At 36.6% G+C, this 57,671-nt stretch carries 42 protein-coding genes and 1 pseudogene (2 of these 43 cut by a window edge); 18 read left to right on the top strand and 25 right to left on the bottom strand.

The features are described 5' to 3' along the window. On the top strand, positions 1-702 hold the 3' portion of the coding sequence (locus HNS40_RS01670; protein WP_172276646.1) for a hypothetical protein. It extends 591 nt beyond the left edge of the window; the window shows 702 of its 1,293 coding nt (coding positions 592-1,293); its start codon lies off the left edge, out of view; its stop codon occupies positions 700-702. Positions 703-1,002: 300 nt separating this feature from the next. Continuing rightward, positions 1,003-2,607 (top strand): YfcC family protein, encoded by a 1,605-nt coding sequence (locus tag HNS40_RS01665; protein ID WP_172276643.1) that lies wholly within the window; start codon positions 1,003-1,005, stop codon positions 2,605-2,607. A gap of 61 nt (positions 2,608-2,668) precedes the next feature. Here the strand turns inward: HNS40_RS01665 and HNS40_RS01660 are convergent, their stop codons facing one another. After that, positions 2,669-5,530, bottom strand: a complete 2,862-nt coding sequence (locus HNS40_RS01660; RefSeq protein WP_172276640.1) for a hypothetical protein — start codon at positions 5,528-5,530, stop codon at positions 2,669-2,671. Positions 5,531-5,856: 326 nt separating this feature from the next. Here HNS40_RS01660 and HNS40_RS01655 point away from each other — a divergent pair, with 326 nt between their 5' ends. Continuing rightward, positions 5,857-6,312, top strand: a complete 456-nt coding sequence (locus tag HNS40_RS01655) for a ferritin family protein (RefSeq protein ID WP_172276637.1) — start codon at positions 5,857-5,859, stop codon at positions 6,310-6,312. A 415-nt stretch (positions 6,313-6,727) separates the two neighbouring features. On the opposite strand, the gene HNS40_RS01650 is transcribed toward HNS40_RS01655, so the two are convergent. Next, positions 6,728-7,555: a 3'(2'),5'-bisphosphate nucleotidase CysQ gene (locus HNS40_RS01650; protein WP_172276634.1), complete on the bottom strand. Its 828-nt coding sequence runs from the start codon at positions 7,553-7,555 to the stop codon at positions 6,728-6,730. Positions 7,556-7,557: 2 nt separating this feature from the next. After that, positions 7,558-8,505, bottom strand: coding sequence for a phosphotransferase (locus HNS40_RS01645; protein ID WP_172276631.1), 948 nt, complete (start codon positions 8,503-8,505; stop codon positions 7,558-7,560). Between the two features lie 407 nt (positions 8,506-8,912). Here HNS40_RS01645 and HNS40_RS01640 point away from each other — a divergent pair, with 407 nt between their 5' ends. Then, positions 8,913-9,767 (top strand): hypothetical protein, encoded by an 855-nt coding sequence (locus tag HNS40_RS01640; protein ID WP_253916208.1) that lies wholly within the window; start codon positions 8,913-8,915, stop codon positions 9,765-9,767. Between the two features lie 276 nt (positions 9,768-10,043). Then, positions 10,044-10,676, top strand: a complete 633-nt coding sequence (locus tag HNS40_RS01635; protein ID WP_172276625.1) for a 4Fe-4S binding protein — start codon at positions 10,044-10,046, stop codon at positions 10,674-10,676. 16 nt (positions 10,677-10,692) lie between these two features. On the opposite strand, the gene HNS40_RS01630 is transcribed toward HNS40_RS01635, so the two are convergent. The 14 genes from HNS40_RS01630 to topA form a co-directional block, all read right to left on the bottom strand. Further along, positions 10,693-11,106, bottom strand: a complete 414-nt coding sequence (locus HNS40_RS01630) for a hypothetical protein (RefSeq protein ID WP_172276622.1) — start codon at positions 11,104-11,106, stop codon at positions 10,693-10,695. Positions 11,107-11,248: 142 nt separating this feature from the next. After that, positions 11,249-12,955 carry an AIPR family protein gene (locus HNS40_RS01625; RefSeq protein WP_172276619.1) on the bottom strand — a complete coding sequence of 569 codons (1,707 nt, stop codon included), beginning with the start codon at positions 12,953-12,955 and terminating at the stop codon, positions 11,249-11,251. A 24-nt stretch (positions 12,956-12,979) separates the two neighbouring features. Beyond that, positions 12,980-13,450, bottom strand: a complete 471-nt coding sequence (locus tag HNS40_RS01620) for a DUF4231 domain-containing protein (protein WP_172276616.1) — start codon at positions 13,448-13,450, stop codon at positions 12,980-12,982. A gap of 5 nt (positions 13,451-13,455) precedes the next feature. Further along, entirely contained in the window at positions 13,456-13,962 is a 507-nt protein-coding gene (locus HNS40_RS01615; RefSeq protein WP_172276613.1) for a hypothetical protein, read from the bottom strand. Positions 13,963-14,080: 118 nt separating this feature from the next. After that, positions 14,081-14,875 carry a hypothetical protein gene (locus HNS40_RS01610; protein WP_172276610.1) on the bottom strand — a complete coding sequence of 265 codons (795 nt, stop codon included), beginning with the start codon at positions 14,873-14,875 and terminating at the stop codon, positions 14,081-14,083. 353 nt (positions 14,876-15,228) lie between these two features. Beyond that, the gene (locus tag HNS40_RS01605; RefSeq protein ID WP_172276607.1) at positions 15,229-16,083 is read right to left on the bottom strand and encodes a neuromedin U; all 855 of its coding nucleotides are present in this window, start codon (positions 16,081-16,083) and stop codon (positions 15,229-15,231) included. A gap of 197 nt (positions 16,084-16,280) precedes the next feature. Further along, entirely contained in the window at positions 16,281-16,433 is a 153-nt protein-coding gene (locus tag HNS40_RS01600; protein WP_172276602.1) for a hypothetical protein, read from the bottom strand. A 210-nt stretch (positions 16,434-16,643) separates the two neighbouring features. Next, positions 16,644-17,651, bottom strand: coding sequence for a DUF1214 domain-containing protein (locus tag HNS40_RS01595; protein ID WP_172276599.1), 1,008 nt, complete (start codon positions 17,649-17,651; stop codon positions 16,644-16,646). 279 nt (positions 17,652-17,930) lie between these two features. Continuing rightward, complete coding sequence (locus HNS40_RS01590; RefSeq protein ID WP_172276594.1) at positions 17,931-19,367, bottom strand: DUF1254 domain-containing protein; 1,437 nt, start codon at positions 19,365-19,367, stop codon at positions 17,931-17,933. A gap of 1,002 nt (positions 19,368-20,369) precedes the next feature. Continuing rightward, positions 20,370-20,951: a TetR/AcrR family transcriptional regulator gene (locus HNS40_RS01585; protein ID WP_172276591.1), complete on the bottom strand. Its 582-nt coding sequence runs from the start codon at positions 20,949-20,951 to the stop codon at positions 20,370-20,372. Positions 20,952-21,172: 221 nt separating this feature from the next. Beyond that, entirely contained in the window at positions 21,173-21,619 is a 447-nt protein-coding gene (locus HNS40_RS01580) for a DnaJ domain-containing protein (RefSeq protein ID WP_172276585.1), read from the bottom strand. Positions 21,620-21,969: 350 nt separating this feature from the next. Next, positions 21,970-22,476, bottom strand: coding sequence for a YkgJ family cysteine cluster protein (locus tag HNS40_RS01575; protein WP_172276580.1), 507 nt, complete (start codon positions 22,474-22,476; stop codon positions 21,970-21,972). A 430-nt stretch (positions 22,477-22,906) separates the two neighbouring features. Beyond that, the gene (locus HNS40_RS01570; protein WP_172276576.1) at positions 22,907-23,797 is read right to left on the bottom strand and encodes a glycosyltransferase family 2 protein; all 891 of its coding nucleotides are present in this window, start codon (positions 23,795-23,797) and stop codon (positions 22,907-22,909) included. A gap of 95 nt (positions 23,798-23,892) precedes the next feature. After that, positions 23,893-26,238 (bottom strand): type I DNA topoisomerase, encoded by a 2,346-nt coding sequence (gene topA / locus HNS40_RS01565; protein WP_172276570.1) that lies wholly within the window; start codon positions 26,236-26,238, stop codon positions 23,893-23,895. A gap of 355 nt (positions 26,239-26,593) precedes the next feature. Between topA and miaB the strand changes: the two genes are divergently transcribed. The 4 genes and pseudogenes from miaB to HNS40_RS01545 all read left to right on the top strand — a co-directional run. Then, entirely contained in the window at positions 26,594-27,934 is a 1,341-nt protein-coding gene (gene miaB, locus HNS40_RS01560) for a tRNA (N6-isopentenyl adenosine(37)-C2)-methylthiotransferase MiaB (protein WP_172276564.1), read from the top strand. Between the two features lie 156 nt (positions 27,935-28,090). Further along, entirely contained in the window at positions 28,091-29,203 is a 1,113-nt protein-coding gene (locus HNS40_RS01555; protein ID WP_172276558.1) for a glycosyltransferase family 87 protein, read from the top strand. A 213-nt stretch (positions 29,204-29,416) separates the two neighbouring features. Next, positions 29,417-31,477 carry a BatA domain-containing protein gene (locus HNS40_RS01550; RefSeq protein WP_172276551.1) on the top strand — a complete coding sequence of 687 codons (2,061 nt, stop codon included), beginning with the start codon at positions 29,417-29,419 and terminating at the stop codon, positions 31,475-31,477. A 47-nt stretch (positions 31,478-31,524) separates the two neighbouring features. Beyond that, positions 31,525-34,152, top strand: a pseudogene (locus HNS40_RS01545) (DNA gyrase/topoisomerase IV subunit A); the annotation flags it as partial. A 482-nt stretch (positions 34,153-34,634) separates the two neighbouring features. Here the strand turns inward: HNS40_RS01545 and HNS40_RS01540 are convergent. Together HNS40_RS01540 and HNS40_RS01535 are read right to left on the bottom strand one after the other, a co-directional pair. Beyond that, positions 34,635-35,567, bottom strand: a complete 933-nt coding sequence (locus tag HNS40_RS01540; RefSeq protein WP_172276545.1) for a hypothetical protein — start codon at positions 35,565-35,567, stop codon at positions 34,635-34,637. Positions 35,568-35,629: 62 nt separating this feature from the next. Then, entirely contained in the window at positions 35,630-36,286 is a 657-nt protein-coding gene (locus HNS40_RS01535) for a PrsW family glutamic-type intramembrane protease (RefSeq protein ID WP_172276542.1), read from the bottom strand. 132 nt (positions 36,287-36,418) lie between these two features. Here HNS40_RS01535 and rsgA point away from each other — a divergent pair, with 132 nt between their 5' ends. The 5 genes from rsgA (at position 36,419) to HNS40_RS01510 (ending at position 41,971) form a co-directional block, all read left to right on the top strand. Beyond that, on the top strand, positions 36,419-37,363 hold the full coding sequence (gene rsgA, locus HNS40_RS01530) for a ribosome small subunit-dependent GTPase A (protein ID WP_172276539.1): 945 nt from the start codon (positions 36,419-36,421) through the stop codon (positions 37,361-37,363). Continuing rightward, positions 37,364-38,026 carry a CBS domain-containing protein gene (locus tag HNS40_RS01525; RefSeq protein ID WP_172276536.1) on the top strand — a complete coding sequence of 221 codons (663 nt, stop codon included), beginning with the start codon at positions 37,364-37,366 and terminating at the stop codon, positions 38,024-38,026. A gap of 1 nt (position 38,027) precedes the next feature. Continuing rightward, the gene (locus tag HNS40_RS01520; protein WP_172276533.1) at positions 38,028-39,446 is read left to right on the top strand and encodes a BamA/TamA family outer membrane protein; all 1,419 of its coding nucleotides are present in this window, start codon (positions 38,028-38,030) and stop codon (positions 39,444-39,446) included. Between the two features lie 165 nt (positions 39,447-39,611). After that, complete coding sequence (locus HNS40_RS01515) at positions 39,612-40,805, top strand: glycosyltransferase family 4 protein (protein WP_172276530.1); 1,194 nt, start codon at positions 39,612-39,614, stop codon at positions 40,803-40,805. Then, the gene (locus HNS40_RS01510) at positions 40,802-41,971 is read left to right on the top strand and encodes a glycosyltransferase (RefSeq protein ID WP_172276527.1); all 1,170 of its coding nucleotides are present in this window, start codon (positions 40,802-40,804) and stop codon (positions 41,969-41,971) included. Before HNS40_RS01515 ends, HNS40_RS01510 begins: the two co-directional genes overlap by 4 nt. Positions 41,972-42,447: 476 nt before the next feature. On the opposite strand, the gene rocD is transcribed toward HNS40_RS01510, so the two are convergent. The 5 genes from rocD to dxr form a co-directional block, all read right to left on the bottom strand. Continuing rightward, on the bottom strand, positions 42,448-43,671 hold the full coding sequence (gene rocD, locus HNS40_RS01505) for an ornithine--oxo-acid transaminase (protein WP_172276524.1): 1,224 nt from the start codon (positions 43,669-43,671) through the stop codon (positions 42,448-42,450). Between the two features lie 528 nt (positions 43,672-44,199). Then, a complete protein-coding gene (gene dinB, locus HNS40_RS01500) occupies positions 44,200-45,372 on the bottom strand; it encodes a DNA polymerase IV (protein ID WP_172276521.1) in 1,173 nt (390 codons plus the stop codon). A 999-nt stretch (positions 45,373-46,371) separates the two neighbouring features. Next, complete coding sequence (locus tag HNS40_RS01495) at positions 46,372-47,151, bottom strand: UDP-2,3-diacylglucosamine diphosphatase (protein ID WP_172276518.1); 780 nt, start codon at positions 47,149-47,151, stop codon at positions 46,372-46,374. 125 nt (positions 47,152-47,276) lie between these two features. Then, positions 47,277-48,611 carry an RIP metalloprotease RseP gene (gene rseP, locus HNS40_RS01490; protein ID WP_172276515.1) on the bottom strand — a complete coding sequence of 445 codons (1,335 nt, stop codon included), beginning with the start codon at positions 48,609-48,611 and terminating at the stop codon, positions 47,277-47,279. A gap of 1 nt (position 48,612) precedes the next feature. Then, on the bottom strand, positions 48,613-49,785 hold the full coding sequence (gene dxr, locus HNS40_RS01485) for a 1-deoxy-D-xylulose-5-phosphate reductoisomerase (RefSeq protein WP_172276512.1): 1,173 nt from the start codon (positions 49,783-49,785) through the stop codon (positions 48,613-48,615). A gap of 226 nt (positions 49,786-50,011) precedes the next feature. Between dxr and HNS40_RS01480 the strand changes: the two genes are divergently transcribed. Together HNS40_RS01480 and HNS40_RS01475 are read left to right on the top strand one after the other, a co-directional pair. Beyond that, entirely contained in the window at positions 50,012-51,997 is a 1,986-nt protein-coding gene (locus HNS40_RS01480; protein ID WP_172276509.1) for a response regulator, read from the top strand. 12 nt (positions 51,998-52,009) lie between these two features. Continuing rightward, complete coding sequence (locus HNS40_RS01475) at positions 52,010-52,165, top strand: hypothetical protein (RefSeq protein WP_172276506.1); 156 nt, start codon at positions 52,010-52,012, stop codon at positions 52,163-52,165. A 231-nt stretch (positions 52,166-52,396) separates the two neighbouring features. Here the strand turns inward: HNS40_RS01475 and HNS40_RS01470 are convergent, their stop codons facing one another. Further along, positions 52,397-53,374, bottom strand: a complete 978-nt coding sequence (locus tag HNS40_RS01470) for an isoaspartyl peptidase/L-asparaginase family protein (protein ID WP_172276503.1) — start codon at positions 53,372-53,374, stop codon at positions 52,397-52,399. Positions 53,375-53,944: 570 nt separating this feature from the next. On the opposite strand from HNS40_RS01470, the gene HNS40_RS01465 reads away from it, so the two are divergent. Next, positions 53,945-55,564: a dipeptidase gene (locus HNS40_RS01465; protein ID WP_172276500.1), complete on the top strand. Its 1,620-nt coding sequence runs from the start codon at positions 53,945-53,947 to the stop codon at positions 55,562-55,564. Between the two features lie 155 nt (positions 55,565-55,719). Continuing rightward, positions 55,720-57,671, top strand: the 5' portion of a protein-coding gene (gene dnaG, locus HNS40_RS01460) for a DNA primase (RefSeq protein WP_216663763.1). Its footprint extends 7 nt past the window's final position; the window shows 1,952 of its 1,959 coding nt (coding positions 1-1,952); it begins with the start codon at positions 55,720-55,722; its stop codon lies beyond the right edge, outside the window.

Genomic DNA, 57,671 nt, shown 5'->3' with positions numbered 1-57,671 from the left:
GAGAAACACAGTCCGAAAGTGGAGGTGGGTAATCAGTGCTTCTCTCCCTACAAATGTGATTTTGTAGGTCATTGTTGGAAGAAAATTGCCGATAAGCCTTATGTGGCTGAAAATATTTCCTTTGCAGGAATTCTCGGAGAAGAAAAAGCGGATAGAATCCCCATCTCGTGTATTTATAATGAACAAGCTGTTACCCTTTGCCAAAATGAAAAAGCATACTCTCCTCAGTTTTTAGGTTTCCAAATTGGAGAAAATGAAGCGGTGGTTTCTGGAAAAACTTGTGAGGATAAAAAGGCATTTATCCTTTCCTATTTTGAGCAAATCAATTTAGAGGAGTCTTATGTTGTTTTTGAGGAGTCGAAATTGAGACTTTGGATTGAAGAAGTAAAGATTTTGGTTCCAGAGATAAAGGAAAAAGCAGAAGCTTTGGTAAACAAGTCCATTGGTATATTAGACTTGATGGAGGAGAAGGAAGTATTTCCTACTGAAAAACGTTCTTTTTATACTCCAGCTTGGTTTTCGAAGAATCATTCAGATGGGACTTTGAGTAAATCAGTTATTTATTCTGATATTCTAGCCAATGAATTATATGGTAAAATGAAAGCTGATTTATGGGGAGCTGACAGTCCAGACTTAGAAAGCCTGAAATTATATCTGACTCAACTAAACCACCTTTCTTTAGAATTATACCAAATGCTATAGTCTGAAGAGAATTTTACTTTTAGGGTAAACTCATTATTCTCTAGAAAGATAAAGCATTGTAGGTCAGGTATTATATTCATAAATGGCTTTCGCGGAAAGTTCTGCTGACTATAGCCTCAGTATGTTTTCCGTGCAAATTCAATAGTAATGGAATGTGTATTTTATCACACGGATTGCAAATCCGCGTTAGCATGTCTTAAATAATTGTACAAATTAAAGTATGATTTTGTACTAATTATCCTTCTTAGTTTCTTTGCCCTCTTGTTTAATGTTCTATTTTTGTGAGCTAAAATCTAGAAAATGGCCAAGAAAAGAAACATACCGCATACTTATGTCATCGTATTTTTTATCATCATAGCCAGTGCCATCTTGACTTGGATTATCCCAGGTGGTGAGTTTGATCGTATGGATAAGCTCATGCCTGATGGAAGTACCAAATCGGTAATCGTTGATGGCTCTTTTCATCATGTGGCCGACCAACCTCAGACATGGCAGGTTTTTTCTGCTTTCTTTCAAGGTTTTGTCAACCAAGCGGATATTATCATTTTTATCCTCCTCATTGGTGGTGCTTTTTGGATTATGAATGCCAGTAAAGCTATTGATGTGGGGATTTTGGCTTTTTTGCAATTCACAAAAAAATTAGAACGGATTCAGTTTCTCAAGAAACTAGGAGTGAATAATATTGTGATGGTACTCATTATGTTGATGTTTAGTTCCTTTGGGGCTATCTTCGGCATGAGTGAAGAAACCATTGCTTTTATTATTGTGATGATACCATTAGCCATCAGTATGGGCTATGATTCCATTACCGGAATGGCTATGGTTTATGTGGCTGCTCATCTCGGTTTTGCTGGTGCTGTTTTAAATCCATTCACTATTGGGATTGCGCAAGGCTTGAGCGATATTCCTCTTTTTTCAGGTATTGAGTATCGTTTGTTTTGTTGGTTTGTAATCAACCTAGTCGGATTTACCATTATCCTGCGTTGGGCCAATAAAGTAAAAAAAGAACCCAAGATATCTCCCATGTATGCTGCCGACGAAGTATGGAGAAAGCAACATGAATCACAAGAAGTAAACTTTGAATATCATACTCCAAAGGCGGCTTGGTATTCTTATTTTATGGTTTTGATTTCATTAATAGGTTTTTCTTATTTCTATCCAGAAACCACCATGAGGATTGGTAATAGTGAGTTCTCAGGTTTTGTATTGCCCATTACTACCGCTTTATTCGCAATAATGGGTTTCTTTTCTCTTCGTAAATCCATTCACTTTTTCATACTCACCTTACTCTTATTTACCATTGTTTTCCTCATTGTAGGTGTAATGGGTTATGGTTGGTATGTAAAAGAAATTGGAACCCTTTTCTTTACCATGGGTTTGGCTTCAGGTATTGCCATGGGCAGTTCTCCAAACGAAATCACCAAGCTATTTTTAGATGGCGTTAAAGATATTTTGTCAGCGGGATTGATAGTAGGACTAGCTGGAGGAATCATAGTGATATTACAAGATGGTAAGATTATAGATACCATTATGTATGGATTATCTCAGTCGATGAACGAGATGGGGAAAGTGGCCTCGGTAGGGATTATGTATGTGATTCAAACAGGACTAAATATCATCATTCCTTCGGGTTCTGCAAAAGCAGCTTTAACCATGCCTATTATGGCGCCATTCAGCGATTTGATAGGTGTTTCGCGCCAAGCCACGGTGATGGCCTTCCAGTTTGGAGATGGTTTTACCAATATGATTACCCCAACTTCAGGCGTTTTAATTGGATGTTTAGGAGTAGCAAAAATTCCCTACGATGTATGGTTTAAGTGGTTCTGGAAAATTGCTTTGGCTTTTGTCATCCTTGGATTCTTACTATTGATTCCTACTGTATTGTTTGAGATGAATGGATTTTAAAGTTGGCTGTTTGTTATTGGTGTTTGACCTTAGCTGTTTTTATAACACTTTACTCTTCCTCTTAAATACTCAAACCAAACAAAAACTGGTATTGAATACTCTGTGGGTTCTTCGTATAACCATCAACATATACCGTCCTTAATCCTATTTGGAAAGGAAATTTACTTCTTAAGAAATGTACATCAGCAGTAAGATCTACTCCTGTACTCCAGAAATCATTTTTTCCAGCGTAGGCATGATTGCTCGGTATATCTGGTTGTTGGGTGTAATCGTAGAATAATCCCATCACTATTCTTTTGGTATAAATTAAGGAACTTAAATTCCAATCGGGGTAAAGTAGTGGGACCTGATAATCGGCTCTAATGGTGAGGAGGTCTTCATAGAAGATAGATGTGTATCCTCTAGCAGGGCTGGCCATATCTGAGTAGAAACTGGAGTTTTCGGACTTGTCTTGATAAGTTCCCATGAGTCTAAATCCATCGTGGCGGAAAAATCCAGGTAAATAAATGGCTGCATTGGCAGCTAACATCTCTCCTGCATCATTATTAAAAGGAGTTTCATTATAAGCCAATAATAAACTCAATCCCAAGTCAGGGAAAAGATTTTGAGATGGCGATTTTTTGGTAGTGGTATATTGTATCGTATAATTGGTTGATTTGATATTTCTAAAATTGAAATTTAATTCTGCTCCTTCATCTATTTGCTTATAATTAAAGCCCACTTGAGGTTGTATGCGATGTGACCATGTGCCACTAGTATATAGAAGCGGCAAATAAACAGCGGTATTCATATTGGTTTCGTTCCAATAATAGGATGTGGTATCTTGTGTTTGTTGGTCAATGATATTGGTATATCTTCGGCCATAATCTATACCCAAACTAAGAACTGGATACAAACCTGAATAGTTAATATTAGCGGAATATTTAGGAGCTTGTGTATTGAAATCATAATTGATTCCCGCACTTGCTGATAAGGTAGAAAGCTTATTTTGAGTAAGGATGTTAATACCTGGACTTTGGCTGTAATTATCCGCTTCTACACCCAAAGGGCTCCAGCTATGAATATTGAAGATATGAGCTAGTTTACTGTATTTCTTCACCTCATATTTATGGTCTGGAATATGTTTTGGATTAAGAAGAGTATCAACTTGTTCACTTAAAATGTCAGCTAATTTATAGGAGTGATTTTTTACTTCTGATATTGGAATCCAGTCTTTTCTATCCCATTTTTGAGTAACCAGTTGTTTTCCCATGGCGGTATGATTGGCAAAAGCAATATTTTTACCATCTGGGCTGATGCTGTAATCGCTGGCACCAAAGACCGTATTGGTGGTTTGGAAAAGCGATTTAGTTTGAAGATCTAAAGCATAAACATTCATGATACCATTATATGCGGCTTCAAAAAGAATATATTTCTTCCAAAAGCTAGGATATTGAATATGGGTGTGTTGGTAGGGCAATACTCGTCTTACTCGTGGCTCGTCAACAGAGAATATGGCAAGCCCTTTTCCATTTGAGTTGAGCACCTCTGCCACTATCTGATCCTCCTCCGGTGACCATGATGGATGGGCGATGAAATCATTATCAGGGCTTTTGATTCTATGGATGATCTCTCCATTTTTAGAATCTAAAACCACTAAAAATCTATTGCTAAACTCGTCTACTTCTACTACGGCCACTTTGGATCCTGATGGAGAAATCACAGGTGAGAAATAACGGGTTTTCTTTAATAGTGTCCTTTTATTGCCTGTTTTAGTATTGTAGAGCATTATTTTGGTAAAAGAGCGATAGCCCCAGCGAGGATCGTATTGGTATTCTGACCAACATATCTCATCACCACCCTTACTAATCATTTCGCTAAAGTAATAGCCGGGAGTAAAAAGTTTTTCTTCTTTTCCAGAAGTTGAAATGCTTACAAATTTTCCAATATCATGATAGTCTTTCTTTAAAGAAAATATCTTTTTATCATTCAAATAAAAGTTATTGGTATAGTTGGTATAGCTTTGATGTTGCGTGAGTGTATTCACATTATCTGCGTTGGTTTGATTCAGCTGGCTTTGCCATCTTGCAGCTAAATCATCTATCATTTCTTGGTAGAATTCTTTCTTGCTTAAGCCAGAATTGGTGTGAATTCCCGTACCAAAAGGAACAATAGCCAAAGGGTATTTTCCTATGTTCGACATGGGTTTATTCCAGAAATCTTTACCAAAATGGGCACGTCCTTGTCCCACCAAAAAATAGCCCAGGTGATAGCGATCGGTGGTGAAATCTTCATAGGACCCTAAGCTGGCTTTTTCTAAAGAATAAACTCCTTTTTCCAATACTTGAGAGCGTAATTCTGCTTCAAAATTAGGATCTCTTCCTCTACCTGTTTTGCTCAATGCTGTTTCTGAAACAGTAGCATCACCTTCTATAAACCAATAGGGAACGTATAATCCGAAGATTCCAACGGTAACCTGTTCTCCAAAAATATTATAGAGGAATTTGGTAAAACCTTGATTCATGGCTGAAATTTGAAGCACATGAGTATATTCATGAATGGCCAATTGCTCAAACCAAGGTTGACCATAAGTAGACTGAGGAGTCACCGTGTAAATCTCCATTCTGCTAGGAGCCCATGCTACTTCTGCATTGCTGTTTACTGTTTGATTATGGAGTATGATTGAGATTTTCTTGGTTTCGATATGACGAGTTTTCAAGGTTAAAATCCTTCCATATTCCATGGTGTTGATTACGTATTGAGCTACAGAATCATATCCTCTTGGATAAATGACTTGAAAGTTTTCGCTATTCACTTGATTCCATCTTAAGGAGGCTGGATCTTGTCCTGAGGAATAATATTGACCAAAAGTAAATGGAACAATAGTTAGAACGAGTAATAAGAGGAGGAGTCTTTTCATTTGTCTTTCTATATCAAGTTTCAAAACTAAGGTTTTTTGATGATATATTAGGCTTTGTGAAAATAGTGTTCAGGACAAAAGTATCTCAATGATTAAGTATTGTATATAATAAACTCAATCACAAAGGTAAATATGGTATGCTCAAAGGTAGCAAAAGTAAGAAGCTTCCCCAGTCTTTGCGTAAAATTCTGAATTTCTATATAATCCACTGAAAAAACAGATGGGATTTCCTATCTTTGATGCAATACTTTAAACAGAAATATGAATCGAGCATGAAACCCCTTCCTTTATTCATTTAAAAGAGAATTTCTTGCGAGCTACGTATGACAAAATTATTAAATGATAAACATATGAAAGATTTTAGTTCTATTGAAGAAATATTAGACTTTGCTATTAATAATGAGCAACTTGCAGTTGATTTCTATGTGAAGCTTGCCGCCAAGTTTGATGAAAAATCGATGAAAGAAACCTTTGAGGATTTTGCTAAAGAAGAGATGGGTCACAAAGCTCGTTTGACTAGTATCAAAGAAAAAGGTTTATACGATATGCCTGTGGAAAAGGTGATGGATTTAAAAATTGCTGACTTTGTGGTTCGCGGAGATACCAATGCTGACATGAGTTATTCTGATGCTTTAACTTTAGCTATGAAAAGAGAAAAAGCAGCTTATAAGTTATATCTAAAATTGGCCGAAAGCGCTCCAAATGATGAAATGGCAAAAATATTTAATGGTCTGGCCCAGGAAGAAGCCAAGCATAAACTTCGTTTCGAATTGGAATATGATGAATTTGTTTTACGAGAAAACTAAAACATCTCAAACACGATATATAAGCCTCGTCAAATCTTTTGATGAGGTTTTTTTTTTGATCATTGGGTTTTAGAGGACAGGAGTTTAAATAGGTGTGAGTGGTAAGTTATGCTTGTGAATATGCCATTTATCTCAAGTCGATTGTATAATGTTTGAAATGAAATTGAAGGGCAGTGCGACTTTGCAGGGTGATTTGAAATCCCTTTTAATGAAGATCTGAGTAGATCGTCGGTAGGAGAATCAGGTTTTCTAATAAATCCTTTGGCCGACTTTGAATTTTTTCTCATAAATATCCACGGGTTAAAACCCGCGGCTATTATATTGAATACCTTTGGTATTCCCCAATATATACTTTGATAAAAACTCCTACTCTAAAACTCTATCAACTCCTCTAACTCAATAAACCAAAAGCCTACTAAAATGCATTTAAATTAGCATAAAAGACTCCTTCATGATTCATGAAAGTACCATCCTTTTTGTTCAAGTCCAATTTCCCTCCTTTATAATTCGTTGCGGGCAAGCCTAATTCCTGGTAAATACATGCAGTAGCAGCAAAGTCCCAAATACTCCCTCCTCCGTTTTCTTTTTTCGGAAGCTTTAACATACAGGCTGGGCCATTTTCCAATACAAGGATGGCATTCAATACCGCACCTGCTCCAGCAATTTCTCTTAGCCCATTCAAACCCAACTTTTCTACATGTTTATTTAGCAAACTTTCTATTTCGGTTGCACGAGGGGTGTCCTCCAGAGTTCGGTCGGTCGTGTAGGTTAAGAGGTTAATTATATGCTTAATTTTCCAAGGAATACCATTCTTAAAGGCTCCTTTCCCTTTGATGGCATGGTATAATGTGTCCGTGCTCGGATCAAACACGACTCCAATATAGGGTGTTCCATCTTTTGCGACTAAAGCAATGGATACAGAGAAACCCGCTTGTTTATTGATAAAAGCAAGGGTTCCATCCATGGGGTCGATGCACCAGAAAAAATCTTTTTCGAATCGACTGCCATCATCTTCGGTCTCTTCTGATAAAAGTGCTATATCAAACTCATCACAGGTGGGAAGTAGATGAGAAAGAATTACCTTTTCACATTCTAGATCTACTGCGGTTAGCACTTGTGAGGCATAGCTTTCTCCTCCCTTTTTATTCTCCACTTTAATTTCATCATTCATATACTTCTGAATGACTTTTCCTGCAGAATGGGCTGCCTTGATGGCTATATTAGTAAGTAAGGATAGATTCATATCTATAGGTTTTTGATCACTTCTGCTGTTACGCGTTCACTATAGGTGTTTATCTTCCAATGACCAGGACTCCATCCTTTTAGGAAGCGATGAAAGTCTGCCCAAGCTACTCGATATAAAGACCGCCATTCCTTTTCTAAAGCTTCATTTCTTTCTTCCAATTCACTTTGTAAAATTCCAAAGTAGGTATCTAGTATTTTTGCTTCCAAGCGCTCACAGTCATTTTCATCCAGGCAACTTCCTATAAAGTAGGCTACATCTTTCATTCCACAGCCGCCTCCTACATACTGAAAATCTAATCCACTCACCTGTCCATCTTTAGCAAAGCAGAAGTTGGCTAGTTTAGCATCGCCATGAACAAAGGTTTTGTATGTACAATTATTTAGTTTTTCGTCAATGATAGGAGCTGCCTTCTTCAGTCTTTTATCATCCAGTACTTCCAATTCCTGTGGTCTGGTCGCCAAATGCCAATAGGTGCCCACTTCCCAAAGTCCAGTTGGAACTTGCCCCATATAACTGGCGTGGAATTTGGCCAACCATGCCAAACACTCAACTATTTCTTTCCATATAAGATCATTCTTGCGTAAGGGATAGCCAGCTTCATCCAAATCCTCCAACACCATCAGCACCTCATCATTTTTCGTTTCAATGGCTAGACATTGGGGCAGGCGGGCTATGCTGTTTTTACTGTATTTATCGTACCATGCAGTTTCTACTTGGTATGACTTCAGTTTTCGTTGATGACCGATATCAGTATTCCAACCGCGTGGATGATTTTTATATTGGGGTATCTGCACATGCTTTACCACCACACTATCAACAGAAGCATCCTCTAATCCTATTCGTATGATTTTCCCATAGCCACTCCACAGCTCCTGAATCACCTCTTTTTCATATAAAGAAGAAGCACCAGTTTTTTGTAGAATGATGGATTTAAAATATTCATTCATAAGGGCGCAAAGATAATTGAATTTCCGCCTTTCTAATTTAAAAAGCTGCTGAGGAGGTCAAAATAAAATAGCCGTTTGTATAAACGGAGAAATAAAACAGAAAGACAAAAAGGCTTTGATAAGTATTTGGATTTGTCTTCTGAATAAGAGCAGGGTAGTATGTCGGCAGGGGAATCAGGTTTATAATTAGATTCTTTGGCCGATTTGAAAATCTTCATTATTCAATAAAACTCAAATCCCCAACTCAACCAACTCCTTAAACTCAGTAAACCCAACACCTACAAAAACCATAAGCACCCCAATCTCCACCTGTGGAGTAAAAGTATCATTCAAGAGCGGAAACTTACCTTTCTTGGCCCTCCTCTGCACCGCATCTTTGCATCATGAAATTTAAAAACAAAAAGACAATGAAAAATTTAATTTTTATCCTCCTTTTCGGGATTACAATGACTGCATGTGCAAAAGATGATAATGAAGTACAAAACAATAATGACATGAAAACAAATAAAGACAAAGTAGTAGAACTACTCAAGAGTATTGAAACGGAAGCCACAGAGCCTATCGCTTATATCAATCCCAATAAGTATATCCAACACAATCAGAATGTGGCTGATGGTTTGGCTGGTTTTGGAGCAGTATTGCAACAATTACCCGAAGGTAGTGCCAGAGCAAATACTATCAGAGTTTGGGAAGATGGCGATTATGTGATTGCCCATACCGAATATAATTTCTTTGGCCCAAAAATCGGAATCGATATTTTCCGTTTTGAGGATGGCTTGATAGTAGAACATTGGGATAACTTACAAGAAATTGCCACAGAAACAGTTTCTGGCCGCACACAAATCGATGGACCAACAGAAATTACTGATGTGGATAAAACCGAAGCCAATAAAACTTTAGTGAGCCATTTAATCAATGATATTTTCTTGGGAGCTAATCCTGATGCGATTACCGATTATATTTCCACCACACAATACGACCAGCACAACCCTGGTGTAGGTGACGGTTTGGTAGGATTAGGAGAAGCATTAGCAGCTTTAGCAGAGGCAGGAATGCCCATGGTCTACGAGCAAAATCATATCATTCTAGGACAAGGTAATTTCGTTTTATCAGTGTCTGAAGGTATTTTCATGAACGAAAAAGTAGCTTTCTACGATATCTTTAGAATTGAGGATGGCAAAGTAGTGGAGCACTGGGATACCATTGAGAAAATCATTCCTGAGGAGGAAGCTCAAAATACCAATGGGAAATTCAATTTCTAAGGAATAAAGAATTGTATTTTGATTTTTGATGCCCTTCGTTCATATAACGGAGGGCTTTATGGATTTATTTAGTTTTGGTTTTTTATTTAAAACCTCAAAACAGCCTTAAGAAAAGGGGTATCCTGTTTGTTTTTTTACTTATAAATCAAGAAAAAAGCCTAATAAAGTATGGGCGCTTAATTATGGCGAGCATGTTCAGGTAAATCATATGCAATAAACTAGTTGTAAATAATTGAATACCACATAAAATGTAAATAGAATTAAACACTACAAAACATGGAAAAAGACAATAAATTATATTTAAAAGTATTGGTAGAAGAAATTCATTCGGTGGTGGTGGCCACGGTGGATGAGAATGGATTACCCAGTACGCGGGTTATCGATATGATGCTCTACGACGATAATGGAATTTATTTCCTCACTGCCAAGGGTAAGGTGTTTTATCAGCAGCTGATGAATAAGGCTTATGTTTCCTTAAGTGGGATGACCTCAGGGGAGGGCACTATGAATAAGAAAGCCATCTCCCTTTCGGGTGCGGTACGTTCCATAGGAGAGGAGAAGCTGGAAGAGATATTTGAGCAAAACCCATATATGGCTGATATTTACCCTAGCCCAGAGAGCAGAAAAGCCTTGGAGGTATTCTGTTTGTATAAAGGCCAAGGCGACTTCTTTGACTTGTCAACTCAACCACTCACTAGGGGAAGCTTTAGCATAGGCGGACAAGCCCAAACAAACTATGGCTATTATATCACAGACGATTGTACCAATTGTGGCCGATGCCTAGAAGTATGCCCTCCTCCCTGTATTATAGAAAGTGCTCCCTATAAAATCATACAAGAGCATTGTTTACATTGTGGCAATTGTAAAGTGGTTTGTCCTGAGGATGCTGTTGTGTTTGGAAGTCTGTAATGCTACATTGAGGGTTTTAATAATCACCATGCTCTGGATGAATGAAAATAGAGTCCACTTCTATGATGATTTTATTCTTTTTCTCCAGTAGATATCCATTAGTATAATAGCCAAATTCAATATTTTCCATTTGTCCTTTGCCTCTCAAAAAGCTTAAATGATAATGGCCATCGCTCCTTTTTGTTGATGACATATCAGCAATAAAAATCCTAGTCGACTGCGCTGGAATCTCAATAAAATTCTCACTTTTATATCCATGAGGAACAATTTGTACAGAATCTAATATGCTTGAGGTTTGATTTACAATATCATAATAGGCACTTACAGAATATTTCTCAGCATTCTTCAATTGCATAAAATCACTTTCGCATTTAATGCATTCTTTGCTATCCTCATTCCAAGAACCACCAGCACCTAAGCATTTGTCCATTTTCATAAAGTCTGAGAACTCAATGAAAAAATAGACTCCTGCTATTAGTAGGATTAGGAATGCTGTTAGTTTGATTGAGTTTTACTACAATAGAAGATTCTAACTCATTTGGCTGAACTTATATTCGAAAAAAAAAAACTTCTTATCCGTTTGCGTTTTTTATTAATTCTACAATATGATTACACTTAGATGAGTTCTTAAATAGAGTGCCTAAAATATTCTCAGAATAGTTCTCAATTAGTATATCTTCAACTTTCGTGATGTTGTTAAGAACGATTTGTTCTATACGGTTTGTGTCAGGTTCAAAATCAATGCTATTTAACTCTTGTGAGATATCTAAATCACCAAAGGATAACTGTGATATTATTCTATTGCCATGGACTAACATTCCGTATTTGCGGCCACTTCGTTTGGGAAGCAGTCTTGTTTGATTATAAAGAATCCCCTCAATTATCCGATTTACTTTGACACAATTAAAAACATAGATTCCCTGGATTGCTCCATTAAAAATTTCCTTGTAAATCCCTTTTTCTAAATTTTCATAATACTTACCGATACCTCTTTTGACTTGGACAACTAATGAAGTTTTGTTTTTAGCACATGCCAAAGAAACTGTTGCTTCATTTAAATCAAATGAGTTATCAGAAGTTCTAAATGATTCAGATCTCATTATAGAATAATCAATACCCTCAATAGTTAATTCTGTTTTAATTCTCAATTGTTCTGGATCTTGTGATACAAAGTCCCTATTTTCAATTCTATTTTGTCGATTATTTGTTTTAGTTACATCTTCACCGAACCTTTCAGGTGTTTCATTTAGAGAGATAATTCTTAAATGAACTTTTACATTCTCAAGATTATTTTCAATCTGCTTTGATAAGTATTTACCAATAGTACTGACTGTTTGAGCGCCATTTACCACTGCAATATTTTTCAGCATGAACGAGCCTAAATCTCTTGTCGAGCCTCCAAGTTTGGATTTAGTCACAGTATCACATATGATAGTTATACCATTGTTGAAATACCAGAATAGGTCAGGGTAATCATTAAGTGTTTTTTCAATCTCTTCATTAACCTCTGTTGTTCCAAGTACTTGTCGGATATTTTTCTCAAATAACCTAGTCTCATAATTGTCCCACCATGATGCAATCTCTTCTCCCGATATCATTCCATAAAAAGCTTTATGCGGTTCAGAAACCATCCCCCATTGTGTTAATCCTATTTCAAGATCTATAGGGTCGTTTCCCGAACTTTTGGCCAATGAGCTAAAAACCTTTCCTTGGTGCAACCTTTTGAAACTAACAATTTGATCCTGACTGTCATCTCCAGTATCATTCATTTCCTTGAGAATGTCTTCTATGTGCCTTGTGGAATGTATTGCTAAATTTTGTGCTGTATGTGTATCAATAAATAAAATCTCATACTTTGTGTCGTATTCCTCTAATGCTTTTTTTATTTGAATTGTTTTACGCTTAATCTTTTCGTTAAACCTTTCAAAATCAGTATTAAAAAGGTCTTTTATACCTGTGCAAAATTTTGATACTCCCGCACTGTCAGGCTCTCCTATCCCAGTATTACTCCATTTTGATTGCAGTATTATCATCTTTTTGTTGAGTGGACTATAATATATTGCGTCAATTCCATTATCATCTCCACCATCAACTACTGAATCAGCAGCGTCTTCAACAGAACAGTCTGAGTTTTTGTAGATTCCATATGCAGCTAAACATCTTGTTAAAATCTTATTATCCCTATCATTATCATTTATTCCAATATCTGTATGGTCAATGTGGTTTTCGAATAACTCTCTTATTTTTTTACCTATTTGTTTGATGTGTATTCCGCTCATATCTAATTTCTTTAATTGTAATAGCTATTTATCTTTCTCATTTTTTGTCAATACATTTAGAGTAATTGCATTTTCTTCTTCAATTGCTTTTTCTACCCTACTTACCAAAAGCTTAAAGGCATGATCCTTTTCTAAATTTTCGTAATCTCCTACAGAATGTTTGAAAAGGTTTTTTTGAGTTTGTAAATACTGTTCTGTAGTTCGGTAGTTTTTCCATTGTTCTCTATAATGTAAAACTCCTTCCAGAGCAATAATTGCAGCTACAATTACACCAAGAATAGTAACTAATACATTAGAAACATCATATTCAGAATTCTTTAGTGTAATTGATAATGGGATATTAGAAATTATAGGAATAAGGACTGCGCATATAGAAGAAATAATCTTTCCACTTAAGTATAGCTTCTTCATCGTTACCGCTTTTGAGTCATACCAGTTTTGATATTGTTCTAAGCGATTTTTTATATAACTCTCAATGTTTTCTTTATCTGACATACTATTTATAGATTTATATCTGATAAAAAATTTGTATTAACTTCCTTATCAAGTTCCAGCCAATTATTTAAAATAATAAGCGAATAATTAATCAATTTATAATTTCTACTTTCAGGATTGTAATCTCCATTGAATTTACCACCATGTAAAACATTATTCCTAATTCTACGGATATAAATAGAAAGTTTATAAGTCAAAGAAGCATTATTGTCAACTATCCCTTCTTCCCATACTAAATAGCCTTCGTTGTTAGCTTGTTTTCTAGGGGGAGCATTTAGGATAAAGTTCACTGCATTTTTTATTTCATCTGAATTTTCAACTTTAAATGGGCCAGATAAAAATTTCGCATATTCATCCCAATTAACCTCTGCTTTATTTGGTTTTAAGAACCTTTCAGTGTTTTTTAATGCGCATTCTAATCGTGCAAATGTTATAAAAAAGTCGAATAAAATTGATTTGCTTTTTGGAATTTGTTTACTTATTATCGTTTTTAGTCTTATTGTATTTTTCATGTTTCTTTTTAAGTAATGCGAAATTAAAAATGCTGTAAAATAAATGCAATTTGTATGATATTAGGTTTTTCACCTTTGTTTAATCTAGTTTTCTGATTATTACAATCCTACCCCAATCCTACCCCAACCCAAGCCCAATCAAATACTCCTCAGTCTGCATAGTTTGCTGTTTCCAAAATAAACCTCTATCTGCCTTACAAACTCCGGTGGTTTTATAAGTAATGTTTTTGGTTCCTTTGGGAACTGCTATGGTTTGAATAAGGCATTGATCGCCTAAAAGCGGCTTGTCATCTGGGTTTAAAACCCAAGTGCAGAAATTAGAAGCTATCCCTGCAGATTGAATGATGGGGAATTTCAGGCTATAGCTAAACTTGCCCACGAAATTGGCATTGGAGGAAAGCTGGATTTTCATATCTGCACCAAAAGTGATGATTTGCGGCAAGAGAGATTGTGATAATTCAGCAGGAAGAGTAGATGAAAAATTCCCTCCTCCAGAAATGGCACCCTTAATTCCTAAATCCACCTTAATGACTTCCTTAAATGAGGTATTGGGTAAAAGGTCGATGGTTTGTGGTCCCTTCTCTACAAATTCTGCATGGTATTGTAACTCATCTACTTTAGCAGAACCCGAAAGGCGGATGGCACTAATGGTATGCATGATGAGGTAGATGTCTTTGTTTTCAAATAGAACTTGTAAATCGGCAGGAATAGCTTTGTTAGCGTAAAAATAGAGTTTTTTGAGGTCTTTTACTATAGGTTCATTCCCTATTCTTACCTTAATGCCAAGAACTTCTCCTGGAGTTTCTGTTGGCGTAATCTGTGCAAAACCCATGCTCTGATTTAAGGGTGTGTCAATATCAAAGTTTAAAGGTTTGTCTTCTTCAAACTCAAATGTTTCTTCAAAATACTTCATCATGAATCGATTGAGGTTAATAATTCCCCCAAATGTAGAAAATATATCATTACATAAAGTATGTATAAGTAGAATATTCTCATAAAGGTAGTAGATTCTCTTAGTAAAGATTAGTTTGAGAGATGTATTTGAGGAGCTTAATAATGAAAATCAGAGTAGAAAGTGGCAGGGGATATAAGTTTTTAATAGCATACTCTGGCCGACTTAAAAACTTTGGAGGAATATATACCCACGGCTTAAAAGCCGTGGGTATTTGTTTGGATTTTAGGTGTTTAAAATCATTAAATATGGGCTTCCAACTTCAAGCCCTAATAGTTTATTTCTTTCAGCTTAATTTTCTATTACCACAAACGCTATTTTTTGCTAAACATATTCATCGGAAGAAGGAATTGAGCTTGTACTCTCCATTGCCATTCTGGACCAAAATCGGGGCGTACTACATTATAATATAGTTGTGATTGAAGGTTTAAGGGGAGTTTTCCTCCAAGCATGACCATTTTCCCGCCTCCACCACCTAGTGGCACAATCCATTGGTCTTCGGTATCCGCAGTCCAGTCAGCTGTGATGATGGGTGCGCTGTTCACATACCAACCTTTACCTAATTGACGAACAGCAAATATATTGATCAACATATGGTTCACATCATCTCTATCTGAGTTGCCTGCAAACGACCAGGCATTGTTTATTAAGGCACCGATGGTCCAATCTCCTGGGGTAATCAAAGCCACAAATGATGGGCCTGCACTCCATTTTTGACTGCCTCGAATACTGCCACCGGTTGGTAATTCAATAACGGGTCCAAAACCCACCATTACTCCTTTGCTTTCCGGAACATAAAATGCTGTAAATACAATATCAGCCAGACCCGAAGAAAGTTTTCCACTTTCGTTGCTAAAATCTGGTATTCGAACAATAGGGAATATTGTCCTAGTGATTAGTTTACCACCGAAAAGAGGAACTACCGGTTGAATGTTTAATATGTTTGTATTACGATTGTGTTCGCCATAATTCATGTTCAGGTTATTCTGAAATGGAAAACTCATTAAATTAGCTAATGGGTTTGCTGCAGCAGATGATAGATCTTCCATACTTTCGTTACCTAACTCTTGTAGCGTACTATCATGCTCTATATGCTCGAGAGATTCCTGAGCGTTTACGGAGAAAATCCCAAGTATGATTGATAGCGATAATAATAGTAATTTTTTCATATGGTTTTGGATTAATAATTTGTAATTTATTTGTCTCATTCTTTTTTAAAAATTCCACTTTAGTGTTTCTGTTTCTGCAAATTTTTTGGTTGAAAGCTAGGATTCCGAAGCTAGAAGTAAATCTACTTCGGGCTTCTGTCATTTGCCTTCCATTGTATTTGGTAATTATTAGAAGGAATTCCATTCCTAAAACAAGCTTATGAACCTCCAGTCGGTAGTGGATTATTTAGTTTACGTATTTCTGCTTTGGCAGCCTCTAAATCAATTATAAAATCACTATTGTAGTGCAATACAGCCACTGTTGCAGTACCCATCATTCTTCCGTAAACCACATCGCTATGCCAATGCACATAACACACATTTCGACTAATGCCAAATTGTTTTCCTCTCTCTAGGATTATATCGGCCTGTTCAAGAAGTACCTCTGAAAGTATGAACGGCCTAGTTATTATTCTTGCTAATTAATTTATTGGTGTTAATGCAACTTAATTATTGGAAGATTCACCCCCTTGGGGTTCAACTTTTCAGGTCCTTGATATTCACATATAAAGTGTAATATTTTATTTTTCTACTGGTTTTACATCTGGAAAAACCCATTCTCCTTCAATAATTTCCTTACGAGGTTGATACAAGCGTACCGTATAATTCCAACCCTCAGTAATGTGCAAATAATTTGAACTTTTGGGATCACCGCCAAAATGGACGGTAAAAGAACCATCCTCATTAGGAGTACCAGTAATATTATTGATGCTATAGGAATCGTATTCATTTTCCTGAAAATAACCATCCCTGTTGTATACACTTATAGACCAAAATGCGTCTACGGGAACATCCTTTACGGTAATTTCATAGGCTTCAACGGGAAGATTCGGTTCGATGGTTAGATAGAATGCCTCATACTCGGGTAAACCACCCCAGCCAAATGCTGTACCAAGCAAATGGCGCACTTTATCAAGATCTTCTTCTTTTCCGAACATCCTGCTGGTTTCTGGCATACCTCTGCTCAGTTCAATCAAGGGCTTATAGGTAGCTTCATAACTTACCTTATCGTAATTCGGGTGCGTATAAGGTCTGGCAGATTTTGCTTCTATGCCTACTCCATCCTGAATAGCCCATACCTTTTTTACATCCTCTGGGTCTAAATTATCAACTAAGATGCGTAAGTTAACACTCACATAAGAAGTGCCGAACTCTTTCATAGTCAGTTTATAAGTGCCTGGTTTGTGATATACCTTATTATTATAATGGTCTTCATTGATGATCATAGCAGACACATATCTACCCTCTGTTTCTGGAATCGTAAGAGTAGCTCCCTTACTAATATCTACAATGGCAGCACTGTAGTAGGTATCTCTATTCATTCGAATAACATTTTGTTGATCTAAGGGGGTGGGCTGACGTAGGTGAATGAATTTATTGACTTCGCCACCCTCAACCAATGTGAGCACGCGATCGAATTGAAAAGCTGTTTCGGCACGCGCAAAATTGTCTACGTTTACAATAACAGCTTCATCTGTCTGGGCTGATAGGTTAAGAATAAAGAACAGGCTAACTAGCAAAGCTGCCATGCGATTGTTTTTATTTTTATTGATCATCATCATTTTTCTCCTTTATTATTTGACTTTATTTTTAATTTATAAGCTATTCAACTATTTACGTGTACTATTATTAAGTTATAGATAATCAATGAGATTGAAGGATTGCCAAGATAAATTTGCTGAGTATTATGTTTTTTTGCTTCCTTGTCTTACTGCTTTTGCCCAGTATACTTTAGGCTTGGGGAAAACAAAGAAACTAATGCACAGAATATTATAAATAGATTAAATATCAGTTGTAACTGAACACTTCTATTTAACTAATTTTAGCAATGGAGGATTTATCCACTCTCCGTTTACAGCTTCTTCTTTGGGTCCATACAGCCTCATGGTACAGTAGAAAGGTCCATTAGGAGCAGGTAGCCAATTCGCTTTCAGTGCATCCTCTGGAGCATCTTTTTGCATGTAAAATGTCAACGAACCATCCTCATTATAAACAAAGTCTTCCAACATGTTTGAGTTCAACAAATACCTATCTAATTCATTATGAATAAATAATTGGGTGATACCATCGTATATACTAAATGACCAAAAAGCGTTTACTGGTGGTAATTCATCTTTTTTGAAAGTAAGGGTATAATTAAATTTAGCCGCGTCATAGGGAACACCTGCCGCTTCCATTAAATAGGTAGGGTAAATTGCTTCTTGAGCAGAATTCCCATAAAGACCATGTTGGGCAGCGATAGCACGCAGTACATAAAAGTTATCTAAGTTGTAATTTCCCTTGGCACTTTTTGTGAGGAAATCGCGTGTTCCAAAAATTTTAGTGCTTGCCATAGGATCTGTTGTTGTTACTTCAGTAGCAAAATCAGTCATTTTTTTAAGGCCTGCTTGCATCCCTTCTTCAATTGCTTTTTGAGTTTCTTCATCAAAACTGTTGATATCAAAACCTTTTTCGGTACCAAGTCCAAGTTTTGCAAATTTATTTCTCAACTCAACTTCAGATGCAACTGGTTTTGTTAGATTTAGCATAAAATTCATATAGTTGAGAGATGCAACAGTAAATTCATCGCCATCATTCCATGCTAAGCTATTGTCTATTTTTGCTGCTTTCACAGGCTCTTCACCCAAAAAGCTACTTAATTCTTGAATTTGGTATTTTTCTTGAATGGCTTTTACATTTGGAAGATCGTTAGCATCTATTAATTGTGTACGTACCACTACAAAAAACAAATCTGTTTCACTATAAAGTATATCTGTAATTCCATTGGGCTTCTCGCCTTTCCAGCCCTCTTTGGCAACTATGTATTTTCCTGCTTTATTACCCGTTGACAAGGTGCCTAAATAGGCAAAATTATGGGTGTATAAATCAATTAATTGAAAACTATAATAGCGGTCATCTTCCATTTCAGGAACCGATAATACGATGGGCTCACTTCTTATATCAAGCCAAAACATACAATATGGAGTATCAGAGTTTGGAGTGACAATAGCCTTGTCTTCGGGAGTAAAAACGCGTGCCTCACAACTTTTTTCGTTGAATGCAGCTTTATACTCAGGTGACTTTTCATTCAATGTGTAATTGTACATTGTTTTGTAGTTAACTACCATTGGAAAACCATAAACATAGGCTTCCTTGGCGATTTCTTTTGCTTCACCTGGTGTCATCTTCTTTTCACATGAGCTAAATAGTATGCTAAAAATGAATAGGAAGATGGTAAAATTGAGAATAGTCTTTTTAAATTTCATGATGCTTTTTTTGGTTTGCGGCAAATTTACACTATTGAGTAATCAGAAGTTAGACAGGCTTGTATAGGGGGCGGATGGGGGACGTGGAGATTTGGGGTTTTTCAAGGTTCTAGGCTCAAGGTTCAAAGTTGTGTGATACTGAGAGAATCGTTTTTTATATCGAGATGAAGAAAGAACGAGCTGGGGAGCTGGCGAACATACTAATACACGCAATCCTGTCTTATTATAAAATATAATCAGCGGAAATCCGTCAAATCAGTGTTATCCGAGTTCCATCCTCTTTTGCGAGCTTAGCGATTTTTCTTTGCGTTTTCTTTGCGTGGAAAAACGTTTTGTAGGAAACTTGGGGAATTGTAAAATATTGAGAAGAGAGGAGGAGACTGGGAGTTTTTTAAATTCAAAGTTTAAGGTTTAAAGTTCAAAGTTGTGTGATACTGAGAGATTTGTTTTTAAATTGACATGAAGGAAGAACGAGCTGGGGATGGGGCGAACTGGCGAACTGGCGAAAGTGAGACTTGGTGGGACTTGGAAGGGATGGTAAAAGATGGTAAAGGATGGTAAGGAATAGTAAAGGATGGTAAGGAATGGTAAAAGATTGAGGAGGAGAGCTGGAGAGCTGGCGAACATACTAATACACGCAATCCTGTCTTATTATAAAATGTAATCAGCGGAAATCCGTCAAATCAGTGTTATCCGAGTTCCATCCTCTTTTGCGAGCTTAGCGATTTTTCTTTGCGTTTTCTTTGCGTGGAAATATGTTTTGTAGGAAACTTGGGGAATTGTAAAATATTGAGAAGAGAGGAGAAGACTGGGAGTTTTTTAAATTCAAAGTTTAAGGTTTAAAGTTCCAAGCTGTGTGATACTGAGAGAATTGTTTTTTATATCGAGATGAAGAAAGTGAGACTTGGGGCCTGTGTGACAGGGTGGAGGAGGGTATGAGAGAATGGGGGAATGGGTTAATGGGAGAGTGACAGAGTGGGGACTATTTAATGAGTGAATTCTTTAAGTGCTTGCTTGTGAAGAGGAATATAATTCAGAAGAAACAAATTTGAAAACAGAATTTAAAACTTCTTCAGCAATTTCTTGCATTTTTTTTGCTGATAAATCATTGATGTCTAATCTGGAATACCAAGAGTCGCCTACAGTAGCCCAGAGGTTAAATGTCTCTGCATTATTCTTTAGTCCATATTGTTGAGTAAATAGCTGAAGTGCAAATGTATTAGAGGAGTCCCTATATGCTTTATTGAAAGAAGTATTATAAAGCGAATTGCTTCTATTGATGAATAATTGCCTACAGAATTTAAGGGGAATGGGGTGTTTTTCTAATAATAGATATAAATCGGGGAGGAGTTTTTTGCATTCTCTTTTACCAATAAGGTCGAATTCTTGGGTGATTTGTATGTGTAGATTTAGGAGTTCTTCCATAAAGATGTCAATATCTCCAAAGTAATGGTAAAAGCAAGCGCGTGAGGATTCTATCTCTTTGCTTATTTTGTTGATGCTTAGGTTTTCTGGTCCAAAAAGCGCAAAATGCTCATATCCTTTCTCAATCCATAACTTCTTGGTATTATCTGAACCTGGCATATATGCTTTCTTTTTGATTAAGCTTAAGACTGTTTGATTATTAGTTCCTATCAAATGGAAGTTTTCCAATAAAAGTCCAAATTTAACGAATAGTTTTTGATAACATATCGTTAAATTGTTTTTTATTTATTTGGCTGTGTATAATGATGGGGAGTACTAACACAAAAATGACGAAGACCTCTAAATATCTTCGCCATTCTTATGATAAATATTTGGTAGAATTAAGCTGCTAAAGCTCTTTTCGATTTGCGGTATAAAAAGGGACCGAAAATGTTTCTTTTGGCAAAACGTACTTGTTTATCTGAATTCACCAATTTGATATAGACGCTTCTTGGTACTCCAAAACATTCGAAAGTAGTGCCGTCTACAAACGAAATCTCAAGCAATAAGCCTTTATGATGAATATCTGTAATGCCACCTTTTGAGATGGTTTCTTCGTACTCTGCTTTATTAAGCTCGTGGGTTTCTGGTGCAATACTCACTAAAAAGTGGTAAGCATCAATAATCTGACGGCTTTTTTCCTCGGCCTCTGCTGCCTTCTCATCATCAGATCGGAATTTGTCAGGATGCCATTCTTTAACCAGGTTTCTATAAGTTGTTTTCAAGGTCTTTAAGTCTAATTTGCCTTCAACTTTAAATAATTTCTTATACTCATTCACTCTCTTCATATCTCACTTCACTAAAATGCCCAGCAATGCTTTTGGGCTTTGGATTAATATCATTTCAAAAAGGGTGCAAAAGTATATAATTTATGAATTACTTTTAAAATTCTTTTTTGTGGTTTTTTAGGCAGTCGAAATCTTTTGTTTTGTCCGCAGATTTGCGCTGATTAACATGGATTGCTCAGGTAGGTTAAATGGGAGTGTAGGCATGTTGCTTGATTGAAATCAATACTATCCATTATGCCTTCGGTTTTTCTAAAAAAAAGCCGTCGTTCCGATGCCTAACGAGGAATCTTTAATAATGATTAGAATGCTATTGATTTGAAATATAAAGAATATTTTGTCCAGAAATGCTTTTAGAATAAGGAGACTCCAAAGTATTCGGACAGTAATTTATCGAGTTCCTCAATTTCGGATATTAATTGGGGGTGTTTTTGTCTGAAGGAGGATTCTGACTTGTTTTTCCTCATCAATTTCTTTAATTCAAGTATCTTGAAGTGAAAAGAAGGGTATTGTAATTCAAAATCTAGACCAGTTAACTGCTTTTCTATGCTGAGCCTTTTTTGTTTCACCACATTGATGACTTCTATGGCTGAATCAAAATCTATTTCCTTTTGTTGGAGTGATTTCAGAAGCTTGCAATTGAAATTATCACAATGTTTTGGTCTTTGGGAATAGATGGTGCAGCCATCAGCACTGAGCTTCTTGCAGGGTTCGAGAAAAAAACCTTCACCATTGGTTTCTGTGATATCCATTAATCCTCTCATTACAGAAAGCTCTTCTGCCTCGAGCTGAACAAAGCCAATCATGGTTCCGTTGCAACAGATTCCACAAGGCAAGCATATATTTAAAGACTCATTCATGTATGTTAAATTTAAAATTGACAAACAAGAATGATTTCCTCATTTATATTCGGCGAATGTAGGGATAAACAAGATAGTGTGCTGTGTTTAATTTCTAGACTGATTTTATTGGCCACGAATGCACGAATGATTCTTTAAATGTAAAATGGTTCTATTTCACGAATGTTAAAGTGGAGTTTATTGAGTGTGTAGTTTGTCGATGAATTGTTTGGATTGAATAATTGCCCTATTCTTTTAAATCGTATTTTCATTTAAAGAATATCCTTTAGAGGAGGGCTTTGAAACGGCAATTCTGGAGAGTTAAGTTAGGTCAAATATTCCAAAATACTAGTAGCACAACTCTTCGAGTTTTTGCTTATCAATGCTGTGAAATCAATTACAAAGCCAGCCAAAGTCCAATGGCAAAAAGCTAAAAGCAAACAGTCACCTCTTAACTTCCCATCAGACTCTTCAATCCCTTCAGCTTATTCAAAAACTTCTTTGAGGAGCTCATACCCGGAGTAGCAGTCTTTCCTGTATAATCTTCTCCACGCTCTAGAAAGTACTTGGTGAAGCTACCCGAGGTCATTCCCCATTTCATAAGGAAAGTATGGGCGCCTTTGTTTTTCTTTACCCTTCCGGTGGATTTGCTACCAAAATGATAAACACGGCTTTTGGCCACTCCTTTAAACTCTCTTACACCTGCATCCCAGAATTTCTTGCTTAAATCGGGATCAGAATACATGCCCGGATGAAACTCGGGGCTCATGCCGCCAACCAAATCCCACATGTCGCGATGCATGAGGTTTGGAGGCCATGTGCTGCCTTTCCAGTCGGTTTTCTCTAGGGCTTCGAAATTGGCAAGGAGCTCTTCCTCTCGAAAATCTTCCAAACGCTCCCCAAAGGGTGCTACAATCACCGATTTGTTTCTAGTCTCGAAAGGTTCTATCATAGTGGAGGATAGCATAAATTCAGCATGTCCTATATTTTTAACCTCATCCATTAAATATTGATCCCAATGGGGAAGGAGGTACATATCGTCGTTGGCATAAAGAATATATTCCGATTTAAGGAGTTGACGAGTACTATTGAGGCCATAACAAATTCCAATATTCTCCTGAGCATAAACATAGTCCAAATCAGATTGTTCTTTCACCCATTCCAAACTTCCGTCATTGGCTTCGTTGAGGATGATAATAATCTGATGTTTCAAATCGCTATTTCTACGTATGCTTTTTACACAAAGCTTTAGGTAAGGCAAGTTATTCCACGATGGAATAATAAGTGAAAAAGCGGGTTTAAAACTGATGTCACGACTAAATCTGCTGATTTTTTGGAGCATATCTTTTATTCAATTATAGGTTTGCAAATATAAAAAAAACGTCAAAGACTGAGCTTTCGCTGTTTTTGACGTTTTTTAGCATGACCAAAGATTGATTATCTCTTCTTCTTGGTCTTGTCTTGTTCTTTGATCAACTTCTGGCATTCTTCCAAAGTAATGGCTTTTGCTTTTTCCAAATAGGCTTCAGCAAGTTTATCTTTGTCTTTAATACCTGTTGGTTTAGCAATTTTATAGTTGCCTTTTTTGAATTTAATATAAGGGCCCCAACGTCCTTTTAGAATGGTTAATTCTGGCTCTTCATCAAATCCTTTAATGAATTTCTCTATATCTTTTTGTTTCTTTTCTTCAAGTAGTTCTACCGCTCTGTCAAAATCAACATCAGCAGGATCTTCACCTTTAGGGATAGAGGCAAATACTTTATTATGACTCACATAAGGACCAAAACGTCCGATGGCTACATTCACTACTTTACCATCAATTTCTCCCACTTTTATAGGGAATTTGAACAGTTCTAAAGCCTCCTCTAAATTGATTTCTGTAATGCTTTGTCCTTTTTTCAAACTTGCAAAGCGTGGTTTTTCTTCATCCTCAGCTTCGCCAATCTGAACCATAGGGCCAAATCTACCAATGCGAGCATAAACATTCTTTTCAGACTTAGGATCAATCCCTAAAAGTCTCTCTCCTTTTTCGCGCTCCGCATTTTCAATGGTGTGGTCTACCTGAGTTTTGAATGGCTGGTAGAAATCGCTAATCATTTTATTCCACTGGGTCTTACCTTCGGCAATAGAATCAAATTCTTTCTCTACCTTGGCAGTAAACTGATAATCAAGAATGTCCTTGAAATGTTCAGAGAGGAATTTATTAACTAAAGTACCAATGTCTGTTGGTAATAGTTTGTTTTTGACAGCGTTATATACTTCAGCGTGAATAGCTTCAGTGATTTCATTGCCACTTAGGCGAAGCTCATTAATATTTCGACTTAATCCATCTCTGTCTTCTTTAATAACGTATCCTCTTTTTTGAACCGTGCTAATGGTTGGGGCGTAAGTTGATGGACGACCAATACCCTGTTCCTCTAGTTTCTTTACTAAGCTGGCTTCAGAATATCGTGGAGCATGTTTGGTGTATTTTTCAGTGGCCATCATGCAATCCAAATCCAAAGGCTGTCCATCTTTCAATGGAGGAAGCATTCCTTTTGTTTCGCTGCTGTCGTTATCGTCATCTTTCGATTCCATATATACTTTCAAGAAACCTTCGAAAGTGATCACTTCACCTTGAGCTCTCATTTTCTCGGGTGACTTAGAAATCTCTATATTAATAGTAGTCTTTTCAAGTTTTGCCTCTGCCATTTGAGAAGCAATAGTACGCTTCCAAATGAGTTCGTATAGCTTTTGCTGACTACTATCTCCTTTTATGGTTTTGTTCTCTAAATAGGTAGGTCTTATGGCTTCGTGAGCCTCTTGAGCACCTTTGGTTTTAGTGGCGAAAACTCTAGTTTTGCTATATTCAACACCGTAGTTTTCGGTGATCACCTCTTTTGCTTTGGCAATCGCTAGTTTGCTCAGGTTCACAGAGTCAGTTCTCATATAAGTGATATACCCTGCTTCATATAACTGCTGAGCAACTACCATAGTCTTGCTCACACCATATCCCATTTTTCTACTGGCTTCTTGCTGTAGTGTGGAAGTAGTAAAAGGAGGGGCTGGTGATCTTTTTCCAGGCTTTTTCTCAACTGCATCAACCTTATAAGTAGAGGCCATGCAAGTTTCTAAAAATGCCCTAGCTTCTTCTTTGGTTGCAAATCTTTTTGGAAGTTCAGCTTCTAATACGGTTCCAACACCATCAATTAAGAATTTGGCGATTACCCTGTAGGCAGATACAGGTATGAATGCTTTAATTTCTTCTTCTTTTTCTACGATGAGACGAACAGCAACAGACTGTACACGACCAGCAGAAAGAGAGGGTTTTACTTTTCTCCATAATACAGGAGATATTTCGTATCCAACCAAGCGGTCTAAAACACGGCGTGCTTGCTGGGCATTTACTAAGTGTACATCGATATCTCTCGGATTTTCGATGGCATTTAATATTGCAGGTTTTGTAATCTCATGAAAAACGATGCGGCGTGTTTTTTCTGTTTTGAGATTAAGAGCATTGAATAGATGCCAAGCAATGGCTTCTCCTTCGCGATCCTCATCCGATGCAAGCCATACCATATCGGCTGCCTTTGCATCTTTCTTTAATTCGGCGACTAATTTCTTCTTATCTGCAGATACTTCGTAATTGGGTATAAACCCATTCTTAATATCTACGCCAAAATCCTTCTTTGCCAGATCCATCACATGACCAAAACTTGATTTTACCATGAAATCTTTGCCTAAAAATTTCTCTATAGTTTTGGCTTTGGCGGGTGACTCAACAATTACTAAATTCTTTGCCATATATTGTACTGCTCCTTTTTAGATGTTCTGTTTTACGAAAAATACCAGCGAATGAATGCTATTTACGGTTTTATTTCTTCGAAATTTCGCGCAAAGTAACACATAAATATTTTATTTATCCAAATCTATTCTTCTTTTGAAAGAAAAAATATGTACTTTTGCGCCCCATTGGGATGGTATAACTATCTAATATTCATATATTTAGAAATATTTAACAAAAAAATGTTTGTTTATCCCAATCGTTAATTCTTTCAGGTTCTATAAAATACGGATGATTAAAGTAGACAATGCACTGGTTTGTAATCCATTTTAGAATTGAAATAAAATTGTTTAAATAACTAAAAAACAAAGCTTTATGGACTTAAAACCCATTAATAAAAAACTATATATAGAAACCTATGGTTGCCAGATGAATGTATCGGACAGCGAAATTGTGGGTTCCATTATGAAAGGAATTGGCTACGAACAAAACGATAGTCCAGAAGATGCCGATGTGATTTTTATCAATACCTGTTCTATTCGTGATAATGCCGAGCAAAGAGTAAGAAAGCGTTTACATGAAATTAAAAAGATGAAAAAGCGTAATCCCAATCTCACTGTTGGTATTTTGGGTTGTATGGCCGAGCGTTTAAAGGAAAAACTCATAGAAGAACAAGAATTTGTTGATTTGATTGTGGGGCCTGATGCTTATCGTGAATTACCAGGTTTGATTAAAACCGTGGATTCTGGTCGAAAAGCCATTAATGTTTTATTGAGCGAAGAAGAAACCTATTCCGAAATAGAACCTGTTCGTTATGGTGATAATGGGATCTCTGCCTTTATTAGCATCATGCGTGGTTGTCAAAACTGGTGTACCTATTGCGTGGTTCCTTTTACCAGAGGGAAGGAACGTAGCCGTGACCCTCACACCATTATTAAAGAAGCAAAAGAATTATTTGCAAAAGGATATAAGGAGGTGACTTTATTAGGCCAAAATGTGAATTCTTATAAATGGGATTCTGAAGAAGATAAGGTGGGTTTTCACGATTTATTGAGAATGGTATCAGAAGTGTCTCCACTATTACGTGTGCGATTTGCCACTTCTCACCCAAAAGATATTTCAGATGATTTAATTAAAACTATTGCAGCACACCATAATATCTGTAATTATATCCACCTTCCAGTTCAGTCGGGGAGTTCTGCAGTACTGAAAAAAATGCATAGAAAATATACCCGAGAATGGTATATGGAGCGCATTGAAACCATTAAAAAACATATTCCAGATGTGGGATTGTCAACTGATATTATTGCAGGATTCTGTAGCGAGACAGAGGAGGATCATCAAGAAACCTTGAGTTTGATGGAATGGGTCGCTTACGATTATGCCTTTATGTTTAAATATTCTGAGCGTCCAGATACCATTGCAGCAAAGAAATTTGATGATGATGTTCCGGAGGAGGTTAAAAGCAGAAGATTACAAGAAATTATAGAGCAGCAGCAGAAATCAGCATTGATGCTTAATAAGCAAGATATTGGGAAAACCTTCGAAGTTTTAGTAGAAAAAGTTTCTAAGAAGTCAGACGAGCAGTTAGCCGGTAGAAATAGCCAGAACAAGATGATAGTATTTCCAAGAAAGGATTATAAACCAGGTGATTATGCCATGGTGAAAGTATTAGATTGTACTGCTGCTACCCTTATTGGTGAAGTGGTTGATTAGTTAATGAAGCTTCTTAAATACCAATAGATAAATAGGATTAAAATATATAATTTCGCACCATAATTGTTGAATATTATGGTGCGTCTTTATTTACAAAGGTTTTTATCCAATAGAAAAGCGATTTTCATCTTTATTAGTATGCTAACCATACTAGTGATGTCTACATTATTATTTAGAGGTGAAAAGACTTTTGGTGTAGATGAAAATCTATATTCTCACTATAATAATTATGAGATATTTAAATACTCTCATCATCATCTTTTCCAGGGTAAAAATCTCTATGTCATTCATCCTACAGAACACTTTGATTTTTTTAAATACTCTCCAAGTTTTGCGGTTTTTTTTGGGGTTTTTAGCCATTTTCCCGATTGGATAGGGTTGATGCTCTGGAGTTTGTTAAATGCGCTATTATTGGTCTATTCCTTCTATTATTTACCGCGGATTTCTAATTTCTCAAAAGGCCTGATGGTGATGATAGTCTTGCTTGAATTAATCACTGCCTTGCTCAATGCGCAATCCAACGCGTTATTAGCGGCCTTGATGATTCTGAGTTTCGGAAAAATGGAGAAAGGAAAAGAATTTTGGGCCAGTTTTTTCATGGTGAGTTCTGTCTTTATTAAGGTGTTTGGATTAGTGGGTTTTGCCATCTTTTTGCTTTATCCCAAGAAATGGAAAGTGGTATTATATTCCTTCTTCTGGTTTGCGGTTTGGTTGATTCTGCCTTTGGCATTTATCAATTTGGAGAAATATCAATTTTTGGTAGAAAGCTGGATGAATCTTTTAGGAGCAGAGAAAATAACCTATCTCAATTTCTCGTTTTTAAGCGTGCTAAAGCTCATTTCTTCAGTTCCTATCAATAACTTGTTTATTCAGGTCTTAGGAGTGGTGGTGTTTCTAATTCCCATGCTCTTTTGTAAGAAATATCAATTCTATAGATTCCGATTACTTACTCTAGCTTCCATATTGATATGGGTGGTTATTTTTAATCATAGAGCTGAATCGCCTACTTTTGTGATTGCCATGGCAGGAATTGCTATTTGGTTTGTGGCTAGTCCTAAGAATAAATGGAATATTGCGCTTTTTGCTTCATCTATTATTCTCACCTCTTTGGCACTTACAGATGCTTTTCCACCCATTGTTCGTCGTGAATTTATTGTTCCCTACTCCGTTAAGGCTTGGCCTTGCATTGCTATTTGGTTTAAAATAGTATACGATATGTTAATGTTAAGAGAAGATGTGGCTGGAGATTTACTGGCTATTGAGAAATGATAAGCTGTTATTGGGTTTTATATCTATTGTAATATTCTATAAAACAGCTTTCTATAATAAATGTTAGCTTAGTTTTAAAAAGCTTAGTTTTTTCAGTGATAATTATGGGAATGTGTCGCGGATAAAAGTGTTTAAATCTTTTCGAAAGCCTTATTTCTCAATTAAATGAAATGCCTTATTTTTGTGCTTTTCCATAAATTTTGATACTTAAACATGGAGTTTTTATACCCAAATATTTTATACGGATTATTTGCAGTGGCTATTCCCATATTAGTCCACCTTTTTAATTTCCGAAAGTATCAGAAAGTTTACTTTAGTAATGTGGCACTTTTAAAAAGTATCCACAAAAAAACCAAGAAACAATCTCAGCTGAAACATCTTATGGTGTTGTTAATGAGGTTGTTAGCTATTGTTTTTGTGGTTTTGGCCTTTGCACGTCCTTTTATTCCAAAAGAAAATGCAGCTATTGAGAAGCAAGAGCATCAGATGGTGAGTTTGTATTTGGACAATTCCTTTAGTATGACTCATATGGGGGAAAATGGAAGTTTGCTCAACGAAGCTCAAAACATGGCTTTGAATATCTTAGAGTCTTATGAGAACAGCGATAAATTCCATTTGATCACTAATGAAATGGATGCGCGTCATCACCGTTGGTTTAATAAAATGGAAATGGCTCAACATATTATGGAAGTGGAGCCGGTTTATATGCAACAAGATATAGAGGAGGTTTTTCAAAGAGAGCAGATGCTTCGAAATCAAGATGAATTGCTTTCCAATAAAGCCTATTTCTATCTTCTTTCCGATTTCCAGAAAAATGCTAGTTTCAATAAAAACATGGTGGTAGATTCCAATCTGCTCGTCCGACTATTACCGCTTCAAAACAATCCCGTTAATAACCTTTCTGTTGATAGTGTTTGGTTCGAGCATCCTGTTCAGCTTCCTCAAACCGTATCGGTTTTACATGTTCTATTAAGTAATAATGGAGAGGAGGACCAGAATAGCATTCCGCTTAAATTATTTATTCAATCGCAGCAAAAGGCTGTTTTAACAGTGGATTTAGAAGCAGGAGAAAGTCGAGTCTTTGATTTGTCTTTCACCAACGAGGAACAAGGCCATTTTACAGGAAGAATAGCAATAGAAGATTATCCAATTACTTATGATGATAGATTATTCTTTGGCTTTCAGGTTCGTGATTTATTTCAAGTGGCAGTGATTTCCAATGAAAAATCCAATGCCTATCTCAATCAGCTTTTTCAGGAGGATACCCTCATCCAATTAACTAATTTCACCGCTAATTCTGTTGATTATAATCTACTCGCTCAGCAAGATTTAATCATAGTAAATGGCATTGGAGAAATGGGAAGTGGCTTGGCTAAAGAGCTTGCCGACGACGTGAGATCTGGAACTCAAGTTTTATTTATTCCTTCAGAAAAAAATCAGTATCATTCTTGGTTAAGAATAAACAATTTGCCCAGCTATCAATCAATGGATAGTGCTTCAGTACGTTTAAATGAAATCAATAAAGAGCTATCCTTCTTCGAAAGGGTATTCCAAAAGGAATGGGCGCAAAGCGATAAAAATCAGAAGATAGATTTACCCATGATTTATCAATATTGGCCCATTAATCTGCAGTCAGCTAGCTCCACCTTGAGCTTATTACAAACCAGAAGTGGTAAGACTTTGCTTAGTGAATCGGAAATGGGAAAAGGAAAAGTATATCAATTGGCTTTCCCATTGCAGGCTTCGTATAGTCAGCTGCCACAACATGCTTTATTTGTGCCTGTAGTATATCAAATGGTGATGCAATCTAAAGATCAGAAACCCATGTACGAGGTTTTGGGCTCTGGAATTCCTGTTGAGGTAAAGATAAACCATGACGATAGAGCTCAAGATGCGGTTGTATATTTGAAACAGGGCGAGCAAATGTGGATTCCAGAGATGAAGCATAAAAGCTACCAAGAATATACTTTGCTTCATGTGCAATGGCCCAATGATGGGATTTTTCAAGTGCAGTATCAGGAAAACACAACCGAAGAAATTGCTGTAAACTATAATAGAAAAGAATCGGATTTTAGAATATGGTCACCAGAAGAGCTCTCCAATAAGATAGCCCAGAACAATTGGCCCAATTTTCAGATGATAAAATCTTCAGCCAAACAAATCACTGCTCAATTGATTCAGATGGATCAGGGATTTAGTCTTTGGAAATGGTTTCTATTTTTCGCAATTATATTTATTTTTGTGGAAACTATGATATTACGATTTTGGAAATAGATTTTTTGGAATAAATGAATTAGAGCACAAGCATAAAATTAATAAGAATGGACGACGAACATATTGACCCTCTAGATGAGAATCTAGAGCCAGACGAAGATTTACGTGAGGAGGAAAAAAAACGGGGTGAAATGCAAAAGGCATTGCACCTTTCGGGCATGTATGAGAACTGGTTTCTCGACTATGCTTCCTATGTGATTCTGGAGCGTGCAGTTCCCGATATTCACGATGGCTTAAAGCCTGTTCATCGTAGAATATTACATTCTATGCGAGAAATGGATGATGGCCGCTATAATAAAGTAGCCAATATCATTGGAAATACCATGAAGTATCACCCCCATGGTGATGCCAGTATTGGTGACGCTTTGGTTCATATTGGTCAGAAAGATTTATTAATAGACATGCAGGGGAACTGGGGGAATATCCTTACAGGTGACCGTGCCGCTGCTTCTCGTTATATTGAAGCACGTTTGTCAAAATTTGCTTTGGAGGTGGTGTTCAACCCCAAAACAACTACCTGGAAATCGTCCTATGATGGTAGAAATGATGAGCCTGTTGCTTTACCCGTTAAGTTTCCATTATTGCTGGCACATGGGGTAGAAGGTATTGCCGTTGGTTTGGCATCTAAGATATTGCCTCATAATTTTATTGAGTTGATAGATGCTTCTATTTCTGTTTTAAGAAACAAAAGTTTTGAACTTTTTCCTGACTTCCAGACTGGTGGTTTGATAGATGTAGAAAGGTATAAAGATGGCTTAAGAGGAGGGAAAGTAAGGGTGAGAGCTCGTATTGTTCAGGAGTCCGCCAAATTACTTAAGATTACTGAGATTCCTTTTTCCAAAACCACATCCAATCTAATCGATAGCATCCTCTCTGCCAATGATAAAGGTAAGATTAAGATAAAAAAGATTGATGACAATACGGCTCAAGATGTAGAAATATTGCTCCATTTGGCACCTGGTGTTTCTCCAGATCAAACCATAGATGCCTTATATGCTTTTACGGATTGTGAGGTGAGTATTTCACCAAACTCTTGTACCATCATGAACGATAAACCTCAGTTTCTTGGGGTTAAGGAAATGCTTCGATTCTCAGTTGAGCAAACGGTGAAGCTTCTGAAAATGGAGTTGGATATCAAGAAAGGGGAGCTACTAGAGCAGCTGCATAACCTATCTTTAGAGAAGATTTTCATTGAGAATAGAATCTATCGTGATATTGAAACTTGTGAATCCTTTGAGGAGGTTATTGTTGCTATTGATGAAGGATTAAAACCTTTTGTAAAGGATTTTATTAGAGAGGTGACTCGTGATGATATCATCAGGTTAACAGAGATTAAAATCAAGAGAATATCCAAGTATAATAGCTTTAAGGCTGATGAGCAGATTTTTGCTTTGAATGAGGAATTAGCTAAAGTAGAATTTCATTTAGCCAATTTAATTGATTATGCGATTGACTATTATAAATTAATTAAGAAGAAATACGGAAAAGGAAAAGAGCGTAAAACGGAAATTAGAAATTTCGAAAGCATTAATGCGGCAACCGTAGCTGTTGCGAATACTAAACTATATGTTAATCGTGAGGATGGCTTCGTAGGAACTGCACTAAAGAAAGACGAATATGTAGGTGTTTGTTCCGATATAGATGATATTATCGTCTTTATGCAAGATGGTAACTTCATGGTCACCAAGGTGAGTTCTAAAACCTTTGTGGGTAAGAATATCATTCATGTGGATGTGTTCAATAGGAGCGATGACCGTATGACCTATAATATGGTTTATCGGGAAGGTAGAGGAGGGAATTACTATGTGAAACGCTTCCCTGTAACTTCCATTACTCGCGATAAGATGTATGATCTTACCACGGGTAAAAAAGATTCCAAAGTGATTTATTTCACAGCCAATCCGAATGGGGAAGCCGAAGTGATTAAGATATACTTAAGAGCAGAACCCAAGCTCAAGAAAACTGTTCTCGACTTCGATTTCAAAGATTTATCTATTAAGGGAAGAGGTTCAAAAGGAAATATTCTCACCAAGAAGTATATCAAAAAAATCATAGTAAAAGAAGACGGAGTGAGTACTTTAGGCGCTATTGATATTTGGTATGACGAGACGGTGAAACGCTTAAATACAGAAGATAGAGGCCTTTATCTTGGTGCTTTCAAAGGGGAGGATAGGATTTTAACCATCCTTAAAAACGGGCATTATCAGCTTTATAATTTCGATATCAGTAATCATTTTGACGATCAAATGATTCACATTGAAAAATATGATCCTAGAAAAGTAATGACTGTGGTTTATGTGGAGCCTTCCACTAAATTGCCCTATGTGAAGCGTTTTTATCTCGATGAAACCGATAGGAAAGTCTGTTTTGTTGGTGATGAAAATGGTCGTATGTTAGAGTATAGCCTCGATTATTTAGCTCAACTTGAGTTGACTACCGGAAAAGGAAAAGATTCCAATGTTGAAGTAATTCATGTGGATGATTTCATTGGCATAAAAAGCCTTAAAGCTAAGGGAAAACGCTTGACCAATGATAAAGTAAAATCTTTAAAATGGGCTGCTCCCTTAGCTTATGAATACCCTTCTCTAGATGATGATACAGAAGATGACAATGTAGAGGAAACAGCAGTAGAATCAAATACGAAAGGAGATACCATTGAGGAGGACTCAGGAAAACCTATTCCTGTAATTGAAGAAAAAGCTCCTGTTCTTAAGGAAGAAGTTCAAAAAGAAAAGGTAGAGGAGGAAGAAACCCCAAAGGCCAAACTAAGAGAGCGGCCAAGTATTGAGGAAAAACCTAAGGCAATAGAAAAATCAGCTGTTGAGGCTAAGCCAAATGTAGTCGAAAAAATAGAAGAGAAGCCTGTGGAAAAGCCGGCAGAGAAGCCACTTGAAAAACGAGCAAAACGACCTAGACTTCAGAATCCTCCTCCCATGAAGAAAACCATAAAGGAGGAGTCTAAACAAGAAGCTACTGAACTGAAGATTGAATTAGAAATAGAGGTGGACGAGAACCATGTTTTAGTGGAGGAGAGGAAGGATAAGCCAAAACCTATGCACTATAAAAAGGCGAAAAAACCAACTCCCAAACCAGGAACCACATCAAATGAAAATCAGATTACTTTAGATTTTTAATGATACATTCAACGCTGGAACTATTATATTCCTGAGGTATTCAGATTACCCAAACTAATAGTAATTAGTCTTTCTTTATCTTGAGAGGCATCTGAACGAATGTACATGCTAACCTGGATGTGAAGGTTGTAGATATTTAAATACATTTCTTTGGACTGAATTTGGCCAATCTTAGAAATATCCGAATTGATGATTCCATCGTATCTGGATTTCTTTGGAGGAATAATTAGGTTTTCTCCCTTGTCTATCCATTTGAGTTCGTATTCTTGGAAATCATAAACATTAGCAATATCATGAATGGTGTATACCTGAAGGTTTTCAATTCCATCGCAGTTAATGAGGAACCAGGTATAAGTGCTTTCGTCAATCAAACATCTATTCAGGTTGTCTTTGTTTAAGATTCTGGCATTATTGATAATAGCGCTTCCATAATAATTATCATCGAAATGGAATAGCGTATCGTGGGTAATAGCATATCTTAACTCTATACTACCAATTATTTTTCTCAACTTTGGAAACAAATGATAAGCATTATATGAGCGAACCACCAATTCAAAATTAATGGCAAATAGCACTGCATGAAGAGGTGTTTCTAAAATTAAGAATCCACCATCGCCAGTACTAATAAAAGCTTTTTCTATTGCTTTTTTGTCATAATTTTGAAATACATATTGATTGGATTCAAGGCAGAGCCTAATGGCTTTTTCAAAGAAAATTTTAAACAAAGCGGGGATTAAGGTTTGTTCAAGATGTTTGAACATTCCATATCGATAAATATCAATACCTAATACAGCTCTTCTGCTAAAGCTTTCGGTATCTATATAAGAAGATATTTCCTCGTATAAATCTGCATGATTAGGAATAATGTTCACCTTTTCGTAGGTAGACTCTAAATCGTATTCTTTTAAAATCTCTAAAACACTGTCAAAATGGAGTTTTCTGATGGGCTTTTTCATTCTTGATATATTGTTCCTAAGTTGATAACTACTTCAAGCTGCGAAATTAGATAAATTCTAGTTTAGAGTTCGTCGGATATCTGAATACTTTTAACAATTAATAGAAAGGTAATAATACCTGAACCTATCAAGAAAGGCCAAATTAAAAGTTGATCATTGGTTTGGATGATAAATTCATATATTCCGTGGAATAAAATAGCCCCAAACAATCCAGATAATGAATCTATCATTCTGTTATTCCTGATTTTACCCATGCCCACAAAGAAGCCCATTAGTACTGCATAAACCATTCCTACCAATACATTTGAAATGAGTAGGCTGTAATCATAATTTGGGAAAAATAAAAGGATACCAATATTAGTTGCCGTCACAGCTCCAAATGAAATCATAAGAGAATAGATAATGCTGTCCGAAGGATTTCGAAATACCTTAGCAGGCAGCATTAAATATCTTAAAACAATGAATTTCCCGATTTCTTGACCAAAGGCGATAATGAAAAAGCTAAAGAAAATAATTCGTCTAAGATTTTTTAAAACCAGATAGCCCTGTTGATAGGTGATGTAAAAAATGGTCGCGAAAACAATGGTGCTAAATATCCCCCAAAAATAAGAGCGAAGCAAAAGTCCAAAATATCCTCTCGGGAATCGATATTTCATATAGCCAAATAATATGGCGGCCATTAAAGGACCAAGTATAAGAGAAAGTACAATTTGTAGCATAGAATTCGATTTGTAATACTTATGTTTTGTAAATTTACAGCAAATTATTCAAAGTATTATCTTTATCGAAAATTTCTGAGTTGATTCTTAGTTTTATAAGAGTCTTGAATTGAGAAATAATCAAATTTTTAAATGACAAAAGAAAAACAAAATAGCGGCGTAGTTGTAAGGTCTACTGGTAGTTGGTACGAGGTGAGAACAGATGAGGGGCTGGTGCTTTCTTGTAGATTTAAAGGAAAGTTTAAGATTGCAGGTATCAAAAGTACCAATCCTATTGCAGTGGGCGATCGGGTTACCTTTATCAAAGATGGAGAAGAAAATGGGGTGATTGATTCTATTTTGCCACGAAGAAACTATATCATTCGAAAGTCAACCAAGCTTAGTAAGCAAACTCATATCATTGCCACCAATATTGATTATGCTTTTCTGGTGGTTACCATTAGTCAGCCTCGAACCAGTTCTGGATTTATAGATCGCTTTCTCTTAACTGCTGCCCTCTATCATATTCCAGTGGTCTTGGTATTTAATAAAGTGGATCTCAATAAAGAGAAAGAGAATGAAATTCAGAATGAGTTCTTGGAATTATATCAAACCATAGGTTATCAATGTTTGGTGACCAGCGCTACCAGAGGAGATGGAATAGATGAGCTTAAAGCGATGATGAAAGGTCGTACTTCTATGTTTGGTGGGCATAGCGGAGTGGGAAAGTCAGCTTTAGTGAATGCCATTCAGCCCGGAATAGAACTAAAAACATCTGAAATTTCCTCCGTTCATCAAAAAGGTCGCCATACCACTACTTTTGCTGAAATGCATCCCCTAGAATTTAATGGATACATCATAGATACTCCTGGGATTAAAGAATTTGGAGTAGTGAATTTGGAGAAGCAAGATGTGGCAGGTTACTTTCCTGAAATGGAATTTTTTATGCACGATTGCAAGTATAATAATTGCCTGCATGTGCGGGAACCCCAATGTGCTGTTAAGGAAGCGGTAGAAAATGGAGAGATTGCAGAATCTAGATATATTAACTATCTTGCCATCATTCTTGATGAGGAATTTGATAAAAAACCATTTTAAATGCTGGCACACGAACTCATAACAAATACTATTGTTCCGCTTAAAACTTCCGATACTGGCATGCTCGGATTGAGTTTAATGGAGGAGTATAAAGTGACGCATTTACCTATCGTGAATGCAGAAACCTATATTGGATTAATCAGTGAAGATGATATTTATTCCTATAATAGATTTGAGGAGGCCATTGGAGGACACCCCATTGCTAATGTTAATATCTCGGTGCATTCAGAACAACATTTGTTTGAAGTTTTAGAGCTGATACATGAGCATCATCTAACTTTAGTTCCGGTGGTGGATCAAAATGAAATTTATTTAGGAAGCATTTTGGTGAGTGATTTAGCAGCTCGTTTGGCTAAGATTACAAGTCTCAGTAATCCAGGAGGTATTATCGTTTTAATGATGAATATCCATGACTATTCTCTTTCCGAAATAGCTCAAATAGTTGAAACCAATAACATAAAGATTCTCAATTTGTTTGTAAGTACCTTTGCTGAATCAACAAAAATAGAAGTCACCATAAAGTTGAATTCTATAGATATTGAACCTGTACTTCAAACCTTCTCAAGATATAACTACGAAATAAAAGCATCTTATACTGAAACTGAACTAAACGAAAGTTTAACAGAACGCTACGACTCACTCATGAACTACTTAAACATCTAGAATGCGATATCATATCTTGCTCCTTATTTCAGTGTTTTTATTGTCCCTCTACTCTCTGAGGGCACAAGAGCTTAAATCTGCTCAAGATACTTTAATCATTATTCAAGATTTACAGTTGATAGGAAATAAGGTAACGAGAGATAACATCCTTTTACGGGAAATCACTTTTAAACCTGGAGATACCATTGGGATTTCTGCTTATCAAGGAATATTAGAACAAAGCCGAGAGAACTTAATGAATACATCACTGTTTAATTTTGTGGATGTTATCGATTCTTTAAGCTCCTCTAATGGTATAAAAAGACATGTGGTAAGCTATAAAGTGATAGAGCGTTGGTATATATGGCCTTTGCCTATTTTTGAATTGGCCGAAAGAAACTTAAATGCTTGGTGGGAAACCAAAGATTTTAGTAAAATCAATTATGGAATGTTCCTCAATTGGGAGAATTTTAGAGGAAAGCGCGAGAACTTAAAAATATTATTGCAATTTGGTTATGATGAAAAGTTGGGCTTTAGTTATTCTGTGCCTTATATAGATAAGAAAGAAACCATAGGTTTGGAATTTGGATTCAATCAGACAAAGAACCACGAAGTCTCTTACGGAACGGTAGGCAACAAAGTTCAAAGAGTGAAGTTGGTGGACGATTATGCTCATAAAGGATATTCAGGATATATTACTTTGGGACACCGCCCTGATATTTATAATACACATAGCGTAGAGTTGAGTTATAACGATCATATTTATGCGGATACTGTTTTTGAGATCAATCCTGATTTTTATAATGGAAACCGTAGTCGAGCTCAATATTTTAAGATCAATTATTATTTTAAGAATGATCATAGAGACTATCGTACCTTCCCTTTAAAAGGATATTACCTCGATTTATTAATTGAGAAAACAGGAATGGGATTCTTCAAAGGATCTGATATAAATATTCTGAGTGTCAAAATAAATGCTAGGAAATATTGGAAGCTTAATAAAAGATTTTATTATTCCGAAGGCATAATTGCGCGTGTTGGTAGTGGAGGCGAACAGCCCTATTTCTTGAATTATGGAGTAGGTTATGGCAGAGATTTTGTGCGAGGCTATGAATATTACGTTGTCGATGGTCAAAATTATTTTATCCTGAAAGGAGAATTGAAATTTTCATTGGTTCCTCAGCAAGTTTCAACACTTAAATTTATCCCTACCGACAAATTCAATAAAATTCCGTGGGCAGTTTATTTAAGTTTATATAGTGATGGAGGTTGGGTACCTGGAGAAGTTGAATACGAAAATGATCTACAGAATAAATGGTTATGGGGATATGGAATGGGCTTAAATATGGTCACCTATTATGATATAGTATTCCGATTAGAGTATTCCTTTAATAAAATGGGTGAGAGTGGTTTCTTTATTCACTTTATGGCTAGTATTTAGGTCTTAGCTTTCTTCACTTTTCCCTCATATTTATCTAATAGCTAGTGTAATTCAACTTGGTTTCTTTTAAATTGGATTTTAATTACTGCGGAAAACACCGATTTATTCTTAATTTTTCTATAAAACAGATTGAAAATTTTATCTTTGCTCACCCAAAACAGTAGCATGCGGATATTAATCATAGTCAATAAAATACCTTACCCTCCAAAAGATGGAGGTAGTATTGCTACCTTAACCTTAGCACGCAATTTTGTGAAGCTTGGACATCAAGTAGATATTCTGACTATGAATACCTCCAAACACTATTTCAGACTCGATCAGCTCCCTCTCGAACTAAGTAGAACTATTCGTTTTGTTGGTGTGGATACTCCTGCTCTCATTTCTCCTATTGGGGCACTAAAAAACCTTTTCTTTTCTGATAAAGCTTATATTGCTGAGCGATTTTATACGGAAAAGTTTAGAGATAGATTAGAATTATTATTAGATGAGGAGGAATATGATGTGATACAATTGGAAGGAAGTTATATGGGAATGTATATGCCTTCCATTAGAGCCCATTCCAATGCAAAAGTATCTATGCGTGCTCATAATTTAGAATTTGAAATATGGGAAAGAACAGCCAAGAATGCTTCTTTTCCAAAGAATTATTATTTTTCAAACCTAGCTAAAAGGATAAAAAAGCTGGAAATAAAACAGTTGAATGAGTTTGATGCCATGATTCCTATCACTTCTAGAGATGGAAAAATACTCCAGTCTTTAGGGTGTAAGATTCCTGTTCATACCACACCAACGGGTTTTGATGTCCTTGGTAGTAAATTAAATACCAGTAAACAAGAATTTCCATCAGTATTCCATATTGGAGCGCTCGATTGGCCACCAAACCAAGAAGGATTACTTTGGTTTTTTGATAAAATCTGGCCTATAGTGGTGAAGAAACATCCTCATCTGAAGTTTTATTTGGCAGGGAGAAATGCCCCAGATTGGATAAAAACCATGAAGGTGAAGAACTTAGTTTATATAGGTGAAGTAGAGAGTGCTATTGAGTTTATGAACAGCAAAGCTATAGGCGTAGTTCCGTTATTATCGGGTAGTGGAATGAGAATAAAAATAGTGGAGGGCATGGCTTTAGGAAAGGCTCAAGTGACTACGAAAATTGGCGCTGAAGGAAATCCTGCAGTAGATGGAAAAGAGTTGATGATTGCCGACGAGCCTGATGAGTTTGCAGCTAAAATTATAGAATTAGTAGAGAATAAAGAGCTTTTCGATTCCATGGGACGAAATGCCTACGAATTTGTAAAGAAGGAATTTGATAATAAAGTGATTACTCAATCCTTGATCAATTTTTATAAGAGCTTATGATGATGATCCTCCAAATATTGTTTTGGCTCTCTGTACTCATGATTTTTCATAGTTATGTTTTCTTTCCTTTATTAATAAAATTTTTAGCTAAGGGAAAAACCTTTAATTATCCAGAGCTTTCTGATGATGAGTTACCGAAGATGTCTATTTTGGTATCTGCATTTAATGAAGAAGCAGTCATAGCGGAAAAGATAGAAAGTGTTTTCAAGAGTAATTATCCAATTGCTAAATTTGAGCTATTAATTGGCTCTGATAATTCTGATGATGATACCAATGTAATTATTCAATCCTATGCTGATAAACATCCCAATCTCATATTTAATGCCTATAGCAAGCGCAGAGGAAAGCAGAATGTAGTAAATGATTTGTTTCATCTGTCTAAGGGTTCTATCCTGATACTAACTGATGCTAATGTGATCTTCGATGAGAATACCTTATTGGAAATTGCACGCCCTTTTACCGATGAGAATATTGGTTTGGTAGATACAAATATGATTAACAGGGGATTGAAAAAAGAAGGAATCAGTCATCAGGAGAAAGCCTATATTTCCCGAGAAGTTTACATTAAGCAATACGAGTCTTTGGTATGGGGTAGTATGATGGGCCCTTTCGGTGGTTGTTATGCTATTCGTCGAGAGGATTATAGTCAGGTTCCCTCCAATGCTTTGGTTGATGATTTTTATATCAATATGAAGATTTTTGAAAAGGGAAAGCTGAGTGTTAATAACCTAGAAGCTAAGGTTTTTGAAGATGTGAGTAATGACCTGAAAATTGAATTAATTCGTAAAATAAGAATCGCTACTGGGAACTTTCAAAACCTGAAATGGTTTGGTCACCTACTCTGGCCTATGAATAACGGTGTGGCATTCACTTTCTTATCACATAAAGTACTACGGTGGCTAGGTCCATTTTTCTTACTCATTAGTTTGCTGAGCTCCGCTTTACTCTGGAATACCCCATTTTACCAATTGGCTTTTAGTATTCAGATAGCCGGATTTTTTATTCCACTGCTAGATTCTTTATTAAAAAAACTCAGCTTTAACTCTAGATTCCTCCGTTTTATCACCCATTTCTATAGCATGAACTTGGCTTTGTTTATTGGTTTCTTTCGTTTCTCAAAAGGAGTGAAATCTGGTATTTGGAAGGTTACTAAACGCAATCAGTAAGGTGCTTCAAATGTTAGCCCATTTACTCCATCATAAAGAACTTAAATTCAAGTAGTAAATGCAACTTTTCGATTTAGAGGCGAAAGTATTAATTTTTTAAAACAGAAAGAGAGAAGAACTCTCCTTCGTTTTTGATATTGCAAATAGTAAACAGCTTCTTCTTTACCTTGTAAAACACTGTCGTTCTCAGCCAAAGAAATGAAGAATCTTTTTTTTAATCTAAAAATTATTTTGGACAGTATTGGATTTGCATTAAATTCAGTAAAACTGGTAGAAATATAATATTATAGAATTTCCGGACTATGATGTTTTAGTGCAAGCAAAAAGCCTGATTTTGCAAAGAAAACCTTTTGTATTGAAATTTATAAATATACTGAAAATGATTTTTATGATAAGAGCAGTCATTTTTGGTAAGAAATATAAAAAAAAGCCACCGAAAAATCCGATGGCTCTATATTCTATACTAAGAAGAATGACTATTCAAATGAAACAATAGCTTCTTTAATTAAGGCAATAGCTGCCATTAATTGTTCTTCTGTGATAACCAAAGGAGGAGCAAAACGGATGATATCTCCGTGAGTTGGCTTAGCTAAAACACCTAAATCTCTCATCTTCATACATACATCCCAAGCTTCTTTTCCATTTTTTGGCTTAATAATAACTGCATTTAATAAACCACGACCTCTTACTAAAGAAATCATAGGAGAATCAATGGCTTTCATTTCGCGACGGAAAATCTCACCTAAATACTCAGCTCTTTCAGCTAATTTTTCTTCTTTGACTACTTCTAGAGCAGCAACAGCTACTTTTGCAGCTAATGGGAAACCACCAAAAGTAGAACCATGTTCGCCTGGCTTAATGCAAAGCATAATGTCATCATCAGCTAAAACAGCAGAAACAGGAATAACACCACCAGAAAGGGCTTTCCCTAAGATCAAGATATCTGGGCGTACCTCTTCGTGGTCACAAGCTAATAATTTACCTGTACGGGCAATGCCTGTCTGAACCTCATCGGCAATAAAAAGTACATTATTGGCTTTGCAAAGCTCATATGACTTCTTTAAGTATCCATCGTCTGGTACATAAACACCAGCTTCACCTTGAATAGGCTCCACTAAGAATGCACAAACATTAGGGTCTTTTAATTCGTTGGCTAAGGCATCTAAATCATTATAAGGAACAGTAACAAAACCAGGAGTATAAGGGCCAAAACCTTTATAAGCGTCTGGGTCTGTCGACATAGAAATGATAGTAATAGTTCTACCATGGAAATTATTGGCACAAACAACGATTTTAGCTTCGTTCTCTGGAATACCTTTTTTTGTATATCCCCATTTGCGAGCTAATTTTAATGCAGTCTCGTCAGCTTCAGCACCAGTATTCATAGGTAAGACTTTGTCGAAACCAAAATATTCAGTGATATACTTTTCGTAAGGACCTAAAACATCATTATAAAAAGCTCTAGACGTTAGTGTTAACGTACGTGCTTGATCAACTAATGCCTCCACAATTTTTGGATGACAATGCCCTTGGTTAACGGCAGAATAAGCGCTTAGGAAATCATAATATTCTTTTCCTTCTGCATCCCATACTTTAGCTCCTTTTCCCTTAGATAATACTACTGGTAGTGGATGATAGTTATGTGCACCATACTTATCTTCCAACTCCATGGCTTCCTTTGAAGAAATGAATTCAGACATATGCTATGTGTGTTTTAGAGACTTGTCTTTCTAACCATTTTACTTAGAAGCGTTTAAACAAGTCTTTTGGATTATAAAATTAATTTAATTGCAGCGCAAATATACAGATATTTAAATGTCGTATTGCCTTTTGAATAGAAAATCTTGACTATTATTCCTTCTTTTTATAGCTTATAAATAGTTTGTATAAATAGTCATTTTATACCCCGAAAAGAGCTTATATTTATGCGCTTTTGTTTGTTGGAAATAAGTGTTGATTTAAGGAGATGGCTTCCTTTGCTCGCCATGAACTTGTTTCATATAAAACTCAGTAGTAGAATCTCCTCCGAAGATGTGTCATTGCGAGGCAATACACTGAGTGGTAAGGTATAGCGACGTGGCAATCTTAAGCAATAAGAGATGTAGGTTGATTTAAGACCACATCGGTCATCGGACATTTCATATCCTACATCCAAGAATTCAGCTCAGGCGGAAATATTTTCCACCCTTCGTGGTCCGCTTCCTTCTTTTCTTCCTTGTAACATTCATTCATTCTCTCATTCCACCTCTGTGTCTCATTGCCTCCGTGGTATCTTCTTTCTTCCTTGTATTATTAAATTCTTCAATACTTCTCCCCGGAAACTCAATCTCCAACTGAATCCAAGATACAGGCAAATCGGGCTCGTTATCTAATTTGCTAATAGAGATACCCAATAGACGCACCGGTTTTTCTAATGCGGCTTGACGTAATAAGTCTACTGCTAATATTAATAGCTCCTCTTTTTGATTGATCCAGTGGTTAAGGGTTTTGGATCTGCTTTGTATGGTGAAGTCATGATGCTTCATTTTAACAGTTATGGTTTTCCCCTTTACTTTGGTTCTCCATAATCGTCTCTCTAATTCCTCAGCTATTTGTTCTAGCTTTTTAATCATATCGCTTTCTGAGGAAATGTCAGTAATAAAAGTACGCTCCGCAGCAATGGATTTTCTCAACCTATTTGGTCTGACTTCACTATGCTGTATACCTCTCACGATTTCATGGAAGTGACTACCCGATTTACCAAAGTTTCTTGCTAAAAAGGCTAAGCTTTGGGCTTTTAAATCTTTGCCATTGAAAATACCTAGGCTATTCATCTTTTCAGCTGTAACTTTTCCAACTCCAAAGAATTTTTCAATGGGGAGCTCCTCCAAGAAAGCAATAACCGCGTTGGGCATAATGGTTTTTTGACCATTGGGTTTGTTGATGTCAGAGGCAATTTTGGCCGTAAATTTATTAATAGATATTCCTGCCGATGCTCTTAATCCCACTTCTTCAAAAATACGTTGGCGGATTTCTTTAGCTAATTTACTAGCAGAACTTATGTTTTTCTTGTTTTTTGTGACATCTAAGTAGGCTTCATCCAAACTTAAGGGTTCTACAAGATCGGTATAGTCAAAGAATATCTCTTGAATTTTATTGGAGATTTCTTTATAGCGTTCCATTCTAGGTTTCACAAAGATTAGAGGAGGGCATTTACGACGAGCAAGTGCTCCAGACATGGCAGAACGCACACCATAAGCTCTAGCCTCATAGCTGGCTGCTGCAATCACACCCCTCTCTCCACCACCACCTACAGCTAATGGTTTCCCCTGTAGCTCAGGATTATCCATTTGTTCCACCGATGCGTAAAAGGCATCCATATCCACATGTATTATCTTTTTGATGGGAATCTGGTCATTCATAATCGGGCAAATTACGAAAAATATAATATGGTTGAGCTGGCAAACCGGCGAATAAGGGAATCATTCCCCAAAAGGGAAGGCTTCCCTGGTTTTTAGGGTTTCTTGGTGCTCAAATAAAATTGACCCCACCTTCTCACATAAGAAAATTGATATATAGCCGGCAGCAAACGCAGCTTTTAATTCAGAACCTCTGGCCGGCCAGATAAAACTAGGGTTCATCATTATCCCAGCATTTCGGTCATTGCATGCCCTTATACTGGGCTAATGAAATGTCGCTGCTAAGCGTTTCATATGGCAAAGCATAATAGAAAGGATGATAAGCCTAGAGGGGATAGCGTCCTTGGATGCGAATACACTTATTTACGCAGGTGCGAAATCGTAACCATCGTAAATACACAACGATGTAAACAACAGAACCTAGCTCAAGCCTCCTTTTCAAACCGCTAACCTTTCTGTTTCGTATCAACCCGATCATCGAGCGGCTCTTTAAAATATTCTATTATTGCTATCATGGCGCTCCACTTCGTTTCGCACCATGCTACCAAAATACCGCACCTACGGCGCTTAGTTAGATGTTCCATATTGGCTGAATATATAAAGGATGATAGCCATAGAAGGGATAGCGTCCTTGGTAACGAAAAATATAATAAGCTTAGGTTTGTGAAGTATTATCGATGTTTTCCAATGATGTAATCAACCTTGCATAGAAAGATAGCCCCTCGAAATGAGCAGAGTCGAAGTTTGAGGATAGTATCCTTGGTTTGATAGTAATAGAAAATAGGCTAGATTTGAGGAGATTGCTTCACTACATTCGCAATGACCGGCCTTTTAATTATATACAGGTTAGTATCTCCATTCGAAGATGGGTCATTGCGAGGAGGTTCGATGAAGCAATCTCTTATAAGAATTGATGCATCTTGATATAGCACCTTCCTTCAACCATTCTATCATTCACTCATTTCTCTTCGTGTCTCAGTGCCTCTGTGGTATCTCTTTAATCTACCCCTCAAAAACCTTCATCTCAAAAACCTCGCCATCAAAAACACCATAAGAAAAACGAGAAATCCAATCGCCTAAGAAGATAAAACGACTGTTTGATTGAAGTTCGAAATCTCTAACAATATGCCAATGTCCCATCACAAAATAATCGATCTGATGGCCTTGCCTTAAATAATCTTTGGCAAACATAGGTAATCTAGAATCCTCTATGGCTCGTATAACTGGTTCTTCTCTTTCTTTTTCTTCTCGGGCTACATTCGCATAACGACTTCTTCTCGACCAAAACAAACCCATAGCCAATCCCCAATCGGGATGAATCCAACGAAATAACCATTGATTGAGTTTCTGCTCAAATATCCACTTCAAGAACTTATAGCCCTTATCGCCTTGGCCTAATCCGTCGCCATGAGCTAAAAAGAACTTTTTACCTAAAAGCTCCACTTCTAAAGGCTCTCGATGGATTTCAATATTGAGCTCTTCATTTAAATAATTGAAAGCCCAAATATCATGGTTTCCTCTAAAGAAATGTATTGGAATACCACTGTCGGTAATTTCAGCCAGCTTGCCAAAAAGACGAGTAAAACCTTTGGGAACCACCGTTTTATACTCGAACCAGAAGTCAAAGAGATCGCCGAGAATATAAATGGCTAGTGCATCTTTCTTGACCTCATCCAACCATCTCACCATCTTTCTCTCTCTAACTTTACTAGATTCCACATCGGGAATACCCAGATGAGCATCGGAGAGAAAGTAGACCTTTTTATTTGATGGTTTCGTCAAGATTCCGTTTTTTTAATGTCTGTAAATGTTTGTTTTCAGTACAAACATAAGGAAAAAAATGGCATTTTATGGCTTTGCTTTTGTGTTTGTTAGAAAACCAATTGATATGGTTTTACTGGCAAGCATTAGTTAAACAAGTTCCAGATATCGTTACCATTGGCAAATACCAATAGAGCTAATAAAAGGAACATTCCTACCATCTGTGCATATTCCATAAACTTATCGCTAGGCTTACGGCGGGCAATAATTTCATACATCAAGAACATCACATGACCACCATCTAAAGCTGGAATAGGTAGTATATTTAATACAGCAAGCATGATGGATAAGAAAGCGGTCAGACTCCAGAATTTCATCCAATCCCAAACCGGAGGAAAGATGCTACCAATCTTAATAAATCCACCAACCGACTTATAAGCTTTCATTTCAGGGTTAAAAAGTATCTTTAATTGTTTAAGATAGCTATTAATGGTTTCAAATGCTTTGTTGATACCAGCTGGTATAGCTTCTATCACGGTATAATCGCGAGATTTTAAATCAAAATCCAATCCTAAATCGGCACCAATTGAAATACCAATAAGACCATCGTCTTGCACTGCTACTTCAAAGGTCTTTAATTTGTTTTCACGTAATACACTCACCTGAACCATTTTACCTGTATTGGCAGCTACACTATCTCTGAATATTTGGAACTGGTCAAAAAAGGCCACCTGTTGTCCGTTAAGGCTTTGTATCCAATCGCCCTTCATAATTCCGGCTTCTTCTGCGGTGGAACTCTTGGCAAATTCACTGATGCGAATGGGCATACGAGGCATCAGGAAACCAGGTTTTTCGCTGGCTATTAAGTCACCTACAAACTGAGTACTTACTGGAATATCTAATCGCTGTCCATTACGATCAATTTGAATGGCTTGCACCTCCTCTAAAATTAAATGGGCAGGAATCTTCATGAAATCATCCACTTCTTGTCCATCAAGAGTTAAAATTTTATCTCCATTTTTTAAACCTAAGGTTTGGCCTAAGCTATCCACCTGAATTCCATATTTAACAGCCGATGTAGGAAGGTATTCTTCACCATAACTGGCCATCATTACAATATAGATAAGCATGGCTAATATCACATTCATAAAAACCCCACCCAACATAATGATTAAGCGTTGCCACGCGGGTTTGCTTCTAAACTCCCATGGCTCAGGGTCTTTTTCCATTTGCTCTTTGTCCATGCTTTCGTCTATCATTCCGGCAATTTTCACATAGCCCCCTAAAGGCAACCAACCCATACCATATTCTGTTTCCCCATATTTAAACTTAAAAAGGGAGAAGCCAGGATTAAAGAAAAGATAAAACTTCTCTACTTTAGTATGAAATATTTTTGCAGCGGCAAAGTGTCCAAATTCATGCACAATTACCAATACCGACAGACTTAAAATGAGTTGTAAAATTTGTATAAGGATATCCATTCTAGTTTTTTCTCTTGATTAATTCTTTGCTTTTGGCGATGGTTTCAAAATGAGTATTTTCTAAATCCTGTAAGTTTGGATTTTGGATAAAGTTCATTTCTTTCATCATATTTTCAACCACTTCTGATATTCTATAGAAAGGAAGCTGGTTTTGGAGAACCGCCTCAACAGCAGCTTCATTGGCTGCATTTAAAATAGCCGGAATATTCCCCCCTTTTTCTAGAGCTTCGAAAGCGAGTGCAAGATTACGAAATTTTTTCATATCAACAGGCTTGAAACTGAGACTCAATGCTTCCGAAAAATTAAATCTTGTTAAACCGGCTTGTTTTCGATGGGGGTGAAACATAGCATATTGAATAGGACCTCGCATATCGGGAGGACTCATTTGGGCTTTTACTGAGCCATCATTAAACTGGACCATACTGTGTACCAAAGACTGAGGATGAGCTACCACGTCTATTTGTTGAGGATTCAAATTGAATAACCACTTGGCTTCAATCACCTCAAGCCCTTTATTCATCATGCTTGCAGAATCAATGGTGATTTTGTGCCCCATCTCCCACGTGGGATGTTTAAGCGCTTGTTTTAAGGTGATTTTCTTCATTTCTTCAGCTGACCATTCAAAGAACGGCCCTCCGCTAGCGGTTAAAATGATTTTCTCTACACTCTCGGCTTGCTCACCTTGTAAACATTGAAAAATCGCAGAATGCTCCGAATCTACCGGTAATAAATTGACCTGATGCTTTTTTACCAAATCCATGAGGATATGACCACCCACCACCAAACTCTCTTTATTTGCAATAGCTAAATCTTTAGAGGCTTCAATGGTTTTTAATGCAGGCTTTAGTCCAGCAAATCCAACAATGGCCAATAACACCATATGGAGGTCTTCTTGAAGAAAAGTTTCATATAGTTCTTCCTCAGTGTTTAATACTTGAATGGAGGTATGAGCTAAAGCAGCTTTAAGGGCATTTTGTCGCGTGGAGTTTGCAATAAACACCATTTCTGGATGATATTTCAATGCCTGTTCTATCAATAAATCAATACTTGAATGGGCACTTAATATCTTTAGTCTAAATAATTCGGGATATTCAGAAATAACTTGAAGGGCTTGCCTTCCAATACTCCCAGTAGATCCTAAAATTGTAATTCCTTTACCTTCTTGACTTTCCATATTTATTACGGCCTAACCTTTTGGATGGCATATTCTACGATATTATAATAAGCAGCAAAACTAAATAAATTGATGATATATAAATATTGTTTTAGATTTTGATTTCGAACTAATATTTATTATCTTTACTTAAATAGACGACTTATTTTTTGAAAGAACTTATAATACTTCATTTTCGTAACCACCATTTCTTAAAATATAGTCTTATAATATATAAACTTTTATTATGTTGACTAAAATTAATACATATAGGATCGTATTCTTTAGCCCTCATTCTTCATTCTTTGTAGATATTAAGGAAGGATTGATACAAAAGGGAATGAACATAGCTAGTGCAGCCAATTATCAGGCTTTGTTGGGTATAATAGAGGATAAGAAAAACTGCATCATAGTTTCTGATTATTTATTCCCAGCATTTAATGGTTTAGAATTATTAAAGAAGATTAAAAAGGACTTCAATATAGTTCCTCCCATTATTTTTATACTTGATGATTATAAAACGGAAATCATAGAAAGCCTCATTGAATATGGAGCTCGTGATTTTATTGTAGAAGGGAAATCTAATCTAATTAGTGTTTTTGAGAGGATTGTTTTATTAATGACTCATCTCCAGAGAGAAAAGAAACAGTTGGAGATAGCAAAATCAGAGAATAAACCAGATGAGTTTACCAGATTTTTAGATGTGATAGATGAGTTGGTATTTATCAGAGAACTAGAAGGCCCTTTTATTACTGTCAATTATAATTCATTAGAGCGATTGAGATACAGCCGTGAAGAAATGCTTAGCATGGAACCAGAAAAGATTATCGCTCCACAAAAGATATTTGACTATTTATTAGAGGTTCGATTATTAAAGGATAAGAAAAAGCATGTTTATGAAACAGAACTCATTTCTAAAGATTTCAGAAGCATTCCGGTAGAAATTAGTTCCTCCATTACTGAAATAAAGGGCAAGCAAGTGATCATTACTATTGCTCGTGATATTTCTGATCGCTTAGAAACCAATAAGGAATTGAAAAATCTAAATAGTGATTTAGAGAAGATTAATAGAGAGTATAAAACCCAGAATGATCGACTTAGAAATATAAATAGAGAAATTGAAGAAAACAGACATGCTTTAAAATTAGCCCTTAATGAGGCTGAAAATGCAGAAAAACTGAAAAATAGGTTCTTGGCCAATATGAGTCATGAGATTAGAACTCCTATGAATGCTATTGTGGGTTTTAGTCAGTTATTGGAAGATGCCGATCCTGAGGATACTTCTGATTTTATACGCATCATCAATAATAATTCCGATACGCTATTACAATTGATTAATGATTTAATGGATATTGCAAAGATTGAGTCTGATCTTGTAGCCATCAATACAGAAGCCTTGAGTATTCACCAGTTATTACTGGATATAAAAACGATATTTGATTTCGATAAGCATAATAAAGACAAAGGTCATATTGAAATTAAATATTCACAGACTGAAAATTTAGACACGATTATTGAAACTGATAAATTGAGGCTGAAGCAGGTATTGATGAATTTAGTCAATAATGCTTTGAAATTTACAGAAGAAGGTAGTGTAGAGATTAGTTTTGAAATAAAAAACAATTTAGTTCACATATATGTAAAGGATACAGGGATTGGGATCCCTATCAAATTACAGCAGCAAATATTTGAACGTTTTCAGCAAATCGATCATATTGAGAAGCCACAAGGAACTGGTATTGGTCTGTCTATTAGCCGTTCTTTAATGCGATTATTAGGTGGGGAAATTAGCTTAAGCTCCGAAGTAAATAGAGGATCGGTTTTTGAAATCATCCATCCTTTATCCCAAGAAAACAATTCTAAGGTAAAACCTCCTCAAAAAAACATGGTGATGATAGCAGAAGATGAAGAGGACAATTACCACCTACTGAAATATGTATTGAAAGATTTAAATCTAGATGTCATTTGGGCTAAAAATGGTAAGGAAGCCATAGATTATTGCAGAGAAAAGAATATTTGCTTGGTGCTTATGGATATTAAAATGCCTACTGTAGATGGCTTGCAGGCTACCACCGAAATATTGAAACTTCAACCCGATTTACCCATCATTGCTCAAACCGCCTATACCCAAGATGAAGATATAGAGAGGTGTAGACGAGCTGGTTGTGTAGAATTCATTGCCAAACCAATCAATCTAACTCATCTCAGACGCACTATTGCAAAATATGTTTAAAACCCATAGATGATGAGCAGTACGATAAATATCAACATTAAGAAATTGCCCTCTGGCAAATACAAAGCTACTTCAAACGATTTTGAGGAGCTTATTGTTATAGAAAATAACATTGCTGAGGCACTAAGAGCAGCAAAGGAAAAAATTCACGATTTGTTAAGGGCTTAGGATTAGATGGTATTAAAAGGGAATCCATGACATTACGGTCAGGATTAAAACGCTTATTTCCACAGATGTGTTTTTTTAGAATCGCAAGCTCTCCGCCTCGCCACTTCTCGAGCTCATTTAAATAGTCTAAGGATGATGCTAATTTGAGTCCTGGAAGGGCGACAGATGAATAGCCGCGGGGAAGCCCGTGGAAATGAATGCGGTCTTAATATTGCTTGGCCAGATAGCGATTTATTTAAAAATAGCCACTCGTAAATCATCATCAGAGCGATTCGATGCTCTAAACATAGCCGTAGTATTAAATTCCATGATGATATTCCCTTGGGCATCTAAACCTATGATTCCACCGCTAGCGTTTTGAGATTTTAGTTTGTCTTGAATCACATAATTTGCTGCTTCTTCAATACTTTTTCCTTGATATTTCATGATGGCGGCCACATCGTAGGCCACTACATTTCTAATGAAGAACTCCCCATGACCCGTGGCTGAAATCCCACAAGTATGATTATCGGCATAGGTGCCAGCGCCAATAATTGGGCTATCACCCACTCTTCCGGGCATTTTCATGGTCATGCCTCCAGTGGAGGTTCCAGCTGTAATATTCCCGTGTTTATCTAGTGCTACGCAGCCCACTGTTCCGTGCTTGTCTTGCTTCATTTTCTCGTAGCTTTTCCATCTTTTTTCGGTATAAAACCAAGAAGTATCGGTGATTTCCACTCCATGTTCTGAAGCGAATTTCTCAGCACCATCACCAATAAGCAATACATGTGGCGATTTTTCCATCACTGCAATGGCTGCACTGATGGGGTTTTTAATATGACGGACTCCAGCCACCGCCCCTGCTTTTCCACTTTTTCCATCCATAATGGAAGCATCCATTTCATTTTGACCCAAAGCATTAAAAACGGCTCCTTTACCAGCATTAAAAAGTGGTGAATCCTCCATGATATGAATACTTGCTTCAACAGCTTCTAAACTTGTCCCCCCATTTTCTAGAATGACAGAGCCCGCCTGAATGGCCTCCTCTAATTTTTGTTTGTATTCTGATTGTCTTTCCTCAGAGAATCCTTCTTTTTCAATGTCTCCAGCTCCTCCGTGAATGACTATGGTCCAATCGGGATTAGTTTGTATTTTTTGTTCTTTTTCGTTTTTCACTTCCATTTGACAGGACCAAAGTAAAATGAGAATAATAGGTAGGTATTTTTTCATTTCTATTTATTATTTGGCTTTTTATAGTTATTTATTGGTATGGATGTCAAATATAAACAATTTTCGCAAGGCTTTTTGAAGTGTATCGATAACTGTTTTCAATTTGAAAAAATTAAAGCATTATGGCACAAAACACTCAAAGGAGACACGAAAATAAAAAAACTAGAATAACTCACTTTATATGATTCTTCTTTGTGGATTTTGTGAATCTTGGTGGTTCTTTGTACAATAGCATTCTATATGATTTTAATCTTTTTGAATAAACATTAAAATAGCTCAAAACTTTTTATAATTTCATTTTTAGTTACTAATCAGTAAGAATTACTATAGTTTAATTTTCCCTGATTTACCCCGACCCCAAGGGGAGTCAGGGAAAAGATTCAGCAAAATGATTAGATTGAAAAATTTGATATTCTATTATAATTTGATTTTTGAAACTGAAATCTGATTTTTTGGCTCCCCATGGGGAAGGGGCAAAACAAAAAAACCATTTATCATGGGCAACTACAGTAAATTGACATTATCTGATTAGTAACCATTTTTATATACTTTAGCAAAAAATCTCTGATTATGATCAAATATACACTCACCTTCCTTTTCATACTATTCAGTTTCATTTCCTACAGTTGTACCAATTTAATTGTCACCAAAGGAGCTAGTACCGATGGTTCCACCATGATGGTGTATACAAACGATGGAGAATGGCTTTATCACCTAAAAATGTTTCCCCACCAGAAGCACGAATCAGAGGAGGTTATTCAATTCAAATTCCCTAGAACAGAAAAGTTTCTCGATATCCCCCAACCATTGGAGACCTATAAAAAACTCGGCTTTCATATGAATGAGTATGATGTGGCCATTGGAGAAACTACTTTTACTGGAAGAGAAGAGCTTTGGAATAAAAACCTTCCTCTCAAGTATTGGCATTTGATGAGCCTTGCTTTAGACCGTTCAAAAACCGCGAGAGAAGCCATAGAGGTGATTACTTCTTTGGTGGAAGAATATGGTTATGGGAGCGAAGGAGAAAGTTTTTCCATCATAGATCCCAATGAAGCCTGGATTTTAGAAATGATAGGAACAGGAGATGGAAAACCAGGAGCGAATTGGGTGGCCATGAAAATCCCTGATGGTGCCATTTCTGCCCACGCTAATAAAGCTCGGATTGGAACTTTCCCGCTGGATGATCCTGAAAATTGTATCTATAGTAAAAATGTGATTTCATTTGCCATAGAAAAGGGATTCTATGATCCGAATAGCGGGAATCCTTTTGCTTTTAACTTGGCTTATAATCCGATATCGCCTGACAGATTGCGTTATTGTGAAAGTAGAGTTTGGAGTCTATTTAGAAGGGCTGCCCCAGAGCAGAATTTTTCCTCCGATTATCACAGAGGAGTGGAGGGAGCCGAAAGATATCCACTGTGGATTTTCCCTGAAGAAAAGTTGAGTGTTAAGGATGTGATGAGATTGGTTCGTGATCATTATGAGGGTACAGCAATAGATATGACCAAAGGACCTGAAGCTGGGCCTTTTGGTACACCCCAAAGATGGCGACCATTGAGTTGGGAAGAGGATGATGGTAAGGCTTATTCATGGGAACGTCCAATTTCAACTTATAATACTTGTTTCTCATTTATTGCTCAATGTAGAGAACGAACCTTTGAAGCGATGAGTACCCTATGGTTTGGTTTCGATGACACTTATTTTACTTGTTATCTCCCCCTCTATATGAGCCTAGATTCGGTGCCTGAATCTTATCGTAAAGGAGATATTCGCCACTACGATCCCTCCTCCATGTGGTGGACCATGAACTTCGTTAGTAATTATGCCAATTTGAAATATTCCTATATGATTCAGGATATTCAGAAAGTTCAAAATGAACTGGAAGACCAGTTTATTTCTGAACAAGAATATTTGGCTAAAAGATTGCTCCAAGAAAACTTAGAAGACAAAGACAAGGTCTTACACAACTATGTGAATGAAAGAGCCGATTTAATCCTTAAAAGATGGAATGAACTGGGATATATGCTCATTGCCAAATATAATGATGGCTATATAAAATCAGTAGGAGAGCACATGCAAAGTCCAGGTTATCCAGATGAATGGAGGAAAAATATCATAGAACAAAATCCAGAAAAGCATTTGGTTCCAGAATGGAATAGAAAAGGTAGACAAGTGGATAACCCGTTTTAATTCTTTCTTATTTTTACTTGGTGTTGCTCTTCATGCCTTTGGTGGTAAAAAACCTCTACAAACATATAGAAGACCATTGCTTTTTTAGATTCTATGCTCAAATATTTCTATGGAAATAATCTAATTTCATTTTTCCATTCCAAAAATAAATAACTTTGCCAGCACTCATGATTCCACAAGAAACCATACAAACCATTATTGATGCTGCTCGAATTGAAGAAGTAGTTGGCGACTTCGTACAACTGAAAAAACGAGGGGTCAATATGTTAGGGAATTGTCCTTTTCATAATGAGAAAACACCATCATTTACAGTAAGTCCGGCCAAAGGCATCTTTAAATGTTTTGGCTGTGGAAAAGCAGGAAGTCCGGTGAGCTTCATCATGGAGCATGAGCATAAGACCTATCCCGAGGCCTTAAAATACTTGGCCAATAAATACTCCATCGAAGTAGAAGAAGAAGAGCAAACCGCAGAGCAAATCGCCCATTATAATGAGCGAGAAAGCATGTTGCAAGCAGTGGATTTTGCTTCCAAGTATTTTGTAAATCAGCTTTGGGAAACAGAGATTGGGAAATCAGTTGGGCTTAATTACCTCACCGGAAGGGGTATGAGTACTCAGATGATCAAGAAATTCCAGGTGGGATATAGCCCCGACGAATGGACAGCTTTTAGCGACTATGCTATTAAAAATGCACATGAATTGGAATTACTACAAAAGACTGGGTTAACCATCGTTCGTGATGACAAAAAACGATTCGATCGCTTTAAAGGTCGTGTGATGTTTCCTATTCATAACCTCACAGGACAAGTTATCGGATTTGGAGGAAGAACCCTTAGCAATGATAAAAAACAAGCCAAATATTTAAACTCTCCTGAGTCGGATCTTTATCATAAAAGCAAGGTTCTTTATGGCATTTATTTCTCTAGAAACGAAATGGTTAAAGCCGATAATTGTTTCTTGGTGGAGGGTTATACCGATGTGATTTCCATGTTTGATGCGGGAGTAGAGAATGTAGTGGCCAGTTCTGGTACCGCGCTTACCCAAGATCAGATCAAGCTGATTAAGCGATTTACCAATAATATTACCGTTTTATATGATGGTGACTTTGCTGGTATTAAAGCGGGCTTGAGAGGTATCGATATGATTCTGTCTGAAGGCATGAATGTGAGAGTGGTGATGTTCCCTGAAGGAGAAGATCCCGATAGCTTTGCGCGCTCCCACCGTTCTTCTGAAGTCAAGGAGTATATCACTAATGAAGCTCAAGACTTTATTAGTTTTAAAACCAATTTACTTTCGGAGGAGGCTAAAACTGACCCCATAAAAAGGGCTGGCCTGATTAAAGAAATTGTTCAAACCATTTCTATTATCCCGGATGCCATTACCCGACAGGTTTATGTGAGGGAATGCTCTAGCTTACTCGAAATGCCAGAGCAAACCTTGTTGAACGAGTTGAATAAGCTCCTTGCTAAAAAGTTTAAACAAGAGACTAAATCTAGTTATCCTGAGCCTCACCAGAAGACTCCTCAGGTAAATAGAATGGAAAGCCCTGATAAACGTTTGCTCAGCAGATTTGCTTATCAGGAGGAAAATCTAGCTCGACTTTTGTTAAAATTTGGTCACCTCGATTTTACATTTCGTAAAAAAGGGGAAGAGGATATTGAGGTAAATGTGGCAGCGTATATTATCGATCAAATGGCCTTAGATAACTTGGAGTTTGAAAATCCGCTCTATAAAAGCATTTATGAAATTTTCGACCAATGTTTAGAGGAGGAAGAATTTAAAGAGCATAGTTTTTTTACCAACCATCCCAATCAGCAGATTGCTAATTTCTGTATAGATATCTCCATGGATAAATATGAGCTTTCAGAAAACTGGATGGAAAAGAAACAAATCTATGTGAAATCGGAGGAGGTCGACCTCTTGGGTTTAAGTGTGATGACATCCGTTCGGTCCTTTAAATTAAGCATTGTAGAACAAGAAATAAAAGAACTGCAGAACAAGTTGAAGGGAGTAAAAGAGGATGAAGAGTTGATGAAGATACTCAGCCTTTTGAGTAAAAAAGAAAGTCATAAAAAAAGACTTAGTGGTGATCTAGGGCGTATTGTTCT

The sequence above is a fragment of the Lentimicrobium sp. S6 genome, from assembly GCF_013166635.1.
Lineage (GTDB): Bacteria > Bacteroidota > Bacteroidia > Bacteroidales > UBA12170 > UBA12170.
The sequence above is the reverse complement of the archived record's forward strand: the minus strand, read 5'-3'. Positions and strand labels throughout refer to the sequence as shown.

Bases quoted from the DNA above. Each gene is read 5' to 3' on its own strand.
- HNS40_RS01635 (WP_172276625.1), top strand. From the start codon at position 10,044: ATGGAAAAAGACAATAAATTATATTTAAAAGTATTGGTAGAAGAAATT.
- HNS40_RS01615 (WP_172276613.1), bottom strand. From the start codon at position 13,962: ATGAAAAATACAATAAGACTAAAAACGATAATAAGTAAACAAATTCCA.
- HNS40_RS01610 (WP_172276610.1), bottom strand. From the start codon at position 14,875: ATGAAGTATTTTGAAGAAACATTTGAGTTTGAAGAAGACAAACCTTTA.
- HNS40_RS01620 (WP_172276616.1), bottom strand. From the start codon at position 13,450: ATGTCAGATAAAGAAAACATTGAGAGTTATATAAAAAATCGCTTAGAA.
- HNS40_RS01570 (WP_172276576.1), bottom strand. From the start codon at position 23,797: ATGCTCCAAAAAATCAGCAGATTTAGTCGTGACATCAGTTTTAAACCC.
- HNS40_RS01630 (WP_172276622.1), bottom strand. From the start codon at position 11,106: ATGGACAAATGCTTAGGTGCTGGTGGTTCTTGGAATGAGGATAGCAAA.
- HNS40_RS01655 (WP_172276637.1), top strand. From the start codon at position 5,857: ATGAAAGATTTTAGTTCTATTGAAGAAATATTAGACTTTGCTATTAAT.
- dxr (WP_172276512.1), bottom strand. From the start codon at position 49,785: ATGGAAAGTCAAGAAGGTAAAGGAATTACAATTTTAGGATCTACTGGG.
- HNS40_RS01640 (WP_253916208.1), top strand. From the start codon at position 8,913: ATGAAAAATTTAATTTTTATCCTCCTTTTCGGGATTACAATGACTGCA.
- dinB (WP_172276521.1), bottom strand. From the start codon at position 45,372: ATGAATGACCAGATTCCCATCAAAAAGATAATACATGTGGATATGGAT.
- HNS40_RS01580 (WP_172276585.1), bottom strand. From the start codon at position 21,619: ATGAAGAGAGTGAATGAGTATAAGAAATTATTTAAAGTTGAAGGCAAA.
- HNS40_RS01510 (WP_172276527.1), top strand. From the start codon at position 40,802: ATGATGATGATCCTCCAAATATTGTTTTGGCTCTCTGTACTCATGATT.
- HNS40_RS01540 (WP_172276545.1), bottom strand. From the start codon at position 35,567: ATGAAAAAGCCCATCAGAAAACTCCATTTTGACAGTGTTTTAGAGATT.
- rsgA (WP_172276539.1), top strand. From the start codon at position 36,419: ATGACAAAAGAAAAACAAAATAGCGGCGTAGTTGTAAGGTCTACTGGT.
- HNS40_RS01535 (WP_172276542.1), bottom strand. From the start codon at position 36,286: ATGCTACAAATTGTACTTTCTCTTATACTTGGTCCTTTAATGGCCGCC.
- rocD (WP_172276524.1), bottom strand. From the start codon at position 43,671: ATGTCTGAATTCATTTCTTCAAAGGAAGCCATGGAGTTGGAAGATAAG.
- HNS40_RS01475 (WP_172276506.1), top strand. From the start codon at position 52,010: ATGAGCAGTACGATAAATATCAACATTAAGAAATTGCCCTCTGGCAAA.
- HNS40_RS01625 (WP_172276619.1), bottom strand. From the start codon at position 12,955: ATGAGCGGAATACACATCAAACAAATAGGTAAAAAAATAAGAGAGTTA.
- HNS40_RS01585 (WP_172276591.1), bottom strand. From the start codon at position 20,951: ATGCCAGGTTCAGATAATACCAAGAAGTTATGGATTGAGAAAGGATAT.
- HNS40_RS01665 (WP_172276643.1), top strand. From the start codon at position 1,003: ATGGCCAAGAAAAGAAACATACCGCATACTTATGTCATCGTATTTTTT.
- HNS40_RS01480 (WP_172276509.1), top strand. From the start codon at position 50,012: ATGTTGACTAAAATTAATACATATAGGATCGTATTCTTTAGCCCTCAT.
- HNS40_RS01525 (WP_172276536.1), top strand. From the start codon at position 37,364: ATGCTGGCACACGAACTCATAACAAATACTATTGTTCCGCTTAAAACT.
- HNS40_RS01555 (WP_172276558.1), top strand. From the start codon at position 28,091: ATGTCTACATTATTATTTAGAGGTGAAAAGACTTTTGGTGTAGATGAA.
- HNS40_RS01550 (WP_172276551.1), top strand. From the start codon at position 29,417: ATGGAGTTTTTATACCCAAATATTTTATACGGATTATTTGCAGTGGCT.
- HNS40_RS01650 (WP_172276634.1), bottom strand. From the start codon at position 7,555: ATGAATCTATCCTTACTTACTAATATAGCCATCAAGGCAGCCCATTCT.
- HNS40_RS01520 (WP_172276533.1), top strand. From the start codon at position 38,028: ATGCGATATCATATCTTGCTCCTTATTTCAGTGTTTTTATTGTCCCTC.
- HNS40_RS01465 (WP_172276500.1), top strand. From the start codon at position 53,945: ATGATCAAATATACACTCACCTTCCTTTTCATACTATTCAGTTTCATT.
- HNS40_RS01575 (WP_172276580.1), bottom strand. From the start codon at position 22,476: ATGAATGAGTCTTTAAATATATGCTTGCCTTGTGGAATCTGTTGCAAC.
- rseP (WP_172276515.1), bottom strand. From the start codon at position 48,611: ATGGATATCCTTATACAAATTTTACAACTCATTTTAAGTCTGTCGGTA.
- miaB (WP_172276564.1), top strand. From the start codon at position 26,594: ATGGACTTAAAACCCATTAATAAAAAACTATATATAGAAACCTATGGT.
- HNS40_RS01645 (WP_172276631.1), bottom strand. From the start codon at position 8,505: ATGAATGAATATTTTAAATCCATCATTCTACAAAAAACTGGTGCTTCT.
- HNS40_RS01605 (WP_172276607.1), bottom strand. From the start codon at position 16,083: ATGAAAAAATTACTATTATTATCGCTATCAATCATACTTGGGATTTTC.
- topA (WP_172276570.1), bottom strand. From the start codon at position 26,238: ATGGCAAAGAATTTAGTAATTGTTGAGTCACCCGCCAAAGCCAAAACT.
- HNS40_RS01595 (WP_172276599.1), bottom strand. From the start codon at position 17,651: ATGGCAGCTTTGCTAGTTAGCCTGTTCTTTATTCTTAACCTATCAGCC.
- HNS40_RS01590 (WP_172276594.1), bottom strand. From the start codon at position 19,367: ATGAAATTTAAAAAGACTATTCTCAATTTTACCATCTTCCTATTCATT.
- HNS40_RS01515 (WP_172276530.1), top strand. From the start codon at position 39,612: ATGCGGATATTAATCATAGTCAATAAAATACCTTACCCTCCAAAAGAT.
- HNS40_RS01470 (WP_172276503.1), bottom strand. From the start codon at position 53,374: ATGAAAAAATACCTACCTATTATTCTCATTTTACTTTGGTCCTGTCAA.